At 55.4% G+C, this 57,671-nt stretch carries 48 protein-coding genes (2 of these 48 cut by a window edge); 27 read left to right on the top strand and 21 right to left on the bottom strand.

Going from position 1 to position 57,671, the window contains the following annotated elements; all coding sequences use genetic code 11:
- From accC to IPZ49_RS16945, 6 genes are all read right to left on the bottom strand, one after another.
- Positions 1 to 809, bottom strand: the 5' portion of a protein-coding gene (gene accC, locus IPZ49_RS16970; RefSeq protein ID WP_003860388.1) for an acetyl-CoA carboxylase biotin carboxylase subunit. The gene continues 541 nt to the left of window position 1, outside the view; only the first 809 of its 1,350 coding nucleotides appear in the window; its start codon is at positions 807 to 809; the stop codon falls past the left edge of the window.
- 10 nt (positions 810 to 819) lie between these two features.
- Positions 820 to 1,281: an acetyl-CoA carboxylase biotin carboxyl carrier protein gene (gene accB, locus IPZ49_RS16965; protein WP_010436174.1), complete on the bottom strand. Its 462-nt coding sequence runs from the start codon at positions 1,279 to 1,281 to the stop codon at positions 820 to 822.
- A gap of 21 nt (positions 1,282 to 1,302) precedes the next feature.
- On the bottom strand, positions 1,303 to 1,755 hold the full coding sequence (gene aroQ, locus IPZ49_RS16960; RefSeq protein WP_022649568.1) for a type II 3-dehydroquinate dehydratase: 453 nt from the start codon (positions 1,753 to 1,755) through the stop codon (positions 1,303 to 1,305).
- Positions 1,756 to 1,989: 234 nt separating this feature from the next.
- Positions 1,990 to 2,589, bottom strand: coding sequence for a protein-methionine-sulfoxide reductase heme-binding subunit MsrQ (msrQ, locus tag IPZ49_RS16955; RefSeq protein WP_022649567.1), 600 nt, complete (start codon positions 2,587 to 2,589; stop codon positions 1,990 to 1,992).
- The gene (msrP, locus tag IPZ49_RS16950) at positions 2,590 to 3,591 is read right to left on the bottom strand and encodes a protein-methionine-sulfoxide reductase catalytic subunit MsrP (protein WP_045309168.1); all 1,002 of its coding nucleotides are present in this window, start codon (positions 3,589 to 3,591) and stop codon (positions 2,590 to 2,592) included.
- Positions 3,592 to 3,668: 77 nt separating this feature from the next.
- Positions 3,669 to 4,643 (bottom strand): MDR family oxidoreductase, encoded by a 975-nt coding sequence (locus IPZ49_RS16945; protein WP_023298743.1) that lies wholly within the window; start codon positions 4,641 to 4,643, stop codon positions 3,669 to 3,671.
- Positions 4,644 to 4,826: 183 nt separating this feature from the next.
- Between IPZ49_RS16945 and csrD the strand changes: the two genes are divergently transcribed.
- From csrD to tldD, 8 genes are all read left to right on the top strand, one after another.
- Positions 4,827 to 6,767 carry an RNase E specificity factor CsrD gene (csrD, locus tag IPZ49_RS16940; RefSeq protein WP_022649564.1) on the top strand — a complete coding sequence of 647 codons (1,941 nt, stop codon included), beginning with the start codon at positions 4,827 to 4,829 and terminating at the stop codon, positions 6,765 to 6,767.
- A gap of 282 nt (positions 6,768 to 7,049) precedes the next feature.
- Entirely contained in the window at positions 7,050 to 8,093 is a 1,044-nt protein-coding gene (mreB, locus tag IPZ49_RS16935) for a rod shape-determining protein MreB (protein ID WP_000913396.1), read from the top strand.
- Positions 8,094 to 8,155: 62 nt separating this feature from the next.
- Positions 8,156 to 9,172, top strand: coding sequence for a rod shape-determining protein MreC (gene mreC, locus IPZ49_RS16930; RefSeq protein WP_003860400.1), 1,017 nt, complete (start codon positions 8,156 to 8,158; stop codon positions 9,170 to 9,172).
- A complete protein-coding gene (mreD, locus tag IPZ49_RS16925; RefSeq protein WP_003860402.1) occupies positions 9,172 to 9,660 on the top strand; it encodes a rod shape-determining protein MreD in 489 nt (162 codons plus the stop codon). Before mreC ends, mreD begins: the two co-directional genes overlap by 1 nt.
- 9 nt (positions 9,661 to 9,669) lie before the next feature.
- Positions 9,670 to 10,263: a nucleoside triphosphate pyrophosphatase gene (locus IPZ49_RS16920; RefSeq protein WP_023307082.1), complete on the top strand. Its 594-nt coding sequence runs from the start codon at positions 9,670 to 9,672 to the stop codon at positions 10,261 to 10,263.
- Complete coding sequence (rng, locus tag IPZ49_RS16915; RefSeq protein WP_003860405.1) at positions 10,253 to 11,722, top strand: ribonuclease G; 1,470 nt, start codon at positions 10,253 to 10,255, stop codon at positions 11,720 to 11,722. The genes IPZ49_RS16920 and rng overlap by 11 nt, the downstream gene beginning before the upstream one ends.
- Positions 11,723 to 11,764: 42 nt before the next feature.
- Complete coding sequence (yhdP, locus tag IPZ49_RS16910; protein WP_048966787.1) at positions 11,765 to 15,571, top strand: AsmA2 domain-containing protein YhdP; 3,807 nt, start codon at positions 11,765 to 11,767, stop codon at positions 15,569 to 15,571.
- Between the two features lie 83 nt (positions 15,572 to 15,654).
- The gene (tldD, locus tag IPZ49_RS16905; protein ID WP_063146510.1) at positions 15,655 to 17,100 is read left to right on the top strand and encodes a metalloprotease TldD; all 1,446 of its coding nucleotides are present in this window, start codon (positions 15,655 to 15,657) and stop codon (positions 17,098 to 17,100) included.
- Between the two features lie 112 nt (positions 17,101 to 17,212).
- Here the strand turns inward: tldD and aaeR are convergent, their stop codons facing one another.
- Entirely contained in the window at positions 17,213 to 18,139 is a 927-nt protein-coding gene (gene aaeR, locus IPZ49_RS16900) for an HTH-type transcriptional activator AaeR (protein ID WP_022649561.1), read from the bottom strand.
- Between the two features lie 178 nt (positions 18,140 to 18,317).
- On the opposite strand from aaeR, the gene aaeX reads away from it, so the two are divergent.
- From aaeX to IPZ49_RS16875, 5 genes are all read left to right on the top strand, one after another.
- Positions 18,318 to 18,521 carry a p-hydroxybenzoic acid efflux pump operon protein AaeX gene (gene aaeX, locus IPZ49_RS16895; protein ID WP_003860416.1) on the top strand — a complete coding sequence of 68 codons (204 nt, stop codon included), beginning with the start codon at positions 18,318 to 18,320 and terminating at the stop codon, positions 18,519 to 18,521.
- 7 nt (positions 18,522 to 18,528) lie between these two features.
- A complete protein-coding gene (gene aaeA / locus IPZ49_RS16890) occupies positions 18,529 to 19,461 on the top strand; it encodes a p-hydroxybenzoic acid efflux pump subunit AaeA (RefSeq protein WP_023298740.1) in 933 nt (310 codons plus the stop codon).
- 5 nt (positions 19,462 to 19,466) lie between these two features.
- On the top strand, positions 19,467 to 21,434 hold the full coding sequence (gene aaeB / locus IPZ49_RS16885) for a p-hydroxybenzoic acid efflux pump subunit AaeB (RefSeq protein ID WP_063146511.1): 1,968 nt from the start codon (positions 19,467 to 19,469) through the stop codon (positions 21,432 to 21,434).
- An 86-nt stretch (positions 21,435 to 21,520) separates the two neighbouring features.
- The gene (locus tag IPZ49_RS16880) at positions 21,521 to 22,975 is read left to right on the top strand and encodes an NAD-dependent succinate-semialdehyde dehydrogenase (protein ID WP_063146512.1); all 1,455 of its coding nucleotides are present in this window, start codon (positions 21,521 to 21,523) and stop codon (positions 22,973 to 22,975) included.
- Positions 22,976 to 23,020: 45 nt separating this feature from the next.
- Complete coding sequence (locus IPZ49_RS16875) at positions 23,021 to 23,293, top strand: barstar family protein (protein ID WP_022649557.1); 273 nt, start codon at positions 23,021 to 23,023, stop codon at positions 23,291 to 23,293.
- Positions 23,294 to 23,352: 59 nt separating this feature from the next.
- On the opposite strand, the gene yhcN is transcribed toward IPZ49_RS16875, so the two are convergent.
- Together yhcN and argR are read right to left on the bottom strand one after the other, a co-directional pair.
- A complete protein-coding gene (gene yhcN / locus IPZ49_RS16870) occupies positions 23,353 to 23,616 on the bottom strand; it encodes a peroxide/acid stress response protein YhcN (RefSeq protein WP_006812160.1) in 264 nt (87 codons plus the stop codon).
- Between the two features lie 378 nt (positions 23,617 to 23,994).
- Positions 23,995 to 24,465, bottom strand: a complete 471-nt coding sequence (gene argR, locus IPZ49_RS16865) for a transcriptional regulator ArgR (protein ID WP_003860428.1) — start codon at positions 24,463 to 24,465, stop codon at positions 23,995 to 23,997.
- A gap of 397 nt (positions 24,466 to 24,862) precedes the next feature.
- Here argR and mdh point away from each other — a divergent pair, with 397 nt between their 5' ends.
- Positions 24,863 to 25,801 (top strand): malate dehydrogenase, encoded by a 939-nt coding sequence (gene mdh / locus IPZ49_RS16860; RefSeq protein ID WP_023298737.1) that lies wholly within the window; start codon positions 24,863 to 24,865, stop codon positions 25,799 to 25,801.
- A 51-nt stretch (positions 25,802 to 25,852) separates the two neighbouring features.
- On the opposite strand, the gene degS is transcribed toward mdh, so the two are convergent.
- The 3 genes from degS to zapG all read right to left on the bottom strand — a co-directional run bounded on the left by degS (position 25,853) and on the right by zapG (position 28,949).
- Positions 25,853 to 26,920, bottom strand: coding sequence for an outer membrane-stress sensor serine endopeptidase DegS (gene degS, locus IPZ49_RS16855; RefSeq protein ID WP_003860430.1), 1,068 nt, complete (start codon positions 26,918 to 26,920; stop codon positions 25,853 to 25,855).
- A gap of 92 nt (positions 26,921 to 27,012) precedes the next feature.
- Positions 27,013 to 28,380, bottom strand: a complete 1,368-nt coding sequence (gene degQ / locus IPZ49_RS16850) for a serine endoprotease DegQ (protein WP_063146513.1) — start codon at positions 28,378 to 28,380, stop codon at positions 27,013 to 27,015.
- A gap of 170 nt (positions 28,381 to 28,550) precedes the next feature.
- Complete coding sequence (zapG, locus tag IPZ49_RS16845) at positions 28,551 to 28,949, bottom strand: Z-ring associated protein ZapG (RefSeq protein WP_022649554.1); 399 nt, start codon at positions 28,947 to 28,949, stop codon at positions 28,551 to 28,553.
- A gap of 189 nt (positions 28,950 to 29,138) precedes the next feature.
- Here zapG and zapE point away from each other — a divergent pair, with 189 nt between their 5' ends.
- From zapE to IPZ49_RS16790, 11 genes are all read left to right on the top strand, one after another.
- Complete coding sequence (zapE, locus tag IPZ49_RS16840) at positions 29,139 to 30,263, top strand: cell division protein ZapE (protein WP_063146514.1); 1,125 nt, start codon at positions 29,139 to 29,141, stop codon at positions 30,261 to 30,263.
- A gap of 346 nt (positions 30,264 to 30,609) precedes the next feature.
- Positions 30,610 to 31,038, top strand: coding sequence for a 50S ribosomal protein L13 (rplM, locus tag IPZ49_RS16835; RefSeq protein ID WP_003860434.1), 429 nt, complete (start codon positions 30,610 to 30,612; stop codon positions 31,036 to 31,038).
- A 15-nt stretch (positions 31,039 to 31,053) separates the two neighbouring features.
- Entirely contained in the window at positions 31,054 to 31,446 is a 393-nt protein-coding gene (rpsI, locus tag IPZ49_RS16830; protein WP_003860436.1) for a 30S ribosomal protein S9, read from the top strand.
- 307 nt (positions 31,447 to 31,753) lie between these two features.
- Complete coding sequence (sspA, locus tag IPZ49_RS16825; protein WP_003860438.1) at positions 31,754 to 32,392, top strand: stringent starvation protein SspA; 639 nt, start codon at positions 31,754 to 31,756, stop codon at positions 32,390 to 32,392.
- Positions 32,393 to 32,397: 5 nt separating this feature from the next.
- Positions 32,398 to 32,895: a ClpXP protease specificity-enhancing factor gene (gene sspB, locus IPZ49_RS16820; RefSeq protein ID WP_032622090.1), complete on the top strand. Its 498-nt coding sequence runs from the start codon at positions 32,398 to 32,400 to the stop codon at positions 32,893 to 32,895.
- 269 nt (positions 32,896 to 33,164) lie between these two features.
- On the top strand, positions 33,165 to 33,905 hold the full coding sequence (locus IPZ49_RS16815; protein WP_022649551.1) for a DUF1120 domain-containing protein: 741 nt from the start codon (positions 33,165 to 33,167) through the stop codon (positions 33,903 to 33,905).
- A gap of 49 nt (positions 33,906 to 33,954) precedes the next feature.
- Positions 33,955 to 34,701, top strand: a complete 747-nt coding sequence (locus IPZ49_RS16810; protein ID WP_022649550.1) for a DUF1120 domain-containing protein — start codon at positions 33,955 to 33,957, stop codon at positions 34,699 to 34,701.
- Between the two features lie 147 nt (positions 34,702 to 34,848).
- Positions 34,849 to 35,520 carry a fimbria/pilus chaperone family protein gene (locus tag IPZ49_RS16805; protein ID WP_022649549.1) on the top strand — a complete coding sequence of 224 codons (672 nt, stop codon included), beginning with the start codon at positions 34,849 to 34,851 and terminating at the stop codon, positions 35,518 to 35,520.
- Between the two features lie 24 nt (positions 35,521 to 35,544).
- A complete protein-coding gene (locus IPZ49_RS16800) occupies positions 35,545 to 37,932 on the top strand; it encodes a fimbrial biogenesis usher protein (RefSeq protein ID WP_063146515.1) in 2,388 nt (795 codons plus the stop codon).
- Positions 37,929 to 38,459 (top strand): hypothetical protein, encoded by a 531-nt coding sequence (locus IPZ49_RS16795; RefSeq protein WP_022649547.1) that lies wholly within the window; start codon positions 37,929 to 37,931, stop codon positions 38,457 to 38,459. Before IPZ49_RS16800 ends, IPZ49_RS16795 begins: the two co-directional genes overlap by 4 nt.
- Positions 38,456 to 39,160 carry a DUF1120 domain-containing protein gene (locus tag IPZ49_RS16790; protein WP_022649546.1) on the top strand — a complete coding sequence of 235 codons (705 nt, stop codon included), beginning with the start codon at positions 38,456 to 38,458 and terminating at the stop codon, positions 39,158 to 39,160. The genes IPZ49_RS16795 and IPZ49_RS16790 overlap by 4 nt, the downstream gene beginning before the upstream one ends.
- 150 nt (positions 39,161 to 39,310) lie before the next feature.
- On the opposite strand, the gene codA is transcribed toward IPZ49_RS16790, so the two are convergent.
- From codA to gltB, 4 genes are all read right to left on the bottom strand, one after another.
- A complete protein-coding gene (gene codA, locus IPZ49_RS16785; RefSeq protein WP_063146516.1) occupies positions 39,311 to 40,591 on the bottom strand; it encodes a cytosine/isoguanine deaminase in 1,281 nt (426 codons plus the stop codon).
- A complete protein-coding gene (gene codB, locus IPZ49_RS16780) occupies positions 40,581 to 41,831 on the bottom strand; it encodes a cytosine permease (protein ID WP_046620941.1) in 1,251 nt (416 codons plus the stop codon). The genes codA and codB overlap by 11 nt, the downstream gene beginning before the upstream one ends.
- 187 nt (positions 41,832 to 42,018) lie before the next feature.
- Positions 42,019 to 43,437, bottom strand: coding sequence for a glutamate synthase subunit GltD (gene gltD / locus IPZ49_RS16775; RefSeq protein ID WP_032626441.1), 1,419 nt, complete (start codon positions 43,435 to 43,437; stop codon positions 42,019 to 42,021).
- Positions 43,438 to 43,446: 9 nt separating this feature from the next.
- On the bottom strand, positions 43,447 to 47,907 hold the full coding sequence (gltB, locus tag IPZ49_RS16770) for a glutamate synthase large subunit (RefSeq protein WP_063146517.1): 4,461 nt from the start codon (positions 47,905 to 47,907) through the stop codon (positions 43,447 to 43,449).
- Positions 47,908 to 48,594: 687 nt separating this feature from the next.
- Between gltB and IPZ49_RS16765 the strand changes: the two genes are divergently transcribed.
- Positions 48,595 to 49,536: a TIGR01212 family radical SAM protein gene (locus IPZ49_RS16765; protein WP_096147825.1), complete on the top strand. Its 942-nt coding sequence runs from the start codon at positions 48,595 to 48,597 to the stop codon at positions 49,534 to 49,536.
- On the opposite strand, the gene IPZ49_RS16760 is transcribed toward IPZ49_RS16765, so the two are convergent.
- Positions 49,516 to 51,018, bottom strand: coding sequence for a helicase HerA-like C-terminal domain-containing protein (locus tag IPZ49_RS16760; protein WP_063146518.1), 1,503 nt, complete (start codon positions 51,016 to 51,018; stop codon positions 49,516 to 49,518). The genes IPZ49_RS16765 and IPZ49_RS16760 overlap by 21 nt on opposite strands.
- A gap of 137 nt (positions 51,019 to 51,155) precedes the next feature.
- Here IPZ49_RS16760 and IPZ49_RS16755 point away from each other — a divergent pair, with 137 nt between their 5' ends.
- The gene (locus tag IPZ49_RS16755; protein ID WP_038416798.1) at positions 51,156 to 52,796 is read left to right on the top strand and encodes a dihydroxyacetone kinase subunit DhaK; all 1,641 of its coding nucleotides are present in this window, start codon (positions 51,156 to 51,158) and stop codon (positions 52,794 to 52,796) included.
- A gap of 43 nt (positions 52,797 to 52,839) precedes the next feature.
- Here IPZ49_RS16755 and IPZ49_RS16750 read toward each other — a convergent pair whose 3' ends face one another.
- The 4 genes from IPZ49_RS16750 to holC all read right to left on the bottom strand — a co-directional run.
- Positions 52,840 to 53,859, bottom strand: coding sequence for an NAD(P)-dependent alcohol dehydrogenase (locus IPZ49_RS16750; protein ID WP_022649538.1), 1,020 nt, complete (start codon positions 53,857 to 53,859; stop codon positions 52,840 to 52,842).
- Between the two features lie 83 nt (positions 53,860 to 53,942).
- Positions 53,943 to 54,446: a GNAT family N-acetyltransferase gene (locus tag IPZ49_RS16745; protein WP_003861887.1), complete on the bottom strand. Its 504-nt coding sequence runs from the start codon at positions 54,444 to 54,446 to the stop codon at positions 53,943 to 53,945.
- Between the two features lie 123 nt (positions 54,447 to 54,569).
- Complete coding sequence (locus IPZ49_RS16740) at positions 54,570 to 57,425, bottom strand: valine--tRNA ligase (protein WP_023307067.1); 2,856 nt, start codon at positions 57,423 to 57,425, stop codon at positions 54,570 to 54,572.
- Positions 57,425 to 57,671: the 3' portion of a DNA polymerase III subunit chi gene (gene holC, locus IPZ49_RS16735; protein WP_003861884.1), read on the bottom strand. 197 nt of this gene lie beyond the right edge of the window; only the last 247 of its 444 coding nucleotides appear in the window; its start codon lies beyond the right edge, outside the window — the gene reads right to left on this strand; it ends in the stop codon at positions 57,425 to 57,427. Before holC ends, IPZ49_RS16740 begins: the two co-directional genes overlap by 1 nt.

The following is a 57,671-nucleotide window of genomic DNA, read 5'->3' as shown; positions in this document are numbered from 1 at the left end:
CGATAGCCGATATCGACACACGCTTTGGCGCAACGCTCACCGATGTAGCGACGCAGTTCCGGCGTAATGCCCGGCGCTGGCGCTTCTTCGACGACTTTCTGGTGACGACGCTGCATGGAGCAGTCACGTTCAGCCAGATAGATCGCGTTGCCCTGACCGTCAGCCAGCACCTGAATTTCGATGTGGCGTGGGTTTTCCAGGTATTTTTCCATGTACACCATGTCATTGCTGAAAGCCGCTTTCGCTTCCGCTTTGGTCATGGAGATGGACTGCGCCAGTTCAGCATCGCTGCGTACAACGCGCATACCGCGACCGCCGCCGCCGCCGGACGCTTTGATGATCACCGGGTAGCCAATGCGTTTAGCATGGGCGCGGTTAGCATCCATATCGTCGGTCAGCGGGCCGTCAGAGCCCGGTACGGTTGGCACGCCAGCTTTTTTCATCGCGGTGATGGCAGACACTTTGTCACCCATCAGGCGAATGGTGTCGGCTTTCGGGCCAATGAAGATAAAGCCAGAGCGTTCAACCTGCTCAGCAAAGTTGGCGTTCTCAGAGAGGAAACCATAACCCGGGTGAATCGCGACCGCGCCAGTGATTTCGGCGGCGCTGATGATCGCCGGGATGTTCAGATAGCTTTTTACGGACGGAGCCGGACCGATACAGACCGTCTCATCCGCCAGCAATACGTGTTTTAAATCGCGATCCGCGCTTGAGTGCACGGCCACGGTCTTGATGCCCAGTTCTTTACAGGCACGAAGAATACGCAGTGCAATCTCGCCACGGTTGGCGATAACAATTTTATCCAGCATGTTCGCCTCGTTACTCGATGACGACCAGCGGCTCGTCAAATTCTACCGGCTGACCACTTTCGACCAGAATCGCTTTCACAGTACCTGATTTGTCTGCTTCGATCTGGTTCATCATTTTCATGGCTTCAACGATGCACAGGGTATCGCCTACGTTGACTTTCTGACCCACTTCGATGAACGCTTTCGCGTCCGGGCTCGGGGTGCGGTAGAAAGTACCAACCATTGGGGAACGTACGATGTGACCACTGATTTCTGCAGCTGCTGCAGGTGCGGCTTCTGCTGCTGGTGCAACGGCTGCGGAGAGCGCAGGCTGCTGCACTGGCGCAGCATAAGCTTGCTGCATTACCGGGAAGCTAGCGGCTGGGGCTGCACGGCTGATGCGTACAGACTCTTCGCCTTCAGAAATTTCCAGTTCGGAGATGCCTGATTCTTCAACCAGCTCGATCAGTTTTTTAATCTTACGAATATCCATGAGTGGGTTCCGTACTCTTGTTTAGTGTGATTGTGACAAGCGTTTTACCGCTGTCTGTAAAGCGTATGAATAGCCGTCTGCACCCAGCCCACATATCACGCCAGCGGCGATATCTGACAAGTAGGAATGGTGGCGGAACGGCTCTCGGGCGTGCACGTTACTCAGATGGATCTCGATAAACGGGATACTCACCGCGAGCAGTGCGTCGCGTATAGCAACACTGGTGTGCGTAAACGCGGCCGGATTGATCAGGATATAGTCCACAGTGTCTTTAGCCTGATGAATACGGTCGATGATTGCGTACTCCGCGTTTGACTGAAAATGGTCCAAATCCACATTCAGCGAGGCTGCTTCCGTACCCAGACGGTTAACAATTTCGCTCAATGTCAGCGTGCCGTACTTCTCTGGCTCACGGGTGCCGAGCATGTTCAGGTTCGGTCCGTTCAATACTAAAATTTGGAATTTGTCAGCCATTGTGCCGCTATCTCCTGCGATTTTCGGGTAAAAAACAACATATACCCTCAACACGCAATTGTCACCCTTTCAGAGGCCAAAAACCCCTGTCCAGAAAACCGAAGTCGCACATTATAACGATTTCGTAGCATTTGGCAGCTAAATACTGGTCTTATCAGGGAAGATTATCAACCGCTATCCGAAAAAGATTCGCGGCTGATAAATAATCTGCGGGAAAACGCACAGTTTCGTGGACTATCGTACCCACTGGCGGAACTTCTTGTAACGCCATGCTAAAAGGGCCAATGCCAGCAGGGCGTAGATGACCGGCTGAGGAGATAATATCTTCACCGACCACAGGTAATGGATGGGCGCGAGGATCGCGACAAGATAGACGAAGTTGTGCAGCAGTTGCCAGCGCCGTCCCATTTTTCGCTGCGCGTACTGCGTGGATGTCAGCGTCAGCGCCAGTAAAACCAGCCAGCTTACGATACCCAGCGTCAGATAAGGACGCGTAACCAGTTCGCTGCCAAGGAGTGCCAGGTTGTTAATGCCCAGTTCCAGCAGGGCGTAACTGGTGAGATGCAGCGTCGCCCAGGCAAAACACCATAGCCCCAAAAGCCGACGGGTACGTATTAACAATGGCTGTTTAGCGTAGCGCGCCAGCGGTGAGACGAGCAAGGTCGCCAGCAAAAATTTCAGAGCCATCCGACCCGTAAAATGCTGAATATCTTTAGCCGGATCGGCACTGAACTGTCCCTGGCTGGCTGCCCAAAAGAGCCAGATAAAGGGGAGTAATCCGGCTAAATGCAGGAGTACCTTCAGCCAGGTTATCTGCTTTGCCGTTAAACGCACTTAGAAGTTCTCCCGTAAATTCAGCCCACGATAGAGGGATGCCACCTCATCTGCATAGCCGTTAAACAGCAGCGTTGGCTGGCGTTTAACATCCAGCGCGCCGCCGGAACCGATAAAACGTTCCGTCGCTTGCGACCAGCGTGGATGATCAACGTGCGGGTTAACGTTGGCAAAAAAACCATACTCATCTGGCGCTGCGAGGTTCCAGGTGGTGGGTGGGCGTTCACGGGTGAGCTTAATGCTGACGATCGATTTGATGCCCTTGAAACCGTATTTCCACGGTACGGTCAGGCGAATGGGCGCCCCGTTTTGCGGCGGCAGCGCTTTGCCGTAAACCCCGACGGTGAGCAGCGTAAGCGGATGCATGGCTTCGTCGAGACGTAAACCTTCAACGTAGGGATACTCCAGCCCGCCGCCGATAAACCGATCCTTCTGGCCTGGCATCTCGTCCGGGGCATAGCGCGTCTGGAAAGAAACATACTTCGCGTTGCTGGTGGGCTCAACCAGCGCCAGCAGTTTATGCAAAGGGAAACCTACCCACGGCACCACCATCGACCAGGCTTCCACACAGCGCATACGGTAAATGCGTTCTTCAAGTGGGAAGCGGGTGGTGAGGTCATGATGATCCAGCGTCAGCGGCTTTGCCACTTCGCCATCAATCTTCAGCGTCCAGGGATCGGTTTTCATGCTCCCGGCGTTGGCGGCAGGATCGGCCTTATCGAGCCCAAACTCATAGAAGTTGTTATAGCCGGTGACTTTATCTTCCGGCGTCAACGTCAGTTTATTCTGCCACTGCGCCGGTTTCGTGAAGTTAAGCGGTGCGCCAGAGGGGGCTTTCGGGCGGTCGTTGCCCTTAAACCAGTCGAGCAGATCGGCGTGGGCCGCAGGGGGGAGCGTCAGGGCAGTGGCGCTGATGCCAAGCATTTTCAGGATCTGGCGACGCTGTAGCATAAAGACAGACTCGGACGTTACGTCTGCTTCCGTCAGTTTTCGGGTTTTCATGGCATCCTCCGTCAGGCGTTTTTCTAAGCATGACGGAGGAGGAGGGTTAGCGCGAATATGTCACGAAAATTTGAAGATTAGGCGATTTTAACCAGCGCACGACCGTGGAACTGGTTGTCCATGATTTTATTGGCGTACTCTGGCGCCTGGCTCAGGGTAATCTCAGTGGCGCTCTGCTCATAGAATGAGGCTGGCAGATCCCGCGCCAGACGTTCCCAGGCCTCAGCCCGCCGCTCGGCTGGGGTCATGACCGAATCGACACCCTGAAGACGCACGTTACGCAGAATAAATGGCATCACCGTCGTCGGCAGGGCAAAACCACCCGCCAGACCACAGGCCGCCACGCAGCCACCGTAATTCATTTGCGCCAGTACCTTCGCCAGCACTTTGTCGCCGACGGTATCTACAGCGCCAGCCCAGACCTGTTTTTCCAGCGGACGGGTCTCGGCGAATTCGTCGCGGCTCAGAATACGGCTTGCGCCCAACTGACGTAGATAATCATGCGTACTTTCGCGGCCAGAGACGGCGGCGACCTGGTACCCCAGCTTGTGCAGCAGCGTGACGGCCGTGCTGCCCACGCCACCGCTGGCGCCGGTCACGACAATTTCGCCAGAGTCAGGACGGATCCCGGCCTCTTCCAGCGCCATCACGCAGAGCATGGCGGTGAAACCTGCCGTGCCGACGATCATCGCCTTACGGCCGTCCAGGCCTTTCGGCATCGGGACCAGCCAGTCACCTTTTACGCGCGCCTGCGCTGCCAGTCCTCCCCAGTGGTTTTCACCTACGCCCCAGCCGGTGAGCAGCACCTGCTGTCCGGCGTGAAAACGCGGATCTTCACTGGTATGCACGCGGCCAGCCAAGTCGATGCCTGGCACCATTGGGAAATTTCGGATGATTTTACCTTTTCCCGTAATGGCCAGTGCATCTTTATAGTTCAGGCTTGACCAGTCGATATCTACGGTCACGTCGCCCTCCGGCAGGCGGCTCTCGTCAATGGCTTGCACCGAGGCAACGGTTTTGCCGTCCTGCTGTTCTAAGATCAAAGCCTGCATACAGGGTCCTCACTAGGATTGATGATGGGAAAATATGTACTGAAGACTATACTCGCTCAATGAAACGCAGTGCCGATTTAACGCAATAAATTGCCAGATACACCAGGTTTGGTAGTATGCCGCATTTGAAATGCAAGTTAGCGCTCACTTGCGACCCCTTCAACCCACGGAGTAATCTCAAGGATGCGATTAACGACGAAGTTCTCAGCTTTTATCACCTTGCTGACGGGACTGACCATATTTGTCACGCTAATCGGCTGCTCGCTGAGCTTTTATAATGCCATCCAGGATAAGCTGGTTAACCGGGTAGAATCGGTTGCATCGGTTATCGACACTCGCCTGATTACAACCTCCTTCCCGGCACTTTCGCGTGAACTGGATGAGTTAATGGTGCCTGTGGATATCGTGCAGATCGACATTAAACAGGGGAAGCAGACCGTTTTCAGCCATACCCGTCAGGGCAGCTACCGTCCTGCCGGCACGGTAGATCAGTATCGGGACATAACGGTACGCTCACTTAAACATCCGGGTATGACAATCCATCTGATGTACCAGGATCCGATGAGCAACTATTTACGCTCGCTCATGACCACCGCGCCCTTAACCATCGCCGTTGCCTTGATCGTCCTGCTGATTTTCCTCGCCGTTCGCTGGCAGCGTCGTCAACTTTCCGGCCAGGAACTGCTGGAAACACGCTCGGTGCGAATACTGAATGGCGAGCGGGGTCCGCAGGTACGGGGATCGGTTTATGAATGGCCATCACGTACCAGTAGCGCCCTGGACGTGCTGCTCTCCGAAATCCAGTTTGCCAGCGATCAGCGTAGCCGTATGGACACGTTGATTCGCTCCTACGCCGCGCAGGATAACAAAACGGGCCTTAACAACCGTCTCTTCTTTGATAATCAGCTGGCTACGCTTCTTGATGATCCCGAAAAGGTGGGGACGCATGGCGTGGTAATGATGATTCGCCTGCCCGACTTCGATCTGCTCCGTGATACCTGGGGCCAGCGCGTGGCGGAAGAGAACCTCTTCACGCTGATTAACCTGCTGTCCACCTTTATTATGCGCTACCCCGGCGCGTTACTGGCACGCTACCACCGCAGCGACTTTGCCGTCTTGCTGCCGCATCGCACCTTAAAGGAGTCCGAGAGTATCGCCAGCCAGCTGTTGAAAGCCGTCGATGCGCTACCCCAGAGCAAAATGCTCGACCGCGACGACATGGTGCATATGGGCATCTGTGCCTGGCGCGGCGGTCAGTCGACGGAGCAGGTGATGGAACATGCAGAAGCGGCCACGCGCAACGCCGTATTGCAGGGGGCGAACGGCTGGGCGGTCTATGATGATACGCTACCGGAAAAAGGGCGCGGCAACGTACGCTGGCGAACCCTGATTGAACAGATGCTGAGCCGGGGTGGACCGCGCATCTATCAAAAACCGGCGGTCATAAAAAATGGTCATGTCCATCATCGTGAGCTGATGTGCCGTATTTTTGATGGGACCGAGGAGGTTATCTCCGCAGAGTATTTGCCGATGGTGCTGCAATTCGGATTGTCCGAAGAGTATGACCGCCAGCAAATCACCCGCCTCATTCCGTTTTTATCGTACTGGCCTGAAGAAAATCTGGCTTTACAGGTGACCGTCGAATCGCTGATCCGTCCGCGTTTTCAGCGTTGGTTACGTGACACGTTAATGCAATGCGAAAAATCGCAACGCAAACGCATTATTTTTGAACTTGCAGAGGCAGATGTAGGTCAACACATCAGCCGGTTGCGCTCGGTTGTGCGTTTAATCAATGCGCTTGGGGCTCGCGTGGCGGTAACACAGGCGGGTCTTACCCTGGTCAGCACCAGCTGGATCAAAGAGCTGGATGTCGAATTATTGAAGCTGCATCCAGGTCTGGTAAGGAATATCGAAAAGCGCACGGAAAACCAGCTGCTGGTACAAAGCCTGGTGGAGGCGTGCAAAGGAACGCAAACGCAAGTATTTGCCGCAGGCGTACGTTCACGCAGTGAATGGCAGATGTTGACAGAGCGCGGCGTGACGGGCGGTCAGGGGGATTTTTTTGCCGCCTCTCAGCCGCTTGACACCAATGTGAAAAAATATTTGCAAAGATACTCTGTTTGACCTGCCGTTTACTTTGTTTTCACGTAGAATATCGCGCCTGTAGCTTTGAGTAAGACGAGCATAAAAGCCAGTGAACGACCTTTTATAGGTTACAAGTGAAAGTGAGGGACGCTGCTGTTTACTCAGCCCTGAGGGATTCAGGGGATGAATTTGTAACAAAGGAAACGTGCTGCACTAATTTTCACCGTAGCAGACGATTTTTGCGCCTTGTCGCTGCTGCGTGTGGTTGGTAAAGTAAGCGGATTTTGTTTTCCGCCCCAGCTTTCAGGATTATCCCTTAGTATGTTGAAAAAATTTCGTGGCATGTTTTCCAATGACCTGTCCATTGACCTGGGTACCGCGAATACCCTTATCTATGTAAAAGGACAAGGCATCGTATTGAATGAGCCTTCCGTTGTGGCCATTCGTCAGGATCGTGCTGGCTCGCCAAAAAGCGTGGCCGCAGTAGGCCATGATGCGAAGCAGATGCTGGGCCGTACGCCGGGCAACATTGCCGCGATCCGCCCAATGAAAGATGGCGTTATTGCTGACTTCTTCGTGACCGAAAAAATGCTTCAGCACTTCATCAAGCAGGTTCACAGCAACAGCTTCATGCGCCCAAGCCCGCGCGTACTGGTGTGTGTGCCGGTTGGCGCAACCCAGGTTGAACGCCGTGCAATCCGTGAATCCGCTCAGGGTGCCGGTGCGCGTGAAGTGTTCCTGATTGAAGAACCGATGGCTGCGGCAATTGGTGCGGGTCTGCCGGTTTCTGAAGCAACCGGTTCTATGGTGGTGGATATCGGTGGCGGTACCACTGAAGTGGCCGTTATCTCCCTGAACGGCGTGGTGTACTCCTCTTCCGTGCGTATCGGCGGTGACCGTTTCGACGAAGCCATCATCAATTACGTTCGCCGTAACTACGGCTCTCTGATCGGTGAAGCGACCGCAGAGCGCATCAAGCATGAAATCGGTTCTGCCTATCCGGGTGATGAAGTTCGCGAGATCGAAGTTCGTGGTCGTAACCTGGCAGAAGGCGTGCCACGCGGATTCACCCTGAACTCCAACGAAATCCTGGAAGCGTTGCAGGAGCCGCTGACCGGCATCGTGAGCGCGGTGATGGTTGCGCTGGAACAGTGCCCGCCAGAGCTGGCCTCCGATATCTCCGAGCGCGGTATGGTTCTGACCGGTGGTGGTGCGCTGCTGCGTAACCTCGACCGCCTGTTAATGGAAGAGACAGGTATTCCTGTCGTAGTTGCAGAAGATCCACTGACTTGCGTCGCCCGTGGTGGTGGCAAGGCGCTGGAAATGATCGACATGCACGGCGGCGACTTGTTTAGCGAAGAGTAGTCGGGTGTGAGAGGGTAGCAAATGGCTACCCTTTCTCTCTGACGCGAGAATACGCATAGCCTATGAAGCCAATTTTTAGCCGTGGCCCGTCGCTACAGTTTCGCCTGATCCTGGCGGTTCTGGTGGCGCTCGGGGTCATTATTGCCGATAGCCGCCTCGGTACGTTCAGCCAGATCCGAACGTACATGGATACCGCCGTCAGTCCTTTCTACTTTATTTCAAATGGTCCCCGTGAACTGCTCGACTCCGTGTCGCAAACGCTTTCATCGCGTGACCAGCTCGAACTCGAAAACCGTGCATTACGCCAGGAACTGCTGCTGAAAAACAGCGAGCTACTGATGCTGGGGCAATATAAGCAGGAAAACGCGCGTCTGCGGGAACTGCTTGGCTCGCCGCTGCGCCAGGATGAACAGAAAATGGTCACCCAGGTGATCTCCACCGTAAACGATCCATACAGCGATCAGGTGGTGATTGATAAAGGCAGCGTGAACGGCGTATACGAAGGTCAGCCTGTCATCAGCGATAAAGGCGTTGTGGGCCAGGTCGTGGCGGTTGCCAAACTGACCAGCCGTGTGCTGCTGATTTGCGATGCCACCCATGCACTGCCGATTCAGGTGCTGCGTAACGATATTCGCGTAATTGCCGCCGGTAATGGTTGTACGGACGATCTGCAACTGGAACACCTGCCCGCCAACACGGATATCCGCGTGGGTGACGTGCTGGTGACGTCTGGTCTGGGCGGTCGTTTCCCTGAAGGCTACCCGGTTGCGGTTGTCTCTTCCGTGAAGCTCGACACTCAACGTGCCTACACCGTGATCCAGGCGCGTCCAACGGCTGGCTTGCAGCGTTTACGCTACCTGCTGCTGCTATGGGGCGCCGATCGCAACGGCGCTAACCCGATGACGCCGGAAGATGTGCATCGCGTGGCCAATGAGCGCCTGATGCAGATGATGCCGCAGGTGCTGCCTGCGCCGGATGCAATGGGGCCACCTGCGCCCGTACCGGCTCCGGCGACGGGGTTAACGCAGCCGCTACCGGATGCGCCGCCACCGCCGCAAGTCTCGGGTGGAGGGCAGTAGTGGCCAGTTATCGTAGCCAGGGGCGCTGGGTAATCTGGCTCTCATTCCTCGTTGCATTGTTGCTGCAAATTATGCCCTGGCCGGACGACATTCTTGTTTTCCGGCCAAACTGGGTATTACTCATTTTGCTCTACTGGATCCTTGCCCTGCCGCACCGCGTAAATGTCGGCACAGGTTTTGTGATGGGTGCCATACTGGATCTTATCAGTGGCTCTACGCTTGGCGTCCGCGCCTTATCCATGAGCATTATTGCGTATCTCGTTGCACTCAAATTCCAGCTCTTTCGTAACCTTGCGCTCTGGCAACAGGCGCTGGTGGTGATGTTGTTGTCGCTCGCTGCGGATATCGTTGTTTTCTGGGCAGAGTTTTTAGTGATCAACGTCTCTTTCCGACCGGAAGTGTTCTGGAGTAGTGTAGTAAACGGTGTGCTCTGGCCGTGGCTGTTCCTGCTGATGCGTAAAATTCGCCAGCAGTTTGCCGTGCAATAAAAGGTTTCTATGACGTCTTTGTATCTTGCCTCCGGTTCTCCGCGTCGCCAGGAACTGCTCGCGCAGTTGGGTGTATCCTTCGAACGCATCGTTACCGGTATCGAAGAAAAACGTGCTGAGGGCGAAAGCGCTCAGCAGTATGTCTCCCGTCTGGCGCGTGAAAAAGCGCAGGCGGGCGTTGCATGCGTGCCGCGTGACTTACCGGTGCTGGGGGCCGATACCATCGTCATCCTCAATGGTGAGGTGCTTGAGAAACCCCGCGACGCAGACCATGCTGCGCGGATGCTGCGTAACATGTCCGGACAAACCCATCAGGTGATGACGGCGGTAGCGCTGGCAGACAGCCAGTACGTTCTGGATTGCCTTGTGGTAACGGAAGTGACGTTCAGAGTCCTCACCGACGAGGAGATCGCCGGCTATGTCGCCAGCGGTGAACCTATGGATAAAGCAGGTGCATACGGTATTCAAGGGTTGGGTGGCTGTTTTGTCAGGAAGATAAATGGCAGCTATCACGCCGTAGTCGGCTTACCGCTGGTGGAAACGTATGAGTTGCTGAGCAATTTTAACTCACTGCGTGAGGGAAGGGATAATTATGACGGCTGAATTGTTGGTAAACGTAACGCCATCGGAAACCCGTGTGGCCTACATTGATGGTGGCATTCTTCAGGAAATTCATATTGAGCGTGAAGCGCGGCGCGGAATCGTAGGCAATATCTACAAAGGTCGTGTCAGTCGTGTACTGCCGGGTATGCAGGCGGCTTTTGTAGATATTGGGCTCGATAAAGCGGCGTTTTTGCACGCCTCCGACATCATGCCGCATACCGAATGCGTGGCAGGCGAAGAGCAAAAACAGTTTGCCGTGCGCGACATCTCTGAGCTGGTGCGTCAGGGCCAGGATCTGATGGTGCAGGTGGTAAAAGATCCGCTGGGCACCAAAGGCGCGCGTCTGACCACCGACATCACCCTTCCTTCACGTTATCTGGTCTTTATGCCGGGGGCGTCGCACGTCGGCGTGTCACAGCGTATTGAGAGCGAAAGCGAGCGTGAACGCCTGAAAAAGGTGGTCAGCGCCTACTGCGACGAGCAGGGCGGGTTTATTATCCGTACCGCAGCGGAAGGGATCAGCGAAGAAGACCTGGCCTCGGATGCGGCCTATCTGAAGCGCGTCTGGACCAAAGTGATGGAGCGTAAAAAACGCAACCAGACCCGCTACCGGCTGTACGGTGAGCTGGCGCTCGCTCAGCGCGTATTACGTGATTTCGCCGATGCGCAGCTCGACCGAATCCGCGTGGACTCCCGTCTGACGTACGAAGCCTTACTGGAGTTCACCGCCGAGTACATCCCGGAAATGCCGGGGCTGCTGGAGCATTACACCGGACGCCAGCCAATATTTGATCTCTATGACGTTGAAAACGAAATCCAGCGTGCGCTGGAGCGTAAGGTTGAGCTGAAATCGGGTGGCTATCTGATCATCGATCAAACCGAAGCGATGACCACCGTCGACATCAACACCGGCGCGTTTGTCGGCCATCGCAACCTCGATGACACCATCTTTAATACCAATATAGAAGCGACGCAGGCCATCGCACGCCAGCTTCGCCTGCGTAATCTGGGCGGTATTATCATCATCGACTTTATCGATATGAATAATGAAGACCACCGCCGTCGCGTGCTGCACTCCCTGGAGCAGGCGCTGAGTAAAGATCGCGTGAAAACCAGCATCAATGGCTTCTCGCAGCTCGGTCTGGTGGAAATGACCCGGAAACGGACCCGCGAAAGCGTGGAACATGTCCTATGTAATGAGTGTCCAACCTGCCATGGACGCGGAACGGTAAAGACGGTGGAGACGGTCTGCTACGAGATCATGCGTGAGATTGTCCGTGTCCATCATGCCTACGACTCAGACCGTTTTCTGGTCTATGCTTCCCCTGCGGTGGCAGAGGCCCTGAAAGGGGAAGAGTCGCACGCGCTGGCGGAAGTGGAAATCTTTGTCGGCAAACAGGTAAAAGTGCAAATTGAGCCGCTCTATAACCAGGAGCAGTTTGACGTCGTCATGATGTAAACGCAGTTCGCTGCGAGATTTAAGGCTGACAAGGAGAGACGCGTGAGGCGATTGCCGGGGATTTTACTGCTTACAGGGGCAACGCTGGTCGTGATTGTCGCGTTGCTCGTGAGCGGGCTGCGTCTCGCCTTGCCGCATCTGGACAGCTGGCGGCCGCAGATCCTGGCAAAAATCGAATCTGCCACCGGTCTGCCGGTGGACGTGAGCCATATCGAGGCAAGCTGGCAGAACTTTGGCCCGACGCTTGATGCGCGGGATATCAGCGCCAGCCTGAAAGATGGCGGCCATCTTAAAATCAAACGCGTCACCCTGGCGCTGGATGTCTGGCAAAGCCTGCTGCATCTGCGCTGGCAGTTTCGCGATCTCACCTTCTGGCAACTTCAGCTGATGACCAACACGCCGCTGCAAAGCGGCGACAGCGATCGTGGGCTGGAAACCAGCCGTATCAGCGATCTCTTCCTGCGTCAGTTCGATCATTTCGATCTCCGCGACAGCGAAGTGAGCTTTATAACCCTTTCCGGACAGCGCGCTGAGTTGGCGATCCCACAGCTGACCTGGCTAAACGGGAAAGATCGCCACCGCGCCGAGGGGCAGGTGAATCTCTCCAGCCTGAACGGGCAGCACGGCGTTATGCAGGTGCGGATGGATCTGCGCGACGACAATGGCCTGCTGAACAACGGCAGGGTGTGGCTACAGGCAGACGACGTGGACGTGAAGCCGTGGCTGGGTGAGTGGCTACAGCAGAACATGCAGCTGGAAACCGCGCGCTTCAGCCTGGAAGGCTGGATGACCCTGACGAACGGGGCATTCGCCAGCGGCGATATCTGGCTTAAGCAGGGGGGCGCGAGCTGGAAGGGGGAAAACCATCAGCATCAGCTTTCCGTCGATAACCTCACCGCACACGTGACGCAGGATAAAGGCGGCTGGCAGTTCGCTATTCCGGATACGCGCATCTCCATGGATAACAAACCCTGGCCGCGCGGCGCACTGACGCTGGCGTGGATGCCGGAGCAGGACGTCGGCGGTATAAACGGTAAACGCAGCGATGAGCTGCGTATCCGCGCCAGTAACCTGGATCTGACGGCGATCGAAGGGTTGCGTTCAATGGCCGCAAAACTCTCCCCGGAGCTGGGCGAAATCTGGCTGGCGACGCAGCCGAGCGGGCAGATAAACCGGCTGGCGTTGGATATTCCGCTCCAGGCCACGGAAAAGACGCGTTTTCAGGCGGCATGGAAAAATCTCGCATGGAAACAGTGGAAACTGCTGCCGGGTGCCGAGCACTTCAGCGGTAAACTGGAAGGAAGCGTGGAAAACGGCAGGCTGACGGCAGAAATGCAGGAAGCAAAAATGCCGTACGAAACGGTCTTCCGTGCGCCACTGGAGATCGAAAAGGGAAACGCCACCCTTAACTGGCTGAAGAATGACAAAGGTTTTCAGCTCGATGGTCGCGATATTGATGTAAAAGCCAAAGCGGTACATGCCCGCGGTAATTTCCGTTATCTACAGCCTGAAGGCGATGAGCCGTGGCTGGGCATTCTGGCAGGCATCAGCACGGATGACGGTTCGCAGGCGTGGCGCTACTTCCCGGAAAACCTGATGGGGAAAGCGCTGGTAGACTATCTCAGCGGCGCCATTCAGGGCGGTCAGGCGGATAACGCCACGCTGGTCTACGGCGGCAATCCGCACCTGTTCCCGTATAAGCATAACGAAGGCCAGTTCCAGGTTCTGGTGCCGCTACGCAACGCCACCTATGCCTTCCAGCCGGACTGGCCCGCGCTGAAGAATCTGAATATCGAACTCAACTTCCTGAATGACGGCTTGTGGATGAAGACGGACAGCGTTGCGCTGGGCGGCGTAACGGCAAGCAACCTGACGGCAAACATCCCGGATTACTCCAAAGAGAAACTGCTGATTGATGCGGATATTAATGGGCCGGGTAAAGCGGTTGGCCCGTATTTTGAAGATACGCCGCTGGATGACTCCCTGGCGGCCACTCTCCAGCAGTTGCAGTTAGATGGTGATGTGAATGCTCGCTTACATCTGGATATCCCGCTCGACGGTGAAATGACCACCGCCAAAGGCGACGTTCGTCTGAACAATAACAGCCTCTATATCAAGCCGCTGGACAGCACGCTGAAAAACCTTAGCGGTCAGTTCAGCTTTGTTAACGGCAATCTGAAAAGTAAGCCGCTGAAAGCGACCTGGTTCAATCAACCCGTCAATATCGATTTCTCCACCACCGAGGGCGATAAAGCCTACCAGGTGGCGGTCAATATGGACGCGAACTGGCAGCCGTCACGCATGGATGTTCTGCCGAAGCCGATTGAGAATGCGGTGGACGGCGCGGTGTCATGGAATGGCAAGGTCGCCATCGACCTGCCTTATCATGCCGGTGCGCGCTATAACGTCGACATTACGGGCGATCTAAAAAACCTCAGTAGCCAGCTTCCCGCACCGCTGAACAAGAAAAGCGGTGAAGCACTGCCCGTCAACGTAAAGGTTGCGGGCAACCTCAACAGCTTCGATTTAACCGGAAACGCTGGCGGAACAAACCACTTCAACAGCCGCTGGCTGCTTAACCGCAAGCTGACGCTGGACAGGGCGATCTGGACGACGGACAGCCGTACCACGCCGCCGCTGCCGGAGCAGGCGGGCATTGAACTGAATCTCCCGCCGATGGATGGCGCAGAGTGGCTGGCACTGTTTCAGAAAGGTGTCGGGCAAAACGTCGATCAAACGGCGCAGTTCCCGCAGTCCATTACCTTGCGCACGCCTGCGCTGACGCTGGGTGGGCAGCAGTGGAACAACCTGAGTATTGTCTCCCGGCCGACGGTGAACGGCTCAAAGGTCGAGGCGCAGGGGCGTGAAATTAACGGTTCGTTGACGATGCGCGATAACGCGCCATGGCAGGCGGCTATCCGTTATCTCTATTACAACCCGACCTTTACGGCGTCTAAAACACAGTCGACAAGTACGTCTCCTTTCAGCAGCAGTGGAACGTCGCGCGTGGATTTCAGCAACTGGCCCGATCTCCAGCTGCGCTGCGCGGAGTGCTGGCTGTGGGGACAGAAATATGGCCGTATCGACGGTGATTTTGCTATTCAGGGCAATACGCTGAGCCTCTCTGGTGGGCTGGTGGATACCGGCTTTGGCCGCATGACCGCCGCTGGCGAGTGGGTGAACAAACCGGGTGAACAGCGCACCTCGCTGAAGGGCGATATTAAAGGCAACAAGCTGGACTCCGCGGCTAACTTCTTTGGGATCAGCACGCCGCTTCGCGGATCGTCCTTCGATGTGAATTACGATCTGCACTGGCGCGCGGCACCGTGGCAGCCGGACGTTGCCTCGCTGAACGGTATCCTCAGAACCCGTTTTGGTAAGGGACAAATTGCCGATGTTAGCACCGGTCATGCAGGGCAAATACTGCGCCTGCTGAGCTTTGACGCGCTGCTGCGCAAGCTGCGCTTCGATTTCAGCGATACCTTCAACGACGGTTTCTATTATGACTCCATTCGCGGAACGGCCTGGATCAAGGACGGCGTGATGCATACCGATGATACGCTGCTGGACGGCCTGGAAGCGGACATCGCCATGAAAGGATCAGTGAACCTCGTGCGCCGGGAGCTGGATATGGAAGCGGTTGTTGCCCCGGAAATCTCCGCTACAGTGGGTGTTGCTACCGCTTTTGTGGTCAATCCGATAATCGGCGCGGCGGTATTTGCCGCCAGCAAAGTGCTGGGGCCGCTCTGGAGTAAAGTCTCGATTCTGCGTTACCGCATTACGGGCCCAATCGATAAACCGCAGATTAATGAAGTGCTGCGCCAGCCGCGCAAAGAAGCACAGCAATGATTTGACGTGGGCAGGTAATTGCCTCACTCTCAATAATATTGATTTTATACCGCCACTGGCGGCAACGAACGAGTAGCAATACGATGAGTCTGAACCTGGTAAGTGAACATTTGCTCGCAGCGAACGGCCTGAGCCATCAGGACCTGTTCTCCATTCTTGGTCAACTGACCGAACGCCGCCTCGACTACGGCGATCTCTATTTCCAGTCGAGCTATCACGAATCCTGGGTTTTAGAAGACAGCATCATTAAAGATGGTTCTTATAACATTGACCAGGGCGTCGGCGTGCGCGCCGTCAGCGGCGAAAAAACCGGTTTTGCTTATGCAGACCAGATAAGCCTGGCCGCGCTGGAGCAGAGCGCGCAGGCGGCGCGAACCATTGTGCGTGATACCGGCGACGGTCGCGTGAAAACCCTGGGTGAAGTGCAGCACGCTGCGCTTTATACCAGCATCGATCCACTGCAAAGCATGAGCCGCGAAGAGAAGCTGGACATCCTGCGTCGCGTGGACAAAGTGGCTCGCGCGGCGGATAAACGCGTGCAGGAAGTCTCTGCCAGCCTGAGCGGTGTCTATGAGCTGATTCTGGTGGCGGCGACGGACGGTACGCTGGCCGCCGACGTGCGTCCGCTTGTGCGCCTCTCTATCAGCGTGCAGGTGGAAGACGACGGCAAGCGCGAGCGCGGCTCAAGCGGTGGCGGCGGTCGTTTTGGCTACGACTGGTTCCTCGGCGACGTTGACGGCGAAGCGCGCGCGGATGCGTGGGCAAAAGAAGCCGTGCGCATGGCGCTGGTCAACCTGTCTGCCGTGGCGGCACCTGCCGGTACGCTGCCGGTGGTTCTGGGCGCAGGCTGGCCTGGCGTGCTGCTGCACGAAGCGGTCGGTCACGGCCTGGAGGGGGATTTCAACCGTCGCGGGACGTCAGTATTCAGCGGTCAGCTGGGGCAGCTTGTCTCCTCCGAACTGTGTACCGTGGTGGATGATGGCACCATGCTCGACCGTCGCGGCTCGATTTCTATCGACGATGAAGGCACGCCGGGCCAGTACAACGTGCTGATCGAAAATGGCGTACTGAAAGGTTACATGCAGGACAAGCTTAACGCGCGTCTGATGGGCGTTGCGCCAACGGGTAACGGTCGTCGCGAATCCTACGCACACCTGCCGATGCCGCGCATGACCAACACCTACATGCTGCCGGGTAAATCCACGCCGCAGGAGATTATCGAATCCGTTGATTACGGTATCTTCGCGCCAAACTTTGGCGGCGGCCAGGTGGATATCACCTCCGGTAAATTTGTCTTCTCTACCTCAGAGGCGTATCTGATTGAGAAGGGCAAAGTGACCAAAGCGGTGAAGGGCGCAACCCTGATTGGCTCTGGCATTGAGGCCATGCAGCAGATTTCCATGGTGGGTAACGACCTGAAGCTGGATAACGGCGTGGGCGTTTGCGGCAAAGAGGGTCAGAGCCTGCCGGTAGGCGTGGGCCAGCCAACCCTGAAGGTCGATAACCTGACGGTGGGCGGCACGGCGTAATTTTTTCATTTTCCCCTCACCCTAACCCTCTCCCCAACGGGGAGAGGGGACTGCTCCGTGCCGTCTTTTCTCCCTCGCCCCTTTGGGGAGAGGGCCGGGGTGAGGGGGAGGCCTACTCTTTCCTTCTTCCCCGCATCCCCTGAAACAGCTCTGCCACTTCCACAAAATAGTCCGTCAGATAGTTAATACAGACCTGCACCTTCAGCGGCAGCTTGTCCTTTTCGGTATAGAGCGCGTACACCGGGCGCGGATCCGACTGGTAGCGCGGGAAGAGGATCTCCAGTTCGCCGCTGTTGATCTCGTTGATCACCCACATCAGCGGCACGTAGGCGATCCCGGCCCCGGCCACCAGCCAGCGTGAGATGGTCATCGGATCGTTGGTCACGAAGCGGCCTTCAGGCAGCAGTTTGGTGGAAAGCCCTTCTGGCGCGATCAATTCAAATTCGTTATCTGGGCGAACGCTGTATTCCAGCCACGAGTGGTTGCTCAGGTCGGCAGGTTTTTCCGGTACGCCATACTGTGCCAGATAGCTTTTCGAAGCGCAGACCACCATCGGCATGCTGCCCAGTCGACGCGAGAACAGGCTCGAGTCCTGCAATGCGCCAACGCGGATCACCACGTCTAACCCATCGGCAATCAGATCCGGTGCCGGAATACCCGTTACCAGATTAACGGTTAAACCGGGATACTCTTTCAGCATTTCCGCCGTCATGGCAGCGAGAACATTTTGTGCCATAGTTGAAGAACACCCGATACGCAGCGTGCCGATAGGCGTGTTGTTAAAGGCGTAGAGCTGCTCGTGAACATCCTGCACTTCATGCAGCATTCGACGGCAGCCCTGATAGTAAATTTTACCCGCTTCCGTCAGCCCAATGCTGCGGGTGCTGCGGTTGAGCAGCTTCACCTGGAGCTCATCTTCCAGTTTTGACACTGTCTGGCTAATGGATGAGACGCTCATTTGTAGCTGACGTGCTGCGGCGGTAAAAGAGCCTTGCTCAACCACTTTCGCAAAGACGGACATGCGTTTTAGACGTTCCATTATTCACTCTGGCTTAAAAGTGATTTAGATCACATATGATAGATAACAGCATAACAGTTACGTTAATATATTATTAATTACATAACGGCTGCGCCACTCTCGCCCGGCAATTCATGCTCTCCTGCGGCGGCGTGAGCTTAATAATCCAGTAACCTGCATCTCTTTAATCAAGGTCAACATGAGTCTGTTTCCCGTTATCGTGGTGTTCGGTCTGTCGTTCCCACCGATATTTTTCGAGCTTCTTTTATCACTGGCGATCTTCTGGCTGGTGCGCAAGGTGCTGGTCCCTACCGGGATTTATGATTTCGTCTGGCATCCTGCATTGTTTAATACCGCGCTGTATTGCTGCCTGTTCTATTTAATATCGCGCATGTTTGTCTGAGGTTGATGTGAAAACGCTAACAAGAAAAATCTCCCGCACTGCCATCACTATGGCGCTGGTCATCCTGGCGTTCATCGCTATTTTTCGCGCCTGGGTTTATTACACCGAATCCCCGTGGACGCGCGATGCGCGTTTCAGCGCGGAGGTGGTCGCGATAGCGCCCGATGTCGCCGGTCTCATTACGGCGGTCAATGTCCACGATAACCAGCTGGTGAAAAAAGATCAGGTACTGTTCACTATCGACCAGCCGCGCTATCAAAAAGCGCTGGAAGAAGCGGAAGCCGACGTAGCGTATTACAACGCGCTGGCCGCTGAAAAACGCCGTGAAGCAGGACGTCGTAACAAGCTGGGCATCCAGGCCATGTCCCGGGAAGAGATTGATCAGTCCAATAACGTGCTGCAAACCGTGCTGCATCAGCTGGCAAAAGCGCAGGCGACGCGCGATCTGGCGAAGCTCGATCTGGAACGTACCGTTATCCGCGCCCCGTCCGATGGCTGGGTAACCAACCTCAACGTCTATGCGGGTGAGTTTATCACGCGCGGCTCTACGGCCGTGGCGCTGGTGAAACAGAACTCTTTCTACGTCCTCGCCTATATGGAAGAGACCAAGCTGGAAGGCGTGCGTCCGGGCTATCGCGCCGAAATCACGCCGCTCGGCAGCAACCGGGTCCTGAAAGGAACCGTGGACAGCGTGGCCGCGGGGGTGACCAACGCCAGCAGTACCAATGATTCAAAAGGGATGGCGACCGTCGATTCTAACCTCGAGTGGGTTCGTCTGGCGCAGCGCGTACCGGTACGCATTCGTCTGGATGAGCAGCAGAGCAACCTCTGGCCCGCAGGCACCACGGCGACGGTAGTGATCACCGGTGAAAAAGACCGTGATGCCAGCCAGGATTCTATCTTCCGTCAAATCGCCCATCGCCTGCGCGAGTTTGGTTGATCGCTATGGGCATTTTTTCCATCGCCAGCCAGCACATCCGCTTCGCCGTGAAGCTGGCATGCGCCATTGTGCTGGCGCTGTTTGTTGGCTTCCATTTCCAGCTTGAAACGCCGCGCTGGGCTGTTCTGACCGCCGCGATCGTCGCCGCCGGTCCTGCCTTCGCGGCGGGTGGCGAGCCTTACTCCGGGGCAATTCGCTATCGCGGGATGCTGCGTATTATCGGCACCTTTATCGGCTGTATCGCCGCCCTGACCATTATCATCCTGATGATCCGCACGCCGCTGCTGATGCTGATTGTATGCTGTATCTGGGCGGGTTTTTGCACCTGGGTCTCTTCGCTGGTGAAGGTGGAGAACTCGTATGCCTGGGGCCTGGCGGGATATACCGCGCTGATTATTATCATCACCATTCAGAGTGAACCGCTGCTTGCTCCGCAGTTCGCCGTGGAACGTTGCAGCGAGATTGTCATTGGTATCGTCTGCGCGATTGTCGCCGATCTGCTCTTCTCTCCGCGATCCATCAAGCAGGAAGTCGATCGTGAGCTGGACGCGCTGATTGTTGCCCAGTACCAGCTCATGCAACTGTGCATTAAGCACGGCGACAGCGAAGAGGTCGACAAGGCCTGGAGCGCGCTGGTGCGCCGCACGCAGGCGCTGGAAGGGATGCGCAGTAATCTCAATATGGAGTCTTCCCGCTGGGAGCGTGCCAATCGTCGTCTGAAAGCGATCAATACCGTCTCGTTAACGCTGATCACCCAGGCTTGTGAAACCTACCTGATTCAGAACACTCGCCCCGAAGTGGTAACGGATACCTTCCGCGAACTGTTTGATGAGCCTGTGGAGACAGTGCAGGACGTGCATCGACAGCTTAAACGCATGCGTCGTGTGATTGCCTGGACGGGCGAACGGGATACGCCAGTCACCATTTATACCTGGGTTGGCGCCGCAACGCGCTACCTGCTTCTGAAACGCGGCGTGATTAGCAATACCAAAATCAGTGCGGCGGAAGAAGAGGTGTTACAAGGCGAAGTGGTGATCAAACCGGAATCCGCCGAGCGTCATCATGCGATGGTTAACTTCTGGCGTACCACCCTGGCCTGTATACTCGGCACGCTGTTCTGGCTGTGGACCGGCTGGACGTCCGGCAGCGGCGCGATGGTGATGATTGCCGTCGTTACCGCGCTGGCGATGCGTCTGCCCAACCCGCGCATGGTCGCTATTGATTTTCTGTACGGCACCATTGCGGCGTTACCCATTGGCGCGTTCTACTTCCTGGTAATCATCCCCTCGACGCAGCAAAGCATGCTTTTGCTCTGTATCAGCCTGGCGGTGATGGCGTTCTTTATCGGGATTGAGGTACAAAAACGCCGTCTGGGATCGTTAGGTGCGCTGGCGAGTACGATTAACATCCTCGTGCTGGATAACCCGATGACCTTCCATTTCAGCCAGTTCCTGGATAGCGCATTAGGCCAGCTGGTGGGCTGTTTCCTGGCGATGATGGTGATCCTGCTGGTGCGGGATAACTCTCAGGCGCGGACAGGGCGCGTGCTGCTCAATCAGTTTGTGTCGGCCGCCGTATCGTCCTTGACCACCAACACCGCGCGGCGCAAGCAGAACCACCTTCCGGCCCTTTACCAGCAACTGTTCCTGCTGTTGAATAAATTCCCGGGCGATGTCGCTCGCTTCCGTCTGGCGTTAACCATGATTATCGCGCACCAGCGTCTGCGGAACGCGCCAGTGCCGATCAACGACGATTTGTCCGCTTTCCACCGCCAGCTACGGCGAACGGCGGACCATGTGATATCGGCATCCAGTGATGACAAACGTCGCCGCTACTTTAAGCAACTGCTGGAGGAGCTGGATATCTACCAGGAGAAACTGCGAGTCTGGGAAGCCCCGCCGCAGGTTACCGAGCCGGTAGAGCGGCTGGTGTTTATGCTGCACCGCTACCAGAATGCGCTGACAGACAGCTAACGAAGAGAAAACCGACGCCAAAAGCGTCGGTTTTTTTGTGGCTATACTTATTCTTGCAGGTTCAAACATTCAGGAAGGGAGGACACATGACAACCCAGGCTCTTCAGGACAGTATTCTTTTTCAGACCGGGTATCTGGTTAACGGTATCTGGAAAACACTCGACACCACGTTTGATGTGCTAAACCCGGCCACGGGCGAGGTGGTTGCGAAAGTGGCGAAAGCAGGGAAAGCCGAAACCGAAGAGGCCATTGCGGCCGCGACGAAAGCCTTTCCCGCATGGCGCGCAAAAACGGCAAAAGAGCGTTCCGCGATCCTCTATCGCTGGTATGAACTGATTATCGAGAACAAAAGCTGGCTCGGGCGGCTGATGACCACCGAGCAGGGCAAGCCGCTGAAAGAGGCTGAGGGCGAAGTGGACTACGCTGCCAGCTTTATTCAGTGGTTTGCGGAGCAGGCCAAGCGCGCTAACGGTGAAATCATTCCTCCGGTTAAACCCGGCTCCCGTATTCTGGCCACTCGTGAACCTGTTGGGGTGGTTGCTGCTATCACGCCATGGAATTTCCCGATGGCTATGCTCACCCGTAAGCTCGGCCCGGCGCTGGCAGCAGGATGTACCGGCGTCATCAAGCCTGCAAACAACACGCCGCTGAGCGCCTTTGCGCTGCTGACGCTGGCGAAGCAGGCCGGTGTGCCGGATGGTGTGCTGAATGCGGTCGCGGGGAGCACCTCAGAAATTAGTGACGCCATTATGGCCAGCCATGACGTGCGCAAAATCTCGTTTACGGGGTCAACCGCCGTCGGGAAAACGCTGGTTCGCAATTCCGCTGAGACCATGAAAAAGGTATCGATGGAGCTGGGCGGCAATGCGCCGTATATCGTTTTCGAGGACGCGGATATTGAGGCCGCCGTCAAAGGCGCCATCGCCAATAAATTCCGTAACGCCGGGCAGGTCTGCGTCAGCGTAAACCGTTTCTATATTCAGGAGACGGTCTATGACAAGTTTGTCAATCAGCTTGCCGATGCGGTGAAGGCGCTGAAGGTGGGTAACGGTCTGGACGAGGGCGTCGTTGTCGGCCCGCAGATTGAGCCTTCGGCTGTCGAGAAAGTCCGTGAGCACGTCGAAGATGCGGTAGCGAAGGGGGCCACGGTGCTGGCTGGGGGTAAACCGCACGAACTTGGCGGCAACTTCTGGATGCCAACCGTACTCGGTGACTGCCATGAAGGCATGAAGCTGGCAGAAGAGGAGACCTTTGGTCCCGTTGCCGCCTGCTTCCGCTTCACGTCGGAAGACGAAGTGGTTATGCGCGCTAACAATACGCCTTACGGGCTGGCGGCCTACTTTTATACCCAGAATCTCTCGCGCGTGTTCCGCGTCTCACAGGCCATTGAGAGCGGCATGATCGGAATTAATGAATGTGCGGTCTCGACCGAGCTGGGTCCGTTTGGGGGCGTAAAAGAGTCCGGGCTGGGGCGCGAGGGGTCCGTGCTGGGGCTGGAGGAGTTTCTGGAAGTTAAAACCCTGCATATCGGGGGCTTATAATAGACAGGGCGGCATCTGCCGCCCGCCTGTACCGGGTGGCTGGCAATGAAAATTTATACCTTTGATTTTGACGAAATTGATAGTCAGGAAGACTTCTACCGCGAGTTTATCCGGGCGTTCGACCTGGAGCGGGGCAGCGTAAACAATCTTGATATGCTGTGGGATGTGGTTACCGGCGACAGGCTGCCGTTACCGCTGGAGATCGAATTTACCCATCTGCCTGAAAAACTGCGCAGACGCTTTGGCGCATTGATTTTATTGTTTGATGAAGCGGAGGAGGAGCTGGAAGGGCAACTGCGTTTCAACGTGCGCCAGTGATAAAAAAGCCCCTGACCGGGAGGTCAGGGGCAAGTCGTATGATGAGATACGACGAGGGTTTATTTGTACAGTTCTGCGGTAGCGTGCCAGTGGTCGCCACTGCGCGCTTCGATGATGCGATAAGATGACGCACCCTGTTCTTCCGCTTTTTTGTTCAGCATTTCGTGCATGTCCATCGGAGAAGTACCGATGGCACCAACAGAAACGGTCCCGATAGCCTGACGGGATTGTGCCTGTTCGGCGTTAATAGTGTCGGCTGCAAACGCACCGAATGACAGGACTGACAGTACGCTCAGGGCAGCTACAGTGGTTTTAATTTTCATGATTATTTACCTCGTCAATTATTTTACTGGGGTCTTTGTTCTGTGACCCTCATCACAAAATCAAGTATACACTAATCACGGAAAAAATTAATACCAGACTAATGGTTTCGCCTGTTATTACGTGTTAAAAACATCATTTTTTATAACGGGAATGAATAAAAAAGGGCGTTACTCTGCAGGCGTTATGATTTTTTCTTATGTAAATCAATTGGATAGGTGGCTTTGATTTTTAGTGCGATTTTACGGCAGATCATTCACTGAATGAATGTTAACAGGCGGTAAAAAGCACTATTTGCAAAAGCAGCAGGCAGAGAAAAGCAGGGTAAAACGAGGCGGCAGCAGAATGATCCCCGCAGCCAGGTGCTACGGGGCAGAAGATTACAGCTCCTGTTCGAACAGGACCAGAATCGCTTCGTAGAGGTCTTTCACCGAGAAACCATTTGCCGGGGTCGTAAAAATGGTGTCATCGCCGGCGATGGTCCCGAGGATCCCTTCTGCTTTGCCCAGCGAGTCCAGCAGGCGGGCAATCAGCTGGGCTGCACCCGGGCTGGTGTGGATCACGACCACGGCATCGTTATAGTCAATGTCCAGAACCAGGTTTTTCAGCGGGCTGGAGGTCGTTGGCACACCAAGTTCAGCAGGCAGGCAATAAACCATCTCCATTTTGGCGTTGCGCGTACGCACTGCACCAAACTTGGTTAACATGCGGGAGACCTTCGACTGGTTGATGTTGTCGAAGCCTTGCTCCTGCAACGCCTGAACAATTTCTCCCTGAGAACTGAATTTCTCTTCTTTGAGTAGCGCTTTAAACGCTTTCACTAATTCTTCTTGCTTAGACGAGCTTCGCATAAGTCACCCGGAATATGACGATAGAAACAACATTATTATGCATGTGGATGAATTTTTATGCAAATTATCTACCTGGCACCAGGCTGAAATAATGTTATGAAAGGGAGAGATTTTATCAGATTTCGTTATCAGAAAACATGCCTGGGTCACGCCGCGCAAATAAGCTTAAAAGTAAATTAAATGTTATCAAAATGATGTTGTTTTGGTGGCGTGGCAGGGTGTATTGTAACCCCCTCTTAATTCGTTGTTGCCCACAGCCTGATAGCATTCGGGCGAAGGTCAAAGACGTGCGACCTCAAATTCTTTAGCGATGAAAATTGTAATTAATGACGTGCTGAATTATGGTCGCCGCAACGGAGTTACAGATACTTAAGTTAACCATAATAAGGAGTTTAGGATGAAAGTCGCAGTCCTCGGCGCTGCTGGTGGTATCGGCCAGGCGCTTGCCCTACTACTGAAAACCCAACTGCCTTCAGGCTCAGAACTCTCCCTGTACGATATTGCTCCGGTAACCCCAGGTGTGGCGGTTGACCTGAGCCACATCCCGACAGCTGTGAAAATCAAAGGCTTCTCCGGTGAAGATGCGCGTCCTGCGTTGCAGGGTGCCGATGTGGTGCTGATCTCCGCGGGTGTTGCACGTAAACCGGGTATGGATCGTTCAGACCTGTTCAACGTCAACGCGGGCATCGTGAAAAACCTGGTTCAGCAGATCGCTGAAACCTGCCCGAAAGCGTGCATCGGTATCATCACCAACCCGGTGAACACCACCGTTGCCATCGCAGCAGAAGTGCTGAAGAAAGCGGGCGTTTACGACAAGAACAAACTGTTCGGCGTAACTACGCTGGATATCATCCGTTCCAATACCTTCGTGGCTGAGCTGAAAGGCAAGCAGCCAACGGAAGTGGAAGTGCCGGTTATCGGCGGACACTCTGGCGTGACCATCCTGCCTCTGCTGTCGCAGATCCCGGGCGTGAGCTTCACCGAGCAGGAAGTGGCTGACCTGACCAAACGTATTCAGAATGCAGGCACCGAAGTGGTGGAAGCGAAGGCGGGTGGCGGTTCTGCAACCCTGTCTATGGGCCAGGCGGCGGCGCGTTTCGGCCTGTCTCTGGTTCGCGCGCTGCAGGGCGAGAAAAACGTGGTTGAATGCGCTTACGTAGAAGGCGACGGTGAACACGCGCGCTTCTTCTCTCAGCCGCTGCTGCTGGGTAAAAACGGCGTTGAAGAGCGTAAGTCTATCGGCACGCTGAGCGCGTTTGAGCAAAACGCGATGGAAGGCATGCTGGATACGCTGAAGAAAGACATCACGCTGGGCGAAGAGTTCGTTAACAAGTGATCTTGTCCCGGTAAAAAAAACGGAGCGCTAAGCTCCGTTTTTTTATGCCCGTCAGTTAGTGGCCGGGTATTCCTGGATGGTGACCTGAATCGTGAGCTTCTTGTCATTACGCATGACTTCTACGGGGATGATAGAGCCCGGTCGAATTTCCGCCACCTGGTCCATCGTTTCAAGCGCAGAGACCGCCGGCGTGCCGTTGACGGAAAGAATAACGTCGTTCACCTGGATACCTGCATTGGCCGCCGGGCCGCCAGGTGCCACTTCGTTGACCACAATCCCCTGGATCTGATCGATACCACCGCCCTGCGTATGCATCGGCGCGATTTCACGCCCGCCAATACCGATGTAGCCACGGATCACGCGGCCATCGCGGATCAGCTTGTCCATGATCTTGGTCGCCAGCTGGAACGGAATGGCAAAGCCAATCCCTTCCGGTGTTTCGCCATCGTTGCTCTTGTCGAAGGAGAGGGTGTTAATGCCCATCAGTTCGCCCAGAGAGTTCACCAGCGCACCGCCGGAGTTACCGTGGTTGATCGAGGCATCGGTTTGCAGGAAGTTCTGCCGCCCTGACGGGTTCAGTCCAATTCGACCTGTCGCGCTGATGATCCCCTGAGTGATGGTCTGGCCCAGGTTGTACGGGTTACCGATCGCCAGCACCACATCGCCGATATGCGGCGTTCGTTTGCGATTAATCGGGATAGTCGGCAGACCGCCCGTGGCGTTGATCTTCAGCACCGCCAGATCGGTCAGGCTGTCCGACCCCACCAGCAGGGCTTCAAACACGCGGCCATCCTGCAAGGCGACGATAATCTGGTCGGCATCGTTGATCACGTGTTTATTGGTGATGATGTAACCCCGGTCATCCATGATCACACCGGAACCAAGCGTGCGGATCTCCAGCTGGTTATGAGCGGAACTGTTAAGCCCGCGGTTATAGACGTTAACCACGGCGGGGGCGGCACGGCGTACCGCCTGATTGTACGTTGCAGGCGTTTCATCCGTGCTGTCGAACTGAGGAGCCGACAGTTTGTTGAACTGGCGTAAAGATGGCATAGCCACCAGCAGCAGACCGGCAACGATCAAACCAATGACAATTGAACGAAAGAGCTTTAAAAGCATGATGCGTGTGTCGTTAAAAAAGGAACGGTTTGCAGCATAACATGAGTTATCCGGACATCACACGCAGCGGCGATGCCCGGAGTCGCAAATGGTTAACGCAGTAAAATGTAGAGGGTGTCGTTGCCACGGATAATTTGCAGGGCAATGACCGCCGGTTTACTCTCCAGCACCTTACGCATTTCGGCAATAGACTGCACGCGAGTGCGGTTCACACCCACGATCACGTCGTCCTGATGTAAACCTGCCTGCGCGGCCGGGCTGCTTTTCTCAACGGCAGTGACAGAAATGCCTTTCGTGCCGTCTTTAAGCTGACCGTCGCTCAGCGTTGCGCCCTGTAGCGCCGGGGAGATCTGTTCTGCACTGGCGGAAGAGGAGGTGCTCTTGTCCAGTGTCACTTCCACGGTCAGCGGTTTGCCCTCGCGGATCAGGCCCAGCTTCACTTTAGCGCCAGGCTCCGTGGTGGCAATACGCGAACGTAATTCAGCGAAGCTGCTCAGCGGTTTATCGTTCAGGCTGACAATAACGTCACCGGATTTCACGCCCGCTTTCGCAGAGCCTGAGTTGGGCAGCACTTCGCTGACAAACGCCCCGCGCTGGACGTTGAGCTTAAAGGCTTTGGCGATATCGGCGCTCATCTCCATGCCTTTAATGCCCAGCAGCCCGCGCTTAACCTCGCCAAACTGTATCAGCTGTTGAGACAGGGTTTTCGCCATGTTACTCGGAATGGCAAAACCAATCCCGATGCTGCCGCCGCCTGGTGCGAGGATAGCGGTATTAATGCCGATCAGTTCGCCGTTCAGGTTAAGCAGCGCACCGCCGGAGTTGCCCCGGTTGATGGAGGCATCGGTCTGGATGAAATTTTCCAGCCCTTCGAGATTCAGGCCGCTGCGCCCCAGGGCAGAGACAATCCCGGAGGTGGCGGTCTGCCCTAAACCGAACGGATTACCGACCGCGACGGCAAAATCACCCACGCGCAGCTTATCGGAATCGGTGATGGCGATCTGGGTCAGGTTGCTGGGGTTTTGCACCTGTAGCAGGGCGATATCACTCTGATCGTCACCGCCGATCAGTTTGGCGTCAAACTCCCGGCCATCGTTCAGCTGAACGCTGATTTTATCAGCCTGGCTGATCACGTGGTTATTGGTCAGGATATAGCCTTTGGCCGCGTCGATAATCACGCCCGAACCAAGGCCTTCAAACGGCTGAGCCTGCTGATCCGGCGCCTCTTCGCCAAAATATTTCTTCAGCTCTTCGGGAATACGCTGGCTTTGGCGTGCCGTCCCTTCCACCTGAACGCTGACTACCGCAGGCAGGACTTTTTCAAGCATCGGCGCAAGGCTGGGAATGGCTTCTTGTCCTGGCACCTGCGAAGGTAGTGCCGCACTGGCGGGGAAGGACGCCGAGAGAGATAACCCGACACTTAACGCTAAGGCGCTCAACAGCTGGTTTTTTTTCTTCATCGATGCTAACTCTCGTATCCTGGAATGAAAAAGAACGGCCCCAAAAACATCTTGATGTTATTGAATTTTCAACCGCTGAACAATGAGGTGTTTGACTAAATAATAGCTGGGGACGGGAAGAAAGGACGGGCGCATAAGGTGCGCCCGTAAAATTTATTCAGGTTGTGCGATTAATCGCGTTTTACGCCACCGCGCAGCAGGCCGGACGCGCCGTCTGAATAGTCGCGTGGCATCTGAACCGGTGCCTGATCGTTACCGGCCTCAGAGTCCGCCAGACGATTGCGGAAGGGGTTGCTCTCCGCGGTCATTTCCGGCAGCAGGCTGCTGGAGCTTTTCGCCATGTGCTGGTAGAGCTGGCGATAATCTGTCGCCATGTTGTCCAGCAGCTCAGCGCTACGGGCAAAGTGGCTGACCAGCTCTTCGCGGTATTCTTCCAGTTCGGCTTTGTTCTTTTCCAGTTCGTATTGCAGTGACTGCTGCTGACGCAATTTGCGGTTACCGAAACGCATGGCCACAGCACCAATGATGATGCCGACGACTAAACCGATTAGCGCATATTCCCAGGTCATGAACTTCTCCCGTTGTCTTGTTGTTCCGTAGGGTGTTGGCTCGGCTCCTGCCTGTGCCTGATTATGCCACTATAACCGCTATTTCCGCAGAAGTGGAATCCTGACGTATCATCGCGTAGTGTAGAACGGCCTTTTTTTCATCAGCCACGCGCGCTGATGAGGTTTAACTAAAGGAATAACAATAACATCATGCAAAACCTGTCCCCATCATCGCGTTACCAACTCGCCCTGAGTGAGGGCACACACCAGCCGGATGATGTCCAGCGTGAAGCGGTAAACCGCCTGGACACGATTTACCAGGAGCTTCTGGCGAAACCCGCCGATGCGGTGCAGAGCAGTGGGCTGAAGGCGGCATTCGGCCGTTTACTGGGCAAAAAAGAGCCCACGGTAAACGCACCGGTTCGTGGCTTATATATGTGGGGCGGCGTTGGGCGGGGTAAGACCTGGCTGATGGACATGTTCTACCAGAGCCTGCCCGGCACGCGTAAGCAGCGTCTGCACTTTCACCGTTTTATGCTGCGGGTTCATGAGGAGTTGACGGCGCTCCAGGGCGAAACCGACCCGCTGGAAATCGTGGCGGACCGCTTCAAGGCGGAAACGGACGTACTCTGCTTCGACGAATTCTTTGTTTCCGATATTACGGACGCGATGCTGCTGGGGGGGCTGATGAAAGCGCTGTTTGCGCGTGGGATCACCCTGGTGGCGACCTCAAATATCCCGCCGGATGAGCTTTATCGCAACGGTCTCCAGCGGGCGCGTTTCCTGCCAGCCATAGATGCCATTAAGCAGTACTGCGACATCATGAATGTCGACGCTGGCGTCGACTATCGTTTGCGCACGCTGACGCAGGCGTACCTGTGGCTTTCACCGCTGAACGCCGACACAGCCAGCGAGATGGATAAACTCTGGCTGGCGCTGGCAGGGGCGCCGCGGGATAACGCACCAGCGCTGGAGATTAATCATCGTCCGTTGCCGACGCTTGGCGTAGAGAACCAGACGCTGGCCGTCTCGTTTGCAACGCTCTGCGTGGACGCCCGCAGCCAGCATGACTACATTGCGCTTTCGCGACTGTTCCATACCGTTATGTTATGGGATGTGCCCGTCATGACCTCTCTCATGGAGAGCGAAGCGCGCCGCTTCATCGCGCTGGTGGACGAGTTTTATGAGCGCCACGTCAAGCTGGTAGTCAGTGCCGAGGTGCCTTTATATGAGATCTATCAGGGCGAGCGCCTGAAGTTTGAGTTCCAGCGCTGCCTGTCGCGCCTGCAAGAGATGCAGAGCGAAGAGTACCTCAAGCGTGAGCATATGCCATAAATGCTACCCTCTCCCCGTAGGAGAGGGGCTGGGGGTGAGGGCACCAGGCCTTAACAAACGCTACCCTCTCCCCGTGGGAGAGGGGCTGGGGGTGAGGGCACCAGACCGCACAATACGCAACCCCGAAAAACCCATCCCAAATCACATTTAAGGGTCGATCTTTGACCTCAACTTCTCTATAATCTTGCGACCCCACGTTACGAGAAGGTTTTTTTCCCGAAACTTTCTATGTGTCGGCATGTGCTATTCGAAGGGGTAGGTTTGCCGGACTTTGTCGTGTGAACCTCAACTGACTAAACGTTTGGGTGTTCACCAACGTGTAACTTATTATTTGGGTAAGCTTTTAATGAAAACTTTTACAGCTAAACCAGAAACCGTACAGCGCGACTGGTATGTTGTTGACGCGACCGGTAAAACTCTGGGCCGTCTGGCTACTGAACTGGCTCGTCGCCTGCGCGGTAAGCATAAAGCGGAATATACTCCGCACGTTGATACCGGTGATTACATCATCGTTCTGAACGCTGACAAAGTTGCTGTTACCGGCAACAAGCGTACTGACAAAATGTACTACCACCACACCGGCCACATCGGTGGTATCAAAGAAGCGACCTTTGAAGAGATGATTGCCCGCCGTCCTGAGCGTGTGATTGAAATCGCGGTTAAAGGCATGCTGCCAAAAGGCCCGCTGGGTCGTGCTATGTTCCGTAAACTGAAAGTTTACGCAGGCAACGAGCACAACCACGCGGCACAGCAACCGCAAGTTCTTGACATCTAATCGGGATTATAGGCAATGGCTGAAAATCAATACTACGGCACTGGTCGCCGCAAAAGTTCCGCAGCTCGCGTTTTCATTAAACCGGGCAGTGGTAAAATCGTAATTAACCAGCGTTCTCTGGAACAATACTTCGGTCGCGAAACTGCCCGCATGGTAGTTCGCCAGCCGCTGGAACTGGTTGATATGGTAGAAAAACTGGATCTGTACATCACCGTTAAAGGTGGTGGTATCTCCGGTCAGGCAGGTGCGATCCGTCACGGTATCACCCGCGCGCTGATGGAGTACGACGAATCCCTGCGTTCTGAACTGCGTAAAGCTGGCTTCGTTACTCGTGACGCTCGTCAGGTTGAACGTAAGAAAGTGGGTCTGCGTAAAGCACGTCGTCGTCCACAGTTCTCCAAACGTTAATCTATTCTGCTTACGCAGAACGATTGGCGAAAAACCCGCTTCGGCGGGTTTTTTTATGGATAATGCGCAGGTTATCCACAGTAACATTTCATATATCTTCTCTTTTTCCACATTTCCGGCATCCCCTCACCACAAAGCCATCAAAATCTGGTAAACTATCATCCAATTTTATGCCCAAATATCGGTGAATACTCGATTTTTGTTCGATTCTTGAACAATGTGTTTTCTCTGGGATGGGCGATACATCATCTGGCTGGCCCCGTTGGGCTGGTAGCAGTAAAAATTCTGAATATACCTGGAGGTTTTCATGGCTGTCGCTGCCAACAAACGTTCGGTAATGACGCTGTTTTCTGGTCCTACTGACATTTATAGCCATCAGGTTCGTATCGTGCTGGCCGAGAAGGGTGTCAGTTTTGAGATCGAGCATGTGGAAAAGGATAACCCGCCTCAGGATCTGATCGATCTCAACCCGAGCCAAAGCGTACCGACGCTGGTGGATCGCGAGCTGACCCTGTGGGAATCCCGTATCATTATGGAATACCTGGATGAGCGTTTCCCGCATCCGCCGCTCATGCCTGTTTACCCTGTTGCGCGTGGTGAAAGCCGCCTGTACATGCAGCGTATCGAGAAAGACTGGTACTCGCTGATGAACGTTATCGTTAACGGTTCCTCTTCAGAAGCGGATGCTGCGCGTAAACAACTGCGTGAAGAGCTGCTGGCGATTGCGCCGGTATTTGGTCAAAAACCTTTCTTCCTGAGCGATGAGTTCAGCCTGGTAGATTGCTACCTGGCACCGCTGCTGTGGCGCCTGCCAACCCTGGGCGTAGAATTCAGCGGTCCTGGCGCGAAAGAGCTGAAAGGCTACATGACTCGCGTATTCGAACGCGACTCTTTCCTGGCATCCTTAACTGAACCGGAGCGCGAAATGCGTCTCGGCCGAGGCTAATGACTGTGGAAATGTCACAACTTTCACCACGCCGTCCGTATCTGCTGCGCGCCTTCTATGAATGGCTGCTGGATAACCAGCTCACGCCGCACCTGGTTGTGGATGTGACGTTGCCGGGCGTGCAGGTTCCAATGGAATACGCACGCGACGGACAGATTGTACTGAATATTGCGCCACGTGCAGTGGGTAACCTGGAACTGGCGAACGACGAAGTGCGCTTTAATGCGCGTTTCGGCGGCGTGCCGCGTCAGGTTTCCGTTCCGCTGGCTGCGGTTCTGGCTATCTACGCCCGTGAAAACGGTGCAGGTACCATGTTCGAACCGGAAGCGGCTTATGATGAAGAGGTCGCCAGCCTGAACGATGATGGGACATCCGATGAACGTGAAAGCGACACGGTAATGTCTGTGATTGATGGCGATAAACCCGATCATCACGACGACAATGACCCTGATGACGATCCGCCTCCGCGCGGTGGTCGTCCGGCACTCCGTGTCGTCAAATAAACTTCATAAAGCACAATATTTTTTCCGAACCTGCACAGCTGTGCAGGTTTTTTTATTTTCTGCATAAAATTACTCTCTAAAAAACTTGTGTCTTTGCAAAAGATATCGGTCTATTAATTGGCATGGGATTAATCTTGTTGGGTTATTTTCTGTAGGACAGTTAAATTTATCTTCAATAATGTTTTATTTTAATTTGATTGTATCCGATATCACCCTGTGAAAATATATATGTGCGTTAACAAAAACGGATTTTCTTTTAAGGACAAATTATGAATATCACTTTTAAAAAATTATTTTCATCTGCTGCTATTTGTGCAGCCCTCGCCATGTCAAATGCACACGCTGCTAATGATGTGACGTTGAAAGTTATTGGTAATATCGTTCCTGGTTCCTGCGTACCCTCACTGCCAAACGGTGGAGTGGTAGATTATGGCACAATGCCAGCTTCTACCATCAATCCAACTGGCACGGCGAATACACTGGTTCAGTTGGGGGCTAAAAGTATTACTCTCACTATTACCTGTGACAGCGATACCAGCGTTGGGGTGACTTCTACGGATAACCGCCATGATACTCGTGTGGGCCTGGGGAGCGCCGCTTATATTGAAAATGGGTTTTTCGATAATGTAAATGCTAACGCTTCAGGAAACGCCTATGGCTTGGGTAAAACGAGTGCGGGTGTGAATATTGGCTCCTATGTCATTGCAGCAGATCCCGTTAATACAACAACAGATGGTGTTGTCGCTGATCTCATTGCAGCCACAGGTACCGATACATCAAATTATACCTGGGTAAAATCCAGTACGGGTGCTTTTGCACCAGTTAACAGTGGCACAGGCCAGACACGTGTCTTTACGGCTGCTGCATCGGGAACCACCACACCAAAAGCTTTTAAAGTTATGAATATGCCGTTACGCATTACAACTGCGCTTCAGGACAACACTGTATTGGGTACAGGCGATACTATCACGCTTGACGGTAATGCCACGCTGAGCCTTGTTTATCTTTGATATTCGTTATTGCTAAATGCTGTAGAAAATAAATCGGGAAATGAAAATAATGGAATTTAAAAAAGTACTCTCGGCAGCAACCGTCGCCGTAGCCTTCGGTTTATCCGCTTTTGCTGCCCAGGCCGCTAACGATGTTACGCTGAAAGTTGTCGGTACGATTAACCCGGCTGCATGTACGCCGACCCTGCCTGATGGCGGCGTTGTAGATTATGGAACGGTACTGAACCAAAATATTGCACCGACCGGTGCGACAAACAAGCTGGTACAATTGGGGCAGAAAAGCATCACGCTAAATATCAGTTGCGAAAGCAACATGAGCGTTGCTTTTACCTCCACCGATAACCGCCTGGACAGTCGCGTTAACCTGTCTTCAACCGCGTTTATCGCAGGTAGCGGTACGGATAAATCAGACTTCAGCAACACCGCTGGTGCCTTTGGTCTGGGTAAAACCACCGCTGGCGTGAGCATTGGTGCTTACACCGTTGCCATCAATACTGAAGCGGTCACAGCGGATGGCGCGAATGTTGACACCCTGGTAACAGGGAGCATCACTGAAGGCCAGCGTTCCTGGGAGAAAGTTGCGCCAGGCCTGGGTTACCTCTGCTCGCTTAATGGCTGCACGGGCTACCAAAAAGCGAATACCGTAGCAACAGCCGGTACCACGCAGCCAAAAGCCTTCAAACAGCTTAGCGTGCCGTTGCTGGTTACCTCTGCAGTGCAGGATAACTCGGTATTAGGTACGACTGACGTAATTACGCTGGACGGTAACGCAACCATTAGTCTGGTATATCTCTAATAATTTAACGCTTAATTAACGTGGCAATGGTTAGAGTATTTAAAAGCCATTGTCACGCTTTTTTTGCATTAAAATAGCTTTCTCTGCCGCAAGAATAATAAAAATAATGCCGGTATGATTTTTATTTATTTATGTGAGTGGAAAGTCATGAAGAAAATTCTATATCTTGCGTTGTTGGCTGTAGCGACAAAGTGTTGTGCCACCGGTATGGTTCCAGAAACATCGGTTTTATTAGTCGATGCACAAAAAGGCGAAGCCAGTATGAATGTTAAAAATACGGATTCGCAACCTGCATTGCTTTATACAAACATTGTAGATTTACCTGATAGCGATAAATCTATTCGTTTAATCGTTTCTCAACCTGTAGTCCGTGTCGACGCCGGGGAAACACAGCGAATGCGTTTTCTGCTGCAAACCAGCAAACCCATGAAGTATGAAGAACTTAAACGCGTCACGTTCGAAGGCATTCCTCCAAAGGAGAAAGGAGAAGATAAAGTTGCGTTGACTATCCGCCAGGATCTTCCTGTTGTAATTCATCCTGCGGGTCTACCTGAGGAGACGCAGCCATGGAAATTTTTGACATGGAACAAAAAGGGTGATGGCCTGGTTATCAACAACCCCAGCGATTACGTTGTTCGTATAACGGCATCCTTTAAAACATTACCCTCAGGAAAAGCGGGTGTGCTGGATAAGACCTACATCCTTCCACACACCTCGATAAAAACAACATTACCAAATTTCTCTGATAATAAAGTTGAATTCTATCCGGCGAGTCGTTACGGCTATAAAGGGGATCGCTTTACTACAGATTTGAAGTAAGCCTCTATAAGGACAGCAAAGGATATGCAGCAAAAAACGTTACTCGCCTGTCTCATTGGCCTGGTCTGTTCTGGCCAGGCAATGGCTCAGCAGATGGAAACTGCTGCCATTAATTTTGATCAGGAAACGCTTCGTTCACTGGGGATAAACCCGGACGTATCAAATTATTTCTCTCGCAAGACGAAGTATTTACCGGGTAGCGTTTCCGTCGCCCTGAAGGTGAATGGTGATAATAAAGGCAACGTTATTGCTCGTTTCGACAACAACGGCGATCTCTGTTTCGACAAACCTTTTATGGAGCAGGCAGGATTAAAAGTTCCCTCTGACTATGAGTCCGGCTGCTACGATTATACCGGTCATATCCCGAGCGCTATTGTGGAGGCTTCGCCTGCGCAAGAATCTCTAAGTCTGGTTGTACCGGCGGATCGGATAGCAAACAGCGAATCGGATATCGGAGCTTATACTTCCGGTGGCACTGCTGCGCTGTTGAATTATTCTCTTCTCTCCTCGCGCAATGAGTTTGGTGACGGGCACTCTGACTATTCACAGGCCATGCTGGACGGTGGGGTCAATTTCGACGACTGGATCTTACGTACTCAGCAACTGCTGAGCCGGAGCGACGGAGAATTCGAGAGTAATAACTCGTCGACCTATTTGCAGCATACTTTTGTCCCCCTGAAAAGTACCCTGAGGGCGGGCGAGGTCAATATCAATAACTCCCTTCTTCAGGGAACGGGAATCTATGGTATCGAGCTTTCACCGGAAAGCGCCTTACAACAGGGCGGTAGCGGAGTGAGCGTGTCCGGTATCGCCAATACGCCTCAGGCCCGTATTGAAGTGCGTCAGCAAAATGTTCTGGTGTACAGCACACTGGTGCCGGTCGGGCCGTTTAATCTCACCGATGTGCCGGTACGTAACGGCGTTAGCGATCTGAACGTGACGGTAGTGGAAACCGATGGCAGCCAGCACAGCTATGTGGTGCCCGCAGCGCTGTATAACCAGAGCGCAGGGGCGCCTTCAGGATATCACTTTGCGCTGGGACGAGTGAGCGATAGCTATAGTGAAACGCCATGGGTAGCCAGCCTTTCTGGAGGCTGGAAACTAAGCGAACGGGTGAATGTCAACGCAGGCTCAATCGTAGGCGAAGATTACCAGGCTGTCGCCACCAGCCTTGATACAGTGCCGCTACCAGCCTGGCTTGTTTCACTCCAGGCGAACCAGTCCAACGATTCGAAAGATTCACTGAAAGGGCAGAGGTACACGCTATCGGCAACATGGAGTTCTGACCCCGCATTTGGCATGGGGGCTAACGCCTCTGTTACGCATAAATCGCAAGACTATCGCGAACTTTTTGAAGCACTGGATGATGATTTCGACAGCAGTAATAAAAATGAGTATTCCGCCGGGCTGACCTGGAGTGTGCCCTACTTAGGCACGCTTAGCACCAGCTACTACCAAACGCAGGGTTATGATAAGTCAGATGATTCCCGCTTCATCTCTGCGGGTTGGAACAAGTCATTCAAGTACGCCACGATTTCCATGAACTGGCAACATCAGTTGAGTGCAGATGAGGAGAATGAGGATGATGGCGATCTGTTCTACGTCAACCTCAGTATTCCTTTTGGTGCCAGCAATAGCGTTAGCCTGTACAGCCGTCATGATGACCATAAAACGCGGTATGGCGCCTCTGCGCTTGGCGTCGTAAGTGATACCACATCCTGGTCGCTGGGAGCTGAACACGATCAGGCCACGAATCGCGATAATGTAAACGGTGGGATAAGCAGCAACCTTCACTATACGCAGCTTGGCCTGAGCGCCAGTTCGGATAACGAGAATAGCCGCAGCTATTCAGGATCGCTACAGGGGGGCATCGCGGTTCATGGACAAGGCGTTACGTTCTCTCCATGGGCGATCCGCGACACGTTCGCGATCGCTGCTCTGGATAAACCCGTCTCCGGTGTGAGGATTGACACGCCCCAGGGGCCGGTATGGACCGACTTCCGTGGTCAGGCAGTGGTACCGTCAGTGGGAGCCTGGCGCCCAGCGCGGGTAGAAGTGGATACGGAAACATTGCCGAAAAATATGGATATCGGGAATGGAACCCGTGTCGTCACGCTTGGCAAAGGAGCGGTAGGGCATCTTGATTTTACTGCGTTAACCCAGCGACGTGCACTGGTGAACGTTACCCTGGCAAACGGTAAAAAGCTGCCGAAAGGGATCGCCCTTGAGGATTCGCACGGAAATTATCTTACGACCTCAGTGGATGACGGCGTGGTCTTTTTTAACGATGTTGAACCTGCTCAACAGGTGGTGGCAAAACTGGATAACGGCACCTGTGCATTTGGTCTGAAGCTTCCGAAAGAGGCAAATACCGATACATTCTATGAAACTGTCAATGAGGTGTGTAAATGAAGGCGCTTTTTTTAGCCGTGTGCGCAATGGCGTTTTCTCTGCATGCTATGGCTGACTGCCAGTTAGTATCAAGCCAGCAAAAACTCAGCTATGGCCGTATGAGTGCCGCAGAGCGCCAGGCGGAAGGGAACAGGTTGATTGAGATGCCGGAGAAACAGATTGTCCTGAACGTGATATGCGATGAACCGTCGCGTATTCGTCTCTTTCTGGGAAGTAACGTACCGAAAGGGCATGAATTTGGTTTTGGTGATAACGGCGTCATGCGCGTTACTGCCGCGCAGGCAACGGTGGACGATCGTACAGTCAATCTGGCGGCTATCCATGCCGGTGACCCGTGGGTTACCAATGGCGGCGTGAGAGAGATCGCGCCAGCGCTTAACGAAGGGATTGCGTTTATCAACGGTCAGGAGCTGCGGGGAAAAACGGCGTCTGTCACGCTTACCATCAAACCGCGCTTCAAAAGTAACCATATTACGGACAGAGAAGTGTGGCGCGGAAATTTACGCGTAAGGATGGATGTACAATGAAAAAGCGTATAGCGCTATTACTCTGCGGAATGTCTGCCGCTTCAGCGGTATGGGCAACTGATACGGTCAATATTGATGTGGATGTCACCGTTGACGCTGCCGCCTGTACACCGGCGTTGAGCAATGGCGGTGTGGCAGATTTCGGCACGCGCTATGCGGGGTCGCTCTCCTCCAGCGCATTCACACAGCTTGGTACTCGCGATCTTACACTATCGGTGACGTGTGAATCTTCTACGGGAGTTGCGATTACCGCGCGTGATACCCGTGCCAGTTCCGTGGTCGTTGGCAAAGATAAATCCGGGCAAGAAGGGGTAAAATTCCAGATAAATAACGGTGCCTATGTGCGTGATACGACCCGCCTGTTTGGTTTAGGATTGACCAGCGAGCAGAAGCCGATTGGCAGTTATGGGGTGCAAATTAACGCGGCAGGCGTGACGGCAGCCGACGAAAGTGCCGCTGTTCAGGTGGAGATCGCCGGGGCCGCGACCAAAAATGGTCCATGGACGCGCACGACGCTATTGCCCTTGCCGACCCAGCAGGACTTTTTCTATACGTTTGTGCAAAAAGGCACGGATATTCCGCAGCCGATCTCATCGGCGGTTGTTCCGCTACAGGTGAGCGCCGCTGTCGCCAACGGGCTTGGCAGCGGGCAAGAGATCAAGCTGGACGGCGAGGCGGTGATTACGCTGGTCTATTTATAATCTCTTTTCTGTAAAAGAATATCGAAAATAGACGCGCCAGTTCACCACTGGCGCCGCGCTTACCAGGTCTGCAAAGAGGCTGCGATTTGTAGACCTGATAAAGCGTAAACAGGCTGATACGTCTCCGGATGAGATTTCCTGAAGCGATAATTACCGTTTAAAGGTCACCGCTTCCGGCTGCGTCAGATGCAGCGTTGTCTGGCTGGGTACCGTCTCGGCGATAACCCGCCCGTGACGAACAGAATAACGCGCAGGCGTCTGGCGACGAACCGCATCAAAGCCATTTTCGGCCGGTAAAACAACCAGGTTCGCAGAATTACCCACCTTCACGCCGTAGTCCTGCAGGTTGAGCGTTTTCGCGCTGTGGGTGGTGATCAGATTCAGCCCGTCGTTAATCTGCCCGTACCCCATCAGCTGGCAGACGTGTAAACCCATATGCAGCACCTGCAACATATTGGCGGTGCCCAGGGGATACCACGGATCGAAAACGTCATCATGCCCAAAGCAGACGTTGATCCCCGCCTCCAGCATCTCTTTCACGCGCGTTACGCCGCGGCGCTTAGGATAGGTGTCGAAACGGCCCTGAAGGTGGATGTTCACCAGCGGATTGGCGACGAAGTTGATGCCCGACATTTTCAGCAAACGAAACAGGCGGGACGCGTAGGCGCCATTATAGGAGTGCATCGCTGTGGTATGGCTGGCGGTAACGCGCGCGCCCATCCCATCACGGTGCGCCAGCGCGGCGACGGTTTCCACGAAGCGCGACTGTTCATCATCGATTTCGTCGCAGTGTACGTCGATCAGCCTGTCGTACTTCTGCGCCAGTGCGAAGGTTTTGTGCAACGACTCCACACCATACTCGCGGGTAAATTCAAAGTGCGGAATTGCGCCAATAACGTCCGCCCCCATACGCACCGCCTCTTCCAGCAACGCTTCACCGTTGGGATAAGAAAGAATGCCCTCCTGGGGGAACGCCACGATTTGCAGATCGACCCACGGGGCGACCTCCTGCTTCACTTCCAGCATCGCTTTCAGCGCCGTCAGCGTGGGATCGGAGACGTCAACGTGAGTACGCACATGCTGAATGCCGTTGGCCATCTGCCATTTCAGCGTCTGCATTGCGCGGGTCTTAACATCTTCGTGGGTGAGCAGCGCCTTACGTTCAGCCCAGCGCTCAATCCCCTCGAATAAGGTACCAGACTGGTTCCAGCTCGGTTCACCAGCCGTTTGAGTGGTATCCAGATGGATATGCGGCTCAACGAAAGGGGGAATGACCAGCCCGCCTTCAGCATCAAGCACCTGGCCCGCAGGTGACGATGCCGCGTCCTGCGGTTCAATACGGCTAAAGCGCCCGTTTTCAATTGCGATCTGCCATAACCCCTCTTGCCCCTGTAAACGGGCCTGACGAATGGTGAGGGTATTATTCTGCATGGGGAGCCTCCGGGGCGGTAGCAAAGGTACGTCTGACTAAGGGGGTTAACAGAAGGTAGCTGAATACGCCACCGAGGACCGCATTCACCGGCACTATACCGGGAATAATATTCCCGGCAGCCACGCCGAGCGCGACCGAAAGAATGGCTACCCAGTTGACCGGCACAAAGGTAGCGCTATGGAAGCTGGCGTAGCGGCGGCGGTTGATCAGATAGTCGGCGATAATCACCCCACCGACGGGAGGGATCGCCGCCGACAGAAAGGTGAGCCAGCCGACAAAGTTATTGTACAGCCACAGCGCGCAGAGCGTGCCGATAATACCGTTAACCACCGACAGCGTGCGGCTGGAAAGGCCGGTCACGTTGGCAAAGCCCAGACCCGACGCATAGAGCGCGTTGTCGTTGGTTGTCCAGATGTTCAGGCCGAGAACGATAATGGCGGGCAGCAGTAGCCCCTGAGCGATCATCACGTCCGAGATATCCGCCTGTCCAACTGCCGCGGCGCCTGCCGCACCGAAGATAAACATCAGCGAGTTGCCAAGGAAAAACGCCACCATTGCCACCACCACGGCGCCTTTCGCGTTACGCCCAAAGCGGACGAAGTCGGCGGTCAGCGTTCCGGCGCTGATGAAGGAGCCGACGACCAGCGCCAGCGCGCCTGAAAAACTGAGCGGGGTCTGTGGCACCATCGCTTTTAAATGATCCAGCCCGCCCACGCCGTGCACCGCCAGCCAGACGGAGTAGCTGCCGAGGATAACTATCGCGGGAACGGCGATGATCGACAGAATCGTCAGCGCTGAGATACCAAAGAAGATGGTCATGGTCATCAACAGACCGGATACCGCGATCAGGATATTGACGTCGATGCCCGTGGCTTTACTCACCGGGATGGCAAACATCGCTACGCCGACGCCAAACCATCCTACCTGCGTACCGCCTAAAAGCATGGAGGGAAGCCAGGAACCTTTTATACCGAACGAGTAACGCGCAAGAAGATGGGTTGAGAGGCCGGTTTTTGCGCCAATGTAGCCAAGAAAAGCAGTGTAAATACCGAGGAGGAGATTGCCGAAGAGAACTGCGAGGAAGAAATCATTATAGGAAAGACCGGTACCGAGCGTACCTCCGGTCCACATACTGGCGGAAAAAAAGGTTAACCCTAACATCACAAAAGTGAGTGGAATCACGCCTTTCCGCGCCGCCAGAGGGACGGGGCCCTGGCTATAATTGTTATCTTGCGACACAACGCCCCCTTGAATTTTGGCCAAAAAATCCGCCGCATAATATACATTTTTTTTATGAAAGCAAACGTTTACGTCAGGATTTACGCTGCTTTTTTGCTTAAAAAGGTATCATTAACTTAAGGGCAGGCTACTGAAAACAGGCTCCCCAGCGTTCCGCTTTATGCTTCTGCCGGGGAGTCAGAGGGGCTTACACTTCCAGGAAGTTCATGATCCCGTCAGCCGCTTTACGGCCTTCGGCAATCGCCGTGACCACCAGGTCAGAGCCGCGAACGATGTCGCCACCGGCGAAGATTTTCGGGTTGCTGGTCTGGAACGCGTTGTCGCTGCCTTCCGGCGCAATTATGCGGCCCTGAGAGTCCAGCTCTACGCTGTGCTTCGCCAGCCACTCCATGCTGTGAGGACGGAAACCAAACGCCATCACCACGGCGTCAGCCGGGATCACGTGTTCAGAACCGGCCACGATCTCCGCGCGACGACGGCCTTTCGCATCCGGCGCGCCCATCTCCGTGCGCGCCATCTTCACGCCGCTCACTCTACCGTTGGCATTCACCTCAATACCCAGAGGCTGGATGTTGAACTGGAACTCCACGCCCTCTTCACGCGCGTTTTTCACTTCGCGCTTAGAGCCCGGCATGTTCTCTTCGTCACGACGGTAGGCGCAGATGACGTGCGCCGCGTTCTGACGAATGGAGGTACGCACGCAGTCCATCGCGGTATCACCGCCGCCCAGCACCACCACGCGTTTGCCTTCCATGCTGACGAACGGCTCATCGGCGGTCTCACCGTAGCCCATGATCTGCCTGGTGTTGGCAATCAGGAACGGCAGCGCGTCGTACACGCCCGGCGCATCTTCGTTCTCCAGACCACCGCGCATGGACTGATAAGTACCCACGCCCAGGAACACGGCGTCGTAATCCTTCAGCAGGTCGTCGAGCTGCACGTCACGGCCCACTTCCACGTTCAGTTTGAACTCAATGCCCATGCCGGTGAAGATTTCGCGGCGGCGGGTCATCACCTCTTTCTCCAGCTTGAAGGCCGGGATACCGAAGGTCAGCAGGCCGCCAATCTCCGGGTGGCGATCAAAGACCACCGCTTTCACGCCGTTACGGGTCAGCACGTCCGCACAGGCAAGGCCTGCCGGGCCCGCGCCAATAATCGCCACGCGCTTGTCGGTTTGACGCACACCGGTCATATCCGGACGCCAGCCCATTTCGAACGCTTTATCGTTGATATAACGTTCGATGTTGCCGATGGTCACCGCGCCAAACTCGTCGTTCAGCGTACAGGAGCCTTCACACAGACGATCCTGAGGGCACACGCGGCCGCACACTTCCGGCAGGGTGTTGGTCTGATGAGACAGCTCGGCGGCTTCAAAAATACGCCCTTCGTTGGCCAGCTTCAGCCAGTTCGGGATGTAGTTATGGACCGGACACTTCCATTCGCAGTAAGGGTTACCGCAGGACAGGCAGCGGTCTGCCTGTGCTTTGGCCTGGCCTTCTGAAAACGGCTCGTAGATTTCAACAAATTCAATTTTACGGATCTTCAGCGGTTTCTTTGGCGGATCAACACGCTGAAGGTCGATAAACTGGTAAACGTTCTGGCTCATCTGAATTCCTTACTGCGCCTGCACGCGCAGCTCTGCTGCGCTACGACTACGGTGACCCAACAGGGCTTTAACATCGCTGGACTTCGGCTTAACCAGCGCGAATTTCGCAGAGAAGGCTGGCCAGTTCGCCAGGATCTCTTCGCCGCGCGAAGAACCGGTATGCTGCACGTGTTCGGTAATTAAGCCGCGCAGGTGTTCTTCGTGGATGGCCAGCGAATCAACGTCCAGCACTTCCACCAGTTCCGGGTTCACGCGTTTGCGGAACTCACCGTCTTCATCCAGGACGTAGGCAAAACCGCCCGTCATGCCCGCGCCAAAGTTCACGCCGGTTTTACCCAGGACGCACACAATTCCGCCCGTCATGTATTCACAGCCGTTATCGCCGATGCCTTCCACCACGGTGATGGCACCGGAGTTACGCACCGCAAAACGCTCGCCCGCACGGCCCGCGGCAAACAGACGACCGCCGGTTGCACCGTACAGACAGGTATTGCCGATGATGCTTGCTTCATGGCTGCGGAAGGCTGAACCAACCGGAGGACGCACCGCCAGCAGACCGCCCGCCATGCCTTTTCCGACGTAGTCGTTGGCATCACCGGTCAGGTATAACTCAACGCCGCCCGCGTTCCACACACCGAAGCTCTGACCCGCGGTACCGCTGAAGTGCGCGGTAATCGGATCCGACGCCAGGCCCTGGTCACCGTGCGTTTGCGCGATGTAACCGGAGAGGGATGCACCCACGGAACGATCGGTGTTGCGGATATCAAACCAGAACGTTTTGCTCTGCTTCTCATCCACGTACGGCTTCGCCTGTTGCAGCAGCTGCGCGTTCAGCACGCCGTTGTCGAACGGCGGGTTGTTCTCGGTGCAGTAAACCGCTTTGCCAGGATGCGGCTGAGCGGTTTCCAGCAGCTTAGACAGCTCCAGCTTCTGCTGCTTGGCCGTGAAGCCCTCAAGCTCTTTCAGCAGGTCGGTACGGCCAATCAGATCCACCAGACGCTTCACGCCCAGCTGCGCCATCAGCTCGCGGGTTTCACGGGCGATGAAGTCAAAGTAGTTAGTCACTTTGAACGGGAGGCCGTGATAGTGATTCTTACGCAGCTTTTCGTCCTGGGTAGCAACGCCCGTTGCGCAGTTGTTCAGGTGGCAAATACGCAGGTATTTACAGCCGAGCGCAACCATCGGGCCGGTACCGAAGCCGAAGCTTTCCGCACCCAGAATCGCCGCTTTGATGATGTCGAGGCCGGTTTTCAGCCCGCCGTCTACCTGCAAACGGATCTTGTGACGCAGGCCGTTGGCGACCAGCGCCTGCTGGGTTTCCACCAGACCAAGCTCCCACGGACAACCCGCGTATTTTACGGAGGAGAGCGGGCTTGCGCCGGTGCCGCCGTCGTAGCCGGCGATGGTGATCAGATCCGCATAGGCTTTCGCCACGCCGGTGGCGATGGTGCCAACGCCCGGCTCGGAAACCAGCTTCACGGAGATCATCGCTTTCGGGTTGACCTGTTTCAGGTCGAAAATCAGCTGCGCCAGATCCTCGATAGAGTAAATATCGTGGTGCGGCGGCGGGGAGATCAGCGTCACGCCCGGCACCGAGTAGCGAAGCTTAGCGATGTACGGGGTGACTTTATCACCCGGCAGCTGACCGCCTTCACCCGGTTTCGCACCCTGCGCGACCTTAATCTGGATCACGTCGGCGTTAACCAGGTACGCAGGCGTTACGCCGAAACGGCCGGACGCTACCTGCTTGATACGGGACACTTTATTGGTGCCGTAACGGGCAGGATCTTCACCGCCTTCGCCGGAGTTGGAGTTGCCGCCGATGCTGTTCATGGCTTCCGCCAGCGCTTCGTGGGCTTCCGGGCTCAGCGCGCCGATGGACATCGCCGCGGTATCGAAACGTTTGAACAGCTCAGATGCGGGTTCAACCTCGTCAATGCTGACCGCTTCCTCACCCGGATTGAGGGCAATGAGATCGCGCAGCGTCGCCGCCGGACGGTTGTTCACCAGCTCAGCATACTGCTGATAATCGCTGTACTCGCCGCTTTGCACCGCCTGTTGCAGTGTGCGCACCACGTCCGGGTTATAAGCGTGATACTCACCCCCGTGAACGTATTTCAGCAGACCGCCCTGTTCCAGCGGCTTACGTGCCAGCCAGGCGCGTTTCGACAGGTTCACCAGATCCTGCTGGAAGTCAGCAAAGCCTGCGCCACCAATACGGCTGATCACGCCCTGGAAGCAGAGGTTGGCAACGTCGTCATGCAGACCGACCGCTTCAAACAGCTTCGAGCAGCGGTAAGAGGCGATGGTCGAGATGCCCATTTTGGACATGATCTTGTACAGACCTTTGTTGATGCCGTTACGGTAGTTCAGCATCACAGCACGGTAGTCTTTATCGATCGCGCGGGTATCCACCAGGCGGGCCAGCGTTTCGTAGGCCAGATACGGGTAGATCGCCGTGGCGCCAAAGCCTAACAGCACCGCAAAGTGGTGCGGGTCGCGCGCGCTCGCAGTTTCAACGATGATGTTGGCATCGCAGCGCAGGCTCTTGTCCACCAGACGCGTCTGGATAGCCCCCACCGCCATGGGTGCAGGCACCGGCAGACGGTTTTTCGCGATGTTGCGGTCAGACAGCACCAGCAGAACGGTGCCGTTACGCACCATCTGCTCGGCTTTGTCGCACAGCGCGTTCACCGTCTCTTCGAGGCTCGTTTCGGTCACGTCGAAGGTGATATCGAGCGTGTCGGCGCGATAGTGCTCCTCGGTCATGGTGGTGAGCTGTTTGAAATCGGAGTACAGCAGGATCGGTGATTTAAAGGTCAGACGGTGCGCCTGGCCTTCGGCTTCACAGAATACGTTCATCTCACGGCCGATGCTGGTGGCCAGCGACATGACGTGGGCTTCGCGCAGCGGATCGATTGGCGGGTTGGTGACCTGCGCAAACTGCTGGCGGAAGTAGTCGTAAATAATGCGTGGCTGGCTGGAGAGCACAGCAAACGGGGTATCGTCACCCATTGAGCCGACCGCTTCCTGGCCGTTTTCGCCGAGCACGCGAATAACCGAGTCCAGCTCTTCCGCGCTGTAGTTAAACTGCTTCTGGAAGCTCGCGAGGGTGTCATCGTCCAGCTCGCGGCTACCCACTTCTTCGTCTGACAGATCTTCAAACGGCACCAGACGACGTACGTTTTTCTCCATCCACTCTTTGTACGGATGGCGGCTCTTCAGATCGTTGTCGGTTTCAGCAGAGTGCAGAATACGCCCACCGCGGGTGTCAATCACCATCAGCTCGCCCGGTCCGACGCGGCCTTTCTCGACCACTTCGTCTGGCTGGTAATCCCAGATACCCACTTCAGAGGCACAGGTGATGAGCTTGTCTTTGGTAATGACATAGCGCGCCGGACGCAGACCGTTACGGTCCAGGTTACAGGCGGCAAAACGTCCGTCGGACATAACGATGCCTGCCGGGCCATCCCACGGCTCCATGTGCATGGAGTTAAAGTCAAAGAACGCGCGCAGCTCAGGGTCCATATCCGGGTTGTTCTGCCAGGCCGGCGGTACAAGCAGACGCATGGCGCGCACGATATCCATCCCGCCCGCCAGCAGCAGTTCCAGCATGTTATCCATGGAGCTGGAGTCCGAGCCGGTTTCGTTCACGAACGGCGCGGCATCGTGCAGGTCCGGGATCAGCGGCGTCTGGAATTTATAGGTACGGGCGCGGGCCCACTGGCGGTTGCCGGTGATGGTGTTGATCTCGCCGTTATGCGCCAGGTAGCGGAACGGCTGCGCCAGCGGCCAGCGTGGAACGGTGTTGGTGGAGAAGCGCTGGTGGAACAGGCAAATGGCCGATTCCAGACGCAGGTCCGCCAGGTCCAGGTAGAAGCGCGGCAGGTCAGCCGGCATGCACAGACCTTTATAGATGTTCACCAGGTTAGAGAGGCTACAGACGTAGAACTCTTTATCGTCCTGAAGACGTTTTTCAATGCGGCGGCGGGCAATAAACAGACGGCGTTCCATATCACGCGGACGCCAGCCCGCAGGCGCGTTGACGAAAATCTGTTCAATACGAGGCAGCGAGGAGAGGGCGATTTCACCGAGCACCCCTTCGTTGGTTGGCACATCGCGCCAGCCGACAATCGACAGGGTTTCACGCTGAAGTTCTTCTTCAACGATGCGGCGTGACGCGGCAGCTTTTTCAGGATCCTGATTCAGGAACAGCATACCGACAGCGTAGTTTTTAGCTAAACGCCAGCCGCGCTCTTCCGCCACGATGCGGAAGAAACGATCCGGTTTTTGCAGCAGCAGACCGCAACCGTCGCCGGTTTTACCATCGGCAAGGATGGCGCCACGGTGCTGCATACGGGCCAGTGCGTGAATAGCAGTACGCACTACCTTGTGGCTAGGTTCGCCTTCTATGTGGGCGATCAGGCCGAAACCACAGTTATCCTTCTCAAGGGATTTATCGTACAACATATCAGTGAACCTCCCCAGGCTCGTCGGGCTTCCCACTGAACTTTACCGTGGCGCACAGGCGCAGAAAGAGCATGGCGACGGGGTTAGCGTTTCATACGCGGACCTCGCATTCGCCCTCTTTTTCATCCTTTCGCGCAGGTAAACAAGTTTGAGGACTTGCTTCAGAGGGAATCTCAATTACTGCATAAATATGATGAGCAGGCCGCTCATCCAGAAAGCTTCCAGCGGATTTCCAACTTATCGGGAATTGGTACACAGGTCAAATGGCAATCTTATTTATACAAAAATGTGCTAAAGAGTGCTCATATTGTTGTTTTTATTGATTATTTCACTATTTTTACAACCACTTAAAGCGCCGGGAAGGTGCAGGGGAGTGTGATCTGACTCACTATATGAAAGCGGTATTATCAATGCAGCGTGCTGAAATGCAGATTTATAGCAGAATAATAATCTGGGGTGGCATTCAAACCCGCATAAAATCACTGTTTTTCAGACCTGGCGCTATAAATGAAAAAAACCATCAGAACATAAGGAAAAGTAATTACGTGCAGGGTGAATGAAATCTCGGTAATCGTGATTATTTATTCAAATAGATAAAGGCCGTCCAGGGCGATTGATCCAGGTCATCGCCGACAGAGGCTAAAAATGGCAGGCTTGTCCCCTTTCTTCGGGACGGTCTATCAGATTATGCAGTTACAGAAATTAGTCAATATGTTTGGTGGGGATCTTTTGCAGCGCTACGGACAAAAGGTTCACAAACTGACGCTGCACGGCGGCTTTAGCTGTCCGAACCGCGATGGCACCATCGGGCGTGGTGGCTGCACCTTCTGTAACGTGGCCTCGTTTGCTGATGAAGCCCAACAGCATAAATCTATCGCTGAACAGCTCGCCCATCAGGCGAGTCTGGTGAACCGCGCGAAGCAATATCTGGCCTATTTCCAGGCCTACACCAGCACGTGGGCGGAGGTGCAGGTGCTGCGCGCTATGTATCAACAGGCGGTTGCTCAAGCGAACATTGTCGGGCTGTGCGTGGGGACGCGTCCGGACTGCGTGCCGGACGCCGTGCTGGATTTACTTAGCGAGTACAAAGAGAAGGGCTACGAGATCTGGCTGGAGCTGGGCTTGCAGACCGCGCACGACAAAACCCTGCACCGTATCAATCGCGGGCATGATTTTGCCTGCTACCAGCGCACCACGCGTCTCGCCCGCGAGCGTGGATTAAAAGTCTGCTCGCATCTGATTGTCGGCTTGCCGGGAGAAGGGCAGCAGCATGGTCTTGAAACGCTGGAAAAAGTCGTCGAGACCGGCGTGGACGGCATTAAGCTGCACCCGCTGCATATTGTTACGGGAAGCATTATGGCGAAAGCCTGGGAAGCGGGGCGGTTAAGTGGTATCGAACTCGACGACTATACGGTGACGGCGGGGGAGATGATTCGCCACACGCCGCCGGAGATTGTTTACCACCGCATCTCGGCAAGCGCCCGCCGCCCAACGCTTCTGGCACCGCTCTGGTGTGAGAACCGCTGGACGGGGATGCTGGAAATCGACCGCTATCTACAGGAGAACGGCGTACAGGGGTCGGCGCTTGGCCGCCCGTGGGTTCCACCGCTACCGGCGACGGCCGCCTAACAGACTTCCCAGCATGCCGCGCACTATCTGGTTGGTAATCTGACGCGTCGCGCTTTTTGCCATGGTCTGCACCACGCCATCGCGTTTGCCGCCGCGCGGCCCGGTGCTGCCGAACAGAATATCTTTCAGCCCGCCGAGAATGCCGTCGTCCACGGCTACAGATTGCCCTTTGGCGGCAGGCGCATTCTGCGATTCGGCAGTCGCCTGCACCCCTTTTTGCAGCATCTCGAACGCGGATTCTCGATCCACCTCGTCTTCATACTTCCCGTACACCGGGGAGTGGTTGATCAGGCCGTTGCGTTCATCGTCCGTTACTGGCCCCATGCGCGAGCAGGGCGCAATCACCATCGCGCGCTCGACAACTGTCGGGCTGCCTTTTGCATCGAGGAACGAAATCAGCGCTTCACCGGTGCCCAGCGCCTGAATGGCGTTTTCGGTATCAAAGGCCGGATTGGCACGCATGGTTTGCGCCGCGGCTTTCACCGCTTTCTGATCTTTTGGCGTAAAGGCGCGCAGGGCGTGCTGCACGCGGTTACCCAGTTGCCCCAGTACGTTGTCCGGAATATCCGACGGGTTTTGCGACACAAACCAGACCCCGACGCCTTTGGAGCGGATCAGGCGGATAACCTGTTCAATTTTATCCAGCAGCACCTGCGGCGCGTCGTTAAACAACAGGTGCGCTTCGTCAAAGAAGAACACCAGTTTGGGTTTTTCCAGATCGCCTGCTTCCGGCAGTTGTTCGTAGAGTTCAGAGAGCATCCACAGCAGGCTGGCGGCGTAGAGCTTCGGCATCTGGTAGAGCTTCTCTGCGCTCAGAATGTTGATGATGCCTTTGCCGCTGCTGTCGGTGCGCATCCTGTCTTTGATATCCAGCATTGGCTCGCCGAAGAAATGCTCGGCGCCCTGTTGCTCCAGCGTCAGGAGCCCGCGCTGAATGGCGCCCACCGAGGCGCTGCTGATATTGCCGTACTGGTTCTGGAAGGATTTGGCGTTATCGCCAATGTACTGGGTGATGGCGCGCAGATCTTTGAAGTCGAGCAGCAGTAAGCCCTGATCGTCGGCGATACGGAAAATAATGTTCAGCACCCCGGACTGCACGTCGTTAAGATTAAGCAGACGGGCCAGCAGCAAAGGGCCGAGGTCGGAGACGGTGGCGCGCACCGGATGCCCTTTTTCGCCGAAGATATCCCAGACCACCACTGGATTACCGTGCGGCGTCCAGTCCGTGATGCCGATATTTTTCAGGCGCTCGAGCAGTTTTTCTGACGCCGTGCCTTCCTGAGCCACCCCGGTTAAATCGCCCTTCACGTCAGCCATAAAAACCGGCACGCCAGCCTCGGACAACGACTCAGCCAGCTTCTGCAGGGTGACGGTTTTTCCCGTCCCGGTCGCGCCTGTGATCAGGCCATGACGGTTCGCCATCGCGGGCAGTAAAAACAGCTCTTTTTCCAGCGTCCTGGCGATTAACAATGGTGTACTCATGATGCACGTCCTCTCGTAGTCCTGGGTGGAGTATAGGCAACCTGACGGCAAAATGTCTGCGTAAATTCCTCACTTTGCGGCGCATTATCCAGTGCGGACTATGCTTTTGCATACGGTAAACAAAATTTTGGGAAACTATGTCCAGATTCTTTTTTAACGACCGCAAACAGCTTGTCAACGATGCCATTGAAGGCATACTTCTCTCCGCGCCGCACGGTAATCTCGTCAAACTGGATATCGATCCGGCCATCCGCGTGGTGGCACGCGGCGACTGGGATAAAAGCCGCGTGGCGGTGATCTCCGGTGGCGGCTCCGGCCATGAACCGGCACATGCCGGGTTCGTCGGTAAAGGCATGCTTACCGCAGCGGTGTGTGGCGATTTGTTCGCCTCCCCAAGCGTGGATGCGGTCCTCAATGCCATTGTGGCGGTGACGGGCGATCGTGGCTGCCTGCTGATTGTGAAAAACTACACCGGCGACCGGCTTAACTTTGGCCTGGCAGCGGAAAAAGCCAAACGCTACGGCCTGAAGGTGGAGATGGTTATCGTCGCGGATGATATTGCCCTGCCGGATAACAAGCAGCCGCGTGGTATCGCGGGAACGGCGCTGGTGCATAAGATTGCGGGATATGCGGCAGAGCAGGGGAAATCGCTAAACGACGTGCGGGATATAGCGCAACAGGCCTGCGATAACCTCTGGAGCCTGGGCGTGGCGATGCAAACGTGCAACCTGCCGGGCAGCGATGATGAAGAGGGGCGCATAAAACAAGGCCATGTCGAGCTGGGTTTGGGCATTCACGGCGAGCCGGGAGCTTCCGTCGTGGATACGCAAAACAGCAAAGCCATTATCGACACGCTGGTGACGCCGTTACGCGCGCAGGCGGGGGACGGGCGCTTTGCGGTGCTGATCAACAACCTCGGCGGCGTGTCAGCGCTGGAGATGGCTCTGCTCACCAAAGAGCTGGCGCATTCGGCGCTGAAAGAGAACATTGCGTATCTGATTGGCCCGGCGCCGCTGGTGAGTGCGCTGGATATGAAAGGGTTTTCGCTAACGCTGTTAAAGCTCAGCGATTTCTTCGAGAAGGCGATACACGCCGAGGTCGAGACGCTGGGCTGGCAGAAGCCCGTCGCGTTCGCGCCCCTGCGTACCGTCCCCCATAGCGCCCTTCATGACCGCGTGGAATATACCCCATCGGACAATCCGCAGGTGAGCGAGGCCGTCGCTTCGGTAACGAAGACATTGATCCAGCTGGAAAACCGCCTCAACGCGCTGGATGCCAAAGTAGGCGATGGCGATACGGGCTCCACCTTTGCGCAAGGGGCGCGGGATATTGCGCAGCGACTTGAGGAGAACAACCTGCCCCTTAACGACGTGCCGACATTACTCCTGCTGGTGGGGGAGCGGCTGGCTACGGTAATGGGCGGGTCGAGCGGGGTGCTGATGTCGATCTTCTTCACGGCGGCAGGACAAAAGCTTCACGATGGACAGCCGCTACCAGAAGCATTGTTGAGCGGACTGGCGCAGATGAAGCAGTATGGCGGGGCCGATCTTGGGGATCGCACGCTGATCGACGCCCTGCAACCGGCGCTGGAGGCGTTAAGGGATGGCGATCTGCGGACGGCGGCGCAGGCTGCGCAGCAGGGTGCCGAAGCAACGGCGAAAATGGCGAAAGCCGGCGCGGGACGCTCGTCGTATGTCAATAAAGAGAACCTGGATGGGGTGATGGATCCGGGAGCGGTCGCGGTGGCGGAAGTACTTAACGTATTGGCGCGGCAGTGAAAGTAGGCCGGGTCAGGCGAAGCCACCACCCGGCAAACTCACATCAGAAATCCGCTTTCAACACCACGCGGTAGCGGGCTTTGCCGTCGCGCACGTGCTGGATTGCTTCGTTGATTTTTGACATCGGATACAGTTCGGTGGTCGGCGCCACTTTTGTGCGTCCGGCAAACTTCATCAGCTTGCGTAACTCATATGGCGTGCCGGTAGCAGATCCGGATACGCTGCGATCGCCGCCGATCAGGGTAAACGCCGGAACCGGCAGCGGCTTCATCACCGCACCCACGGTGTGGAAGTTACCACCGTAGGCCAGGGCCTCAAAGTACGGCTGCCAGTCGAGATCGACGTTGACGGTGTTGATGATCAGGTCAAACTGGCCTGCCAGGGCGGTGAGCGCCTCGGGATCGCGACTGTTCACCACTTTATCCGCACCCATCGCCAGCACTTCCTGCTCTTTCGCCGGGTTAGAGCTGAACGCCGTCACTTCACAGCCCATCGCGTGCAGCAGTTTGATGGCAATATGCCCCAGCCCGCCAATACCGATCACGCCCACGCGGCTGGTGGCAGTTACGTGATGCATCAGTAGCGGTTTAAATACGGTGATACCGCCACACAGTAGCGGACCTGCTGATTCAATATCAATGCTGTCCGGCAGCGGGATAACCCATTGCCAGTCGGCGCGTAGTTTATCGGCGAAACCACCCTTGTTCAGGATGGTCGGCGTAGCGCCCTCAAGGCAGTTGATCTGGTTACCGCTAATACAGGCGTCGCAGTGGCCGCAGCTGCGTGCCGTCCAGCCGATACCCACGCGCTGGCCCACTTTCAGCCCTTTGTCCTGCGCGGCGCTGCCGAGCGCAACGACGCGGCCAATGACTTCGTGCCCGGCAACCAGCGGATAGCTGGAAAAGCCCCATTCATTGTCGATCATCGAGAGGTCTGAATGGCAGATCCCGCAGTAATCCACCTGTACTTCGACGTCTTCCGCTTTTAGTTCGCCCGCATCGTACTCGTACAGCTCAAGTTCTGCACCCGCCTGCGGTGCGGCGTAGCTTTTTATCTTCGACATCGCGTTTCCCCTGTTTTGGTGTGAACTGTGAGTGTAGAGCATTCAGTTTACAGACGCTTAACAGAAGACGGCAGGAACAAAACTTACAGACTTTTCAGCATCCTGACTTCGCAGTCCACGTGGCCCGTGCAGCCCAGTGGGGCATCGATATGCTCAAAGCCCAGATGCTCATACAGGCCAATGGCCTCTTTAAGGAAAGCGGTGGTTTCAAGGTAGCAACGTTTAAAGCCCTGTGAGCGTGCATGTTCCAGGGCGACCAGCGCCAGCTTTTTCGCCAGGCCTTGTCCGCGTATCGTTGGCAGGAAATACATTTTCTGAAGTTCACAGATATCCGGCTCGCTGCAGAGCAGGGGGGCAATGCCGCCGCCGCCCACGACCTGGCCGTCCTGCTCGATGACCCAATAGGCATGGCCCGGCTGGCTGTACAGCTGAAAAAGTTCGTCCAGATTGGGATCGGCCACGGTGTAGCCTTTGTCGGCGGTCAGGCCATATTCGGCCGATACCGTGCGGATAACGGCGGCGATAGCCGGGTTGTCCTGCTCAGTGATCCGACGCATTGTCGTCGCGACGGGGGTAATCACGCTCATAGCATTACTCATGACAAAAATTGACACACAACTGCTGTTAATAGCACCGCAGAAAGGGGAGTGCAAGCGAGGAGTTTTCAGGAAGGATACCCCTTACGCCCTGAAGCGTAAGGGGTAAAAGCATTACAGGGCTGCAATAACCGCCTGCTGCTCGATCAGTTTGGTCTTCGCATCGGCGAAGGCAACCAGACGCTCACGCTCTTTGGCGATGACCGCTTCCGGCGCGCGGGCCACAAAGCCCTCGTTCGCCAGTTTGCTTTCGATTTTGCCAATTTCCACGTCGACTTTCGCCACTTCTTTCGCCAGACGAGCCAGCTCAGCGTCTTTGTCGATCAGGCCCGCCATCGGGATCAACAGCTCCGCGCCGTCGATAATTTTGGTCACGGAAACCGGACCTTTATCATCGGCAGGCAGCACGGTGATGCTTTCCAGACGCGCCATGGTTTTCAGGAAGGTGTTGTTCTCGGTGACGCGACGAACGGCAGCTTCGCTGCAACCGCGCAGCAGCAGCTCCAGTGGTTTACCCGGAGCGATGTTCATTTCCGCGCGGATGTTACGTACCGCAACGATCGCCTGTTTCAGCCACTCGGTATCCGCAGACGCGGCTTCATCCACTTTCGCGGCATCGAATGCTGGGAACGGCTGGAGCATGATGGTATCGGCGTTTATACCGGCAATTACCTTCACGCGCTGCCAGATGGTTTCGGTGATGAACGGAATGATCGGGTGCGCAAGGCGCAGCAGACCTTCCAGGACGGTAATCAGCGTATTACGCGTACCGCGCAGCTCCGCCTCAGTGCCGCCGTTCATGACCGGCTTCGCCAGCTCCAGATACCAGTCACAGAACTGGTTCCAGGTAAATTCGTACAGGATGCCTGCCGCGATGTCGAAGCGGTAGCTGTCCAGCGCGTCGCGGAACGATTTCACCGTCTGGTTAAATTCCGCCAGGATCCAGCGGTCTGCCAGAGACAGGGTCATTTCGCCGCCGTTAAAGCCGCAATCCTGATCTTCGGTGTTCATCAGCACGAAGCGGCTGGCGTTCCACAGCTTGTTACAGAAGTTACGGTAACCTTCGAGACGCTTCATATCCCAGTTGATGTCACGACCGGTGGAGGCCAGCGCCGCCAGGGTGAAGCGCAGGGCGTCGGTACCGTGAGATTCGATCCCGTTCGGGAACTGCTTCTCGGTACGCTTGCGGATTTTCTCCGCCAGCTGCGGCTGCATCATGTTGCCGGTACGTTTTTCCAGCAGCTCTTCCAGAGAGATACCATCAACCATGTCCAGCGGGTCGATAACGTTACCCTTGGATTTGGACATCTTCTGGCCTTCGTCGTCGCGGATCAGGCCGGTCATGTAAACGGTATGGAACGGAACCTGCGGCTTGCCATTTTCGTCTTTGATGAAGTGCATGGTCATCATGATCATGCGGGCGATCCAGAAGAAGATGATGTCGAAGCCGGAGACCATCACGCTGGTTGGGTGGAACTGACGCAGCGCGTCGGTGTTTTCCGGCCAGCCGAGGGTCGAGAAGGTCCACAGCGCGGAAGAGAACCAGGTATCCAGCACGTCTTCGTCCTGGCGCAGCGCAACGTCAGCGCCCAGGTTGTTTTCCTGACGCACTTCCTCTTCGGTGCGGCCAACGTAGACGTTGCCTTCATTGTCGTACCACGCCGGGATACGGTGACCCCACCACAGCTGACGGGAGATACACCAGTCCTGAATATCGCGCATCCAGGAGAAGTACATGTTTTCGTACTGCTTCGGCACGAACTGAATGCTGCCGTTCTCAACCGCTTCCACAGCCGGTTTCGCCAGCACGTCGGCACGCACGTACCACTGGTCGGTCAGCATTGGCTCGATAACCACGCCGCCACGGTCGCCGTACGGCACGGTCAGATCGTGAGGTTTAATCTCTTCCAGCAGGCCGAGCGCGTCCACGGCGGCTACGACGGCTTTACGCGCGGCAAAGCGCTCCAGCTTCTGGAACTCAGCCGGGATGTCGCTGGAATAAACGTCGGATTCGTTGCCTTTGGTGTCGTACACTTCTGCGCTTTCGCGGATATCGCCGTCGAAGGTCAGAATGTTGATCATCGGAAGTTGATGACGACGACCGACTTCATAGTCGTTAAAGTCGTGCGCCGGGGTAATTTTCACGCAGCCGGTGCCTTTTTCCATGTCGGCGTGTTCGTCGCCCACAATCGGAATACGGCGGTTCACCAGCGGCAGCACCACAAATTTGCCGATCAGATCTTTATAGCGCGGATCTTCCGGGTTAACGGCCACGCCGGTATCGCCCAGCAGGGTTTCCGGACGGGTGGTCGCCACCACCAGGTAATCTTTACCGTCGGCGGTTTTCGCGCCGTCGGCCAGCGGATAGCGGATGTGCCACATGGAGCCTTTAGACTCGCGGTTTTCCACTTCCAGGTCAGAGATGGCGGTACGCAGTTTCGGGTCCCAGTTGACCAGGCGTTTGCCACGGTAAATCAGGTCTTCTTTGTACAGGCGCACGAAGACTTCTTTCACGGCGTTGGACAGGCCTTCATCCATGGTGAAGCGCTCACGCTCCCAGTCCACGGAGTTGCCGAGACGGCGCATCTGACGGGTAATAGTGCCGCCGGATTCCGCTTTCCACTGCCAGATTTTGTCGATAAACGCGTCGCGACCGTAGTCGTGGCGGGTTTTACCCTCTTCAGCGGCAATTTTACGCTCAACCACCATCTGGGTCGCGATACCCGCGTGGTCAGTCCCCGCCTGCCACAGGGTGTTTTTACCCTGCATACGCTGGTAGCGGATCATGGTATCCATGATGGTCTGCTGGAAAGCATGCCCCATATGCAAACTGCCGGTGACGTTCGGCGGCGGGATCATGATGCAGAAGGACTCTTTGCTTTCGTCGCCGTTAGGCTTGAAATAGCCCTGCTGTTCCCAGTGCTCGTAAAGCGGCTGTTCGATATCGCGTGGGTTATATGTCTTTTCCATTATTTCCAGGTTGCCGTATTCAGGTTAAAACCGGCCAGGCGGTACGCTTTGTAGCGTTCGCGCGCCAGTTGTTTCAAAGATTCTTCGTAAGGGACAAAGTCTACCACTTCTGTGAAAGCGGTGGCAAAATCTGCAAAGTCTGTCCGCAGGCTAATGAGAATGTCGCGCGCGCTGCTGTTGCGTTTTTGCGGCCAGGCAATCTCCACCGGTGCCCCGCCGCGTGGACCTTCGCCCGACAGGTTATGC

Origin of the sequence: Enterobacter cloacae complex sp. S2 (genome assembly GCF_015159675.1) — a bacterium.
Taxonomy (GTDB): domain Bacteria; phylum Pseudomonadota; class Gammaproteobacteria; order Enterobacterales; family Enterobacteriaceae; genus Enterobacter; species Enterobacter intestinihominis.
This window is presented reverse-complemented; position numbering and strand designations above follow the sequence as displayed.

Excerpts from the sequence above, each read along its gene's own strand:
- IPZ49_RS16740 (WP_023307067.1), bottom strand. The coding sequence starts at position 57,425 with ATGGAAAAGACATATAACCCACGCGATATCGAACAGCCGCTTTACGAG.
- gltD (WP_032626441.1), bottom strand. The coding sequence starts at position 43,437 with ATGAGCCAGAACGTTTACCAGTTTATCGACCTTCAGCGTGTTGATCCG.
- aaeR (WP_022649561.1), bottom strand. The coding sequence starts at position 18,139 with ATGGAACGTCTAAAACGCATGTCCGTCTTTGCGAAAGTGGTTGAGCAA.
- IPZ49_RS16750 (WP_022649538.1), bottom strand. The coding sequence starts at position 53,859 with ATGTCGAAGATAAAAAGCTACGCCGCACCGCAGGCGGGTGCAGAACTT.
- IPZ49_RS16810 (WP_022649550.1), top strand. The coding sequence starts at position 33,955 with ATGGAATTTAAAAAAGTACTCTCGGCAGCAACCGTCGCCGTAGCCTTC.
- IPZ49_RS16945 (WP_023298743.1), bottom strand. The coding sequence starts at position 4,643 with ATGCAGGCTTTGATCTTAGAACAGCAGGACGGCAAAACCGTTGCCTCG.
- zapE (WP_063146514.1), top strand. The coding sequence starts at position 29,139 with ATGCAAAACCTGTCCCCATCATCGCGTTACCAACTCGCCCTGAGTGAG.
- degQ (WP_063146513.1), bottom strand. The coding sequence starts at position 28,380 with ATGAAGAAAAAAAACCAGCTGTTGAGCGCCTTAGCGTTAAGTGTCGGG.
- IPZ49_RS16805 (WP_022649549.1), top strand. The coding sequence starts at position 34,849 with ATGAAGAAAATTCTATATCTTGCGTTGTTGGCTGTAGCGACAAAGTGT.
- degS (WP_003860430.1), bottom strand. The coding sequence starts at position 26,920 with ATGCTTTTAAAGCTCTTTCGTTCAATTGTCATTGGTTTGATCGTTGCC.
- aaeB (WP_063146511.1), top strand. The coding sequence starts at position 19,467 with ATGGGCATTTTTTCCATCGCCAGCCAGCACATCCGCTTCGCCGTGAAG.
- IPZ49_RS16815 (WP_022649551.1), top strand. The coding sequence starts at position 33,165 with ATGAATATCACTTTTAAAAAATTATTTTCATCTGCTGCTATTTGTGCA.
- IPZ49_RS16790 (WP_022649546.1), top strand. The coding sequence starts at position 38,456 with ATGAAAAAGCGTATAGCGCTATTACTCTGCGGAATGTCTGCCGCTTCA.
- IPZ49_RS16760 (WP_063146518.1), bottom strand. The coding sequence starts at position 51,018 with ATGAGTACACCATTGTTAATCGCCAGGACGCTGGAAAAAGAGCTGTTT.
- argR (WP_003860428.1), bottom strand. The coding sequence starts at position 24,465 with ATGCGAAGCTCGTCTAAGCAAGAAGAATTAGTGAAAGCGTTTAAAGCG.
- codA (WP_063146516.1), bottom strand. The coding sequence starts at position 40,591 with ATGCAGAATAATACCCTCACCATTCGTCAGGCCCGTTTACAGGGGCAA.
- rpsI (WP_003860436.1), top strand. The coding sequence starts at position 31,054 with ATGGCTGAAAATCAATACTACGGCACTGGTCGCCGCAAAAGTTCCGCA.
- IPZ49_RS16795 (WP_022649547.1), top strand. The coding sequence starts at position 37,929 with ATGAAGGCGCTTTTTTTAGCCGTGTGCGCAATGGCGTTTTCTCTGCAT.
- csrD (WP_022649564.1), top strand. The coding sequence starts at position 4,827 with ATGCGATTAACGACGAAGTTCTCAGCTTTTATCACCTTGCTGACGGGA.
- IPZ49_RS16800 (WP_063146515.1), top strand. The coding sequence starts at position 35,545 with ATGCAGCAAAAAACGTTACTCGCCTGTCTCATTGGCCTGGTCTGTTCT.
- rng (WP_003860405.1), top strand. The coding sequence starts at position 10,253 with ATGACGGCTGAATTGTTGGTAAACGTAACGCCATCGGAAACCCGTGTG.
- IPZ49_RS16880 (WP_063146512.1), top strand. The coding sequence starts at position 21,521 with ATGACAACCCAGGCTCTTCAGGACAGTATTCTTTTTCAGACCGGGTAT.
- yhcN (WP_006812160.1), bottom strand. The coding sequence starts at position 23,616 with ATGAAAATTAAAACCACTGTAGCTGCCCTGAGCGTACTGTCAGTCCTG.
- aaeX (WP_003860416.1), top strand. The coding sequence starts at position 18,318 with ATGAGTCTGTTTCCCGTTATCGTGGTGTTCGGTCTGTCGTTCCCACCG.
- IPZ49_RS16875 (WP_022649557.1), top strand. The coding sequence starts at position 23,021 with ATGAAAATTTATACCTTTGATTTTGACGAAATTGATAGTCAGGAAGAC.
- rplM (WP_003860434.1), top strand. The coding sequence starts at position 30,610 with ATGAAAACTTTTACAGCTAAACCAGAAACCGTACAGCGCGACTGGTAT.
- mreB (WP_000913396.1), top strand. The coding sequence starts at position 7,050 with ATGTTGAAAAAATTTCGTGGCATGTTTTCCAATGACCTGTCCATTGAC.
- tldD (WP_063146510.1), top strand. The coding sequence starts at position 15,655 with ATGAGTCTGAACCTGGTAAGTGAACATTTGCTCGCAGCGAACGGCCTG.
- sspA (WP_003860438.1), top strand. The coding sequence starts at position 31,754 with ATGGCTGTCGCTGCCAACAAACGTTCGGTAATGACGCTGTTTTCTGGT.
- IPZ49_RS16745 (WP_003861887.1), bottom strand. The coding sequence starts at position 54,446 with ATGAGCGTGATTACCCCCGTCGCGACGACAATGCGTCGGATCACTGAG.
- zapG (WP_022649554.1), bottom strand. The coding sequence starts at position 28,949 with ATGACCTGGGAATATGCGCTAATCGGTTTAGTCGTCGGCATCATCATT.
- gltB (WP_063146517.1), bottom strand. The coding sequence starts at position 47,907 with ATGTTGTACGATAAATCCCTTGAGAAGGATAACTGTGGTTTCGGCCTG.
- IPZ49_RS16755 (WP_038416798.1), top strand. The coding sequence starts at position 51,156 with ATGTCCAGATTCTTTTTTAACGACCGCAAACAGCTTGTCAACGATGCC.
- accB (WP_010436174.1), bottom strand. The coding sequence starts at position 1,281 with ATGGATATTCGTAAGATTAAAAAACTGATCGAGCTGGTTGAAGAATCA.
- IPZ49_RS16765 (WP_096147825.1), top strand. The coding sequence starts at position 48,595 with ATGCAGTTACAGAAATTAGTCAATATGTTTGGTGGGGATCTTTTGCAG.
- aroQ (WP_022649568.1), bottom strand. The coding sequence starts at position 1,755 with ATGGCTGACAAATTCCAAATTTTAGTATTGAACGGACCGAACCTGAAC.
- mdh (WP_023298737.1), top strand. The coding sequence starts at position 24,863 with ATGAAAGTCGCAGTCCTCGGCGCTGCTGGTGGTATCGGCCAGGCGCTT.
- IPZ49_RS16920 (WP_023307082.1), top strand. The coding sequence starts at position 9,670 with ATGACGTCTTTGTATCTTGCCTCCGGTTCTCCGCGTCGCCAGGAACTG.
- mreC (WP_003860400.1), top strand. The coding sequence starts at position 8,156 with ATGAAGCCAATTTTTAGCCGTGGCCCGTCGCTACAGTTTCGCCTGATC.
- msrP (WP_045309168.1), bottom strand. The coding sequence starts at position 3,591 with ATGAAAACCCGAAAACTGACGGAAGCAGACGTAACGTCCGAGTCTGTC.